Annotated in this window: 55 protein-coding genes and 1 riboswitch (2 of these 56 only partly in view); of the genes, 23 read left to right on the top strand and 32 right to left on the bottom strand. The window is 72.1% G+C overall.

The annotated features are described in order from the left end of the window. Positions 1–715 carry the 5' portion of an ABC transporter permease gene (locus ACFWGP_RS16620; RefSeq protein ID WP_231430497.1) on the bottom strand. The gene continues 212 nt to the left of window position 1, outside the view, so the window shows 715 of its 927 coding nt (coding positions 1–715); it begins with the start codon at positions 713–715; its stop codon lies beyond the left edge, outside the window. Positions 716–847: 132 nt separating this feature from the next. Continuing rightward, positions 848–2,476: an ABC transporter substrate-binding protein gene (locus tag ACFWGP_RS16615; protein WP_231430496.1), complete on the bottom strand. Its 1,629-nt coding sequence runs from the start codon at positions 2,474–2,476 to the stop codon at positions 848–850. Positions 2,477–2,682: 206 nt separating this feature from the next. On the opposite strand from ACFWGP_RS16615, the gene ACFWGP_RS16610 reads away from it, so the two are divergent. After that, the gene (locus tag ACFWGP_RS16610; RefSeq protein ID WP_255679888.1) at positions 2,683–3,507 is read left to right on the top strand and encodes a CPBP family intramembrane glutamic endopeptidase; all 825 of its coding nucleotides are present in this window, start codon (positions 2,683–2,685) and stop codon (positions 3,505–3,507) included. Here ACFWGP_RS16610 and ACFWGP_RS16605 read toward each other — a convergent pair. Then, positions 3,449–3,934 (bottom strand): hypothetical protein, encoded by a 486-nt coding sequence (locus ACFWGP_RS16605; RefSeq protein WP_376931399.1) that lies wholly within the window; start codon positions 3,932–3,934, stop codon positions 3,449–3,451. The two genes, ACFWGP_RS16610 and ACFWGP_RS16605, sit on opposite strands and share 59 nt — an antisense overlap. A gap of 176 nt (positions 3,935–4,110) precedes the next feature. On the opposite strand from ACFWGP_RS16605, the gene ACFWGP_RS16600 reads away from it, so the two are divergent. Continuing rightward, positions 4,111–4,326, top strand: a complete 216-nt coding sequence (locus ACFWGP_RS16600; RefSeq protein ID WP_231430493.1) for a hypothetical protein — start codon at positions 4,111–4,113, stop codon at positions 4,324–4,326. A 12-nt stretch (positions 4,327–4,338) separates the two neighbouring features. Here ACFWGP_RS16600 and ACFWGP_RS16595 read toward each other — a convergent pair whose 3' ends face one another. The 3 genes from ACFWGP_RS16595 to ACFWGP_RS16585 form a co-directional block, all read right to left on the bottom strand. Beyond that, positions 4,339–4,854, bottom strand: a complete 516-nt coding sequence (locus tag ACFWGP_RS16595; RefSeq protein WP_376931398.1) for a hypothetical protein — start codon at positions 4,852–4,854, stop codon at positions 4,339–4,341. Between the two features lie 81 nt (positions 4,855–4,935). Next, positions 4,936–5,643, bottom strand: coding sequence for an anti-sigma factor family protein (locus ACFWGP_RS16590; RefSeq protein ID WP_376931397.1), 708 nt, complete (start codon positions 5,641–5,643; stop codon positions 4,936–4,938). After that, complete coding sequence (locus ACFWGP_RS16585) at positions 5,640–6,170, bottom strand: sigma-70 family RNA polymerase sigma factor (protein WP_231430490.1); 531 nt, start codon at positions 6,168–6,170, stop codon at positions 5,640–5,642. Before ACFWGP_RS16585 ends, ACFWGP_RS16590 begins: the two co-directional genes overlap by 4 nt. Before the next feature lie 101 nt (positions 6,171–6,271). Between ACFWGP_RS16585 and ACFWGP_RS16580 the strand changes: the two genes are divergently transcribed. Then, positions 6,272–6,787, top strand: coding sequence for a DUF2231 domain-containing protein (locus ACFWGP_RS16580; protein ID WP_231430489.1), 516 nt, complete (start codon positions 6,272–6,274; stop codon positions 6,785–6,787). A gap of 111 nt (positions 6,788–6,898) precedes the next feature. Here ACFWGP_RS16580 and gcvP read toward each other — a convergent pair whose 3' ends face one another. The 3 genes from gcvP to gcvT all read right to left on the bottom strand — a co-directional run bounded on the left by gcvP (position 6,899) and on the right by gcvT (position 11,418). Next, on the bottom strand, positions 6,899–9,787 hold the full coding sequence (gene gcvP, locus ACFWGP_RS16575; RefSeq protein ID WP_376931396.1) for an aminomethyl-transferring glycine dehydrogenase: 2,889 nt from the start codon (positions 9,785–9,787) through the stop codon (positions 6,899–6,901). Positions 9,788–9,799: 12 nt separating this feature from the next. Beyond that, positions 9,800–10,171: a glycine cleavage system protein GcvH gene (gcvH, locus tag ACFWGP_RS16570; RefSeq protein WP_231430487.1), complete on the bottom strand. Its 372-nt coding sequence runs from the start codon at positions 10,169–10,171 to the stop codon at positions 9,800–9,802. Positions 10,172–10,242: 71 nt separating this feature from the next. Continuing rightward, positions 10,243–11,418 carry a glycine cleavage system aminomethyltransferase GcvT gene (gene gcvT / locus ACFWGP_RS16565; protein WP_231430486.1) on the bottom strand — a complete coding sequence of 392 codons (1,176 nt, stop codon included), beginning with the start codon at positions 11,416–11,418 and terminating at the stop codon, positions 10,243–10,245. Between the two features lie 164 nt (positions 11,419–11,582). Further along, positions 11,583–11,695, bottom strand: a riboswitch (glycine riboswitch). Between the two features lie 156 nt (positions 11,696–11,851). Here gcvT and ACFWGP_RS16560 point away from each other — a divergent pair. Further along, positions 11,852–15,085 carry a hypothetical protein gene (locus ACFWGP_RS16560; RefSeq protein WP_376931395.1) on the top strand — a complete coding sequence of 1,078 codons (3,234 nt, stop codon included), beginning with the start codon at positions 11,852–11,854 and terminating at the stop codon, positions 15,083–15,085. Between the two features lie 45 nt (positions 15,086–15,130). Here ACFWGP_RS16560 and ACFWGP_RS16555 read toward each other — a convergent pair whose 3' ends face one another. Next, on the bottom strand, positions 15,131–17,110 hold the full coding sequence (locus ACFWGP_RS16555) for a multicopper oxidase family protein (RefSeq protein WP_376931394.1): 1,980 nt from the start codon (positions 17,108–17,110) through the stop codon (positions 15,131–15,133). Positions 17,111–17,144: 34 nt separating this feature from the next. Beyond that, on the bottom strand, positions 17,145–17,627 hold the full coding sequence (locus ACFWGP_RS16550; protein ID WP_231430483.1) for a DUF6220 domain-containing protein: 483 nt from the start codon (positions 17,625–17,627) through the stop codon (positions 17,145–17,147). 205 nt (positions 17,628–17,832) lie between these two features. Between ACFWGP_RS16550 and ACFWGP_RS16545 the strand changes: the two genes are divergently transcribed. From ACFWGP_RS16545 to ACFWGP_RS16520, 6 genes are all read left to right on the top strand, one after another. Next, positions 17,833–18,537 carry an NUDIX domain-containing protein gene (locus ACFWGP_RS16545; protein WP_231430482.1) on the top strand — a complete coding sequence of 235 codons (705 nt, stop codon included), beginning with the start codon at positions 17,833–17,835 and terminating at the stop codon, positions 18,535–18,537. Then, on the top strand, positions 18,534–19,868 hold the full coding sequence (gene nadA, locus ACFWGP_RS16540; RefSeq protein ID WP_376931393.1) for a quinolinate synthase NadA: 1,335 nt from the start codon (positions 18,534–18,536) through the stop codon (positions 19,866–19,868). The genes ACFWGP_RS16545 and nadA overlap by 4 nt, the downstream gene beginning before the upstream one ends. Before the next feature lies 1 nt (position 19,869). Further along, positions 19,870–21,522: an L-aspartate oxidase gene (nadB, locus tag ACFWGP_RS16535; protein ID WP_376931392.1), complete on the top strand. Its 1,653-nt coding sequence runs from the start codon at positions 19,870–19,872 to the stop codon at positions 21,520–21,522. Beyond that, positions 21,522–22,451 carry a carboxylating nicotinate-nucleotide diphosphorylase gene (gene nadC / locus ACFWGP_RS16530; RefSeq protein WP_376931391.1) on the top strand — a complete coding sequence of 310 codons (930 nt, stop codon included), beginning with the start codon at positions 21,522–21,524 and terminating at the stop codon, positions 22,449–22,451. The genes nadB and nadC overlap by 1 nt, the downstream gene beginning before the upstream one ends. Next, positions 22,448–23,593 carry a cysteine desulfurase family protein gene (locus tag ACFWGP_RS16525; protein WP_231430478.1) on the top strand — a complete coding sequence of 382 codons (1,146 nt, stop codon included), beginning with the start codon at positions 22,448–22,450 and terminating at the stop codon, positions 23,591–23,593. The genes nadC and ACFWGP_RS16525 overlap by 4 nt, the downstream gene beginning before the upstream one ends. 202 nt (positions 23,594–23,795) lie before the next feature. Further along, the gene (locus ACFWGP_RS16520) at positions 23,796–25,334 is read left to right on the top strand and encodes an MDR family MFS transporter (RefSeq protein ID WP_231430477.1); all 1,539 of its coding nucleotides are present in this window, start codon (positions 23,796–23,798) and stop codon (positions 25,332–25,334) included. A gap of 66 nt (positions 25,335–25,400) precedes the next feature. Here the strand turns inward: ACFWGP_RS16520 and ACFWGP_RS16515 are convergent, their stop codons facing one another. Then, positions 25,401–27,035 (bottom strand): VWA domain-containing protein, encoded by a 1,635-nt coding sequence (locus ACFWGP_RS16515; protein ID WP_376931390.1) that lies wholly within the window; start codon positions 27,033–27,035, stop codon positions 25,401–25,403. 245 nt (positions 27,036–27,280) lie between these two features. On the opposite strand from ACFWGP_RS16515, the gene ACFWGP_RS16510 reads away from it, so the two are divergent. Beyond that, a complete protein-coding gene (locus ACFWGP_RS16510) occupies positions 27,281–27,949 on the top strand; it encodes a phosphoribosyltransferase (protein WP_231430475.1) in 669 nt (222 codons plus the stop codon). A gap of 13 nt (positions 27,950–27,962) precedes the next feature. Here ACFWGP_RS16510 and ACFWGP_RS16505 read toward each other — a convergent pair whose 3' ends face one another. Further along, positions 27,963–28,793 (bottom strand): putative protein N(5)-glutamine methyltransferase, encoded by an 831-nt coding sequence (locus ACFWGP_RS16505; RefSeq protein ID WP_376931389.1) that lies wholly within the window; start codon positions 28,791–28,793, stop codon positions 27,963–27,965. Positions 28,794–28,979: 186 nt separating this feature from the next. On the opposite strand from ACFWGP_RS16505, the gene ACFWGP_RS16500 reads away from it, so the two are divergent. Further along, a complete protein-coding gene (locus tag ACFWGP_RS16500; protein WP_376931388.1) occupies positions 28,980–30,884 on the top strand; it encodes an anthranilate synthase family protein in 1,905 nt (634 codons plus the stop codon). Here ACFWGP_RS16500 and ACFWGP_RS16495 read toward each other — a convergent pair. The 6 genes from ACFWGP_RS16495 to ACFWGP_RS16470 all read right to left on the bottom strand — a co-directional run bounded on the left by ACFWGP_RS16495 (position 30,847) and on the right by ACFWGP_RS16470 (position 36,232). Then, positions 30,847–31,308, bottom strand: coding sequence for a nitroreductase family deazaflavin-dependent oxidoreductase (locus ACFWGP_RS16495; RefSeq protein ID WP_275505669.1), 462 nt, complete (start codon positions 31,306–31,308; stop codon positions 30,847–30,849). The genes ACFWGP_RS16500 and ACFWGP_RS16495 overlap by 38 nt on opposite strands. 23 nt (positions 31,309–31,331) lie before the next feature. Then, positions 31,332–31,934 (bottom strand): GNAT family N-acetyltransferase, encoded by a 603-nt coding sequence (locus tag ACFWGP_RS16490; protein WP_376931387.1) that lies wholly within the window; start codon positions 31,932–31,934, stop codon positions 31,332–31,334. A gap of 54 nt (positions 31,935–31,988) precedes the next feature. Further along, the gene (locus ACFWGP_RS16485) at positions 31,989–32,849 is read right to left on the bottom strand and encodes an Fpg/Nei family DNA glycosylase (protein ID WP_376931386.1); all 861 of its coding nucleotides are present in this window, start codon (positions 32,847–32,849) and stop codon (positions 31,989–31,991) included. A 55-nt stretch (positions 32,850–32,904) separates the two neighbouring features. Then, positions 32,905–33,711 carry a GNAT family N-acetyltransferase gene (locus ACFWGP_RS16480; RefSeq protein WP_376931385.1) on the bottom strand — a complete coding sequence of 269 codons (807 nt, stop codon included), beginning with the start codon at positions 33,709–33,711 and terminating at the stop codon, positions 32,905–32,907. A 78-nt stretch (positions 33,712–33,789) separates the two neighbouring features. Continuing rightward, on the bottom strand, positions 33,790–34,995 hold the full coding sequence (locus tag ACFWGP_RS16475; protein WP_376931384.1) for an MFS transporter: 1,206 nt from the start codon (positions 34,993–34,995) through the stop codon (positions 33,790–33,792). 25 nt (positions 34,996–35,020) lie between these two features. Beyond that, entirely contained in the window at positions 35,021–36,232 is a 1,212-nt protein-coding gene (locus ACFWGP_RS16470; protein WP_376931383.1) for an amidohydrolase family protein, read from the bottom strand. Between the two features lie 150 nt (positions 36,233–36,382). Between ACFWGP_RS16470 and ACFWGP_RS16465 the strand changes: the two genes are divergently transcribed. Then, on the top strand, positions 36,383–37,852 hold the full coding sequence (locus ACFWGP_RS16465; RefSeq protein WP_376931382.1) for a chlorohydrolase family protein: 1,470 nt from the start codon (positions 36,383–36,385) through the stop codon (positions 37,850–37,852). A 338-nt stretch (positions 37,853–38,190) separates the two neighbouring features. Continuing rightward, positions 38,191–38,406 carry a hypothetical protein gene (locus ACFWGP_RS16460; protein ID WP_231430465.1) on the top strand — a complete coding sequence of 72 codons (216 nt, stop codon included), beginning with the start codon at positions 38,191–38,193 and terminating at the stop codon, positions 38,404–38,406. A gap of 44 nt (positions 38,407–38,450) precedes the next feature. On the opposite strand, the gene ACFWGP_RS16455 is transcribed toward ACFWGP_RS16460, so the two are convergent. The 5 genes from ACFWGP_RS16455 to ACFWGP_RS16435 form a co-directional block, all read right to left on the bottom strand. After that, on the bottom strand, positions 38,451–39,290 hold the full coding sequence (locus ACFWGP_RS16455) for a DNA-formamidopyrimidine glycosylase family protein (RefSeq protein ID WP_376931381.1): 840 nt from the start codon (positions 39,288–39,290) through the stop codon (positions 38,451–38,453). A gap of 57 nt (positions 39,291–39,347) precedes the next feature. Then, positions 39,348–40,925: a hypothetical protein gene (locus ACFWGP_RS16450; RefSeq protein ID WP_376931380.1), complete on the bottom strand. Its 1,578-nt coding sequence runs from the start codon at positions 40,923–40,925 to the stop codon at positions 39,348–39,350. Positions 40,926–41,017: 92 nt separating this feature from the next. Continuing rightward, the gene (locus ACFWGP_RS16445; RefSeq protein ID WP_376931379.1) at positions 41,018–41,560 is read right to left on the bottom strand and encodes an RNA polymerase sigma factor; all 543 of its coding nucleotides are present in this window, start codon (positions 41,558–41,560) and stop codon (positions 41,018–41,020) included. A 111-nt stretch (positions 41,561–41,671) separates the two neighbouring features. Continuing rightward, entirely contained in the window at positions 41,672–43,351 is a 1,680-nt protein-coding gene (locus ACFWGP_RS16440; protein WP_376931378.1) for an ABC-F family ATP-binding cassette domain-containing protein, read from the bottom strand. Positions 43,352–43,431: 80 nt separating this feature from the next. Then, the gene (locus tag ACFWGP_RS16435; RefSeq protein WP_275505659.1) at positions 43,432–43,746 is read right to left on the bottom strand and encodes an NIPSNAP family protein; all 315 of its coding nucleotides are present in this window, start codon (positions 43,744–43,746) and stop codon (positions 43,432–43,434) included. 88 nt (positions 43,747–43,834) lie between these two features. On the opposite strand from ACFWGP_RS16435, the gene ACFWGP_RS16430 reads away from it, so the two are divergent. Continuing rightward, positions 43,835–44,410, top strand: a complete 576-nt coding sequence (locus tag ACFWGP_RS16430) for a 1-acyl-sn-glycerol-3-phosphate acyltransferase (protein ID WP_275505658.1) — start codon at positions 43,835–43,837, stop codon at positions 44,408–44,410. On the opposite strand, the gene ACFWGP_RS16425 is transcribed toward ACFWGP_RS16430, so the two are convergent. The 3 genes from ACFWGP_RS16425 to ACFWGP_RS16415 all read right to left on the bottom strand — a co-directional run bounded on the left by ACFWGP_RS16425 (position 44,407) and on the right by ACFWGP_RS16415 (position 46,641). Beyond that, the gene (locus ACFWGP_RS16425) at positions 44,407–44,949 is read right to left on the bottom strand and encodes a GNAT family N-acetyltransferase (RefSeq protein ID WP_231430458.1); all 543 of its coding nucleotides are present in this window, start codon (positions 44,947–44,949) and stop codon (positions 44,407–44,409) included. The two genes, ACFWGP_RS16430 and ACFWGP_RS16425, sit on opposite strands and share 4 nt — an antisense overlap. Positions 44,950–45,038: 89 nt before the next feature. Beyond that, positions 45,039–45,809, bottom strand: a complete 771-nt coding sequence (locus ACFWGP_RS16420; RefSeq protein ID WP_376931377.1) for a TetR/AcrR family transcriptional regulator — start codon at positions 45,807–45,809, stop codon at positions 45,039–45,041. Between the two features lie 73 nt (positions 45,810–45,882). Continuing rightward, positions 45,883–46,641, bottom strand: coding sequence for an SDR family NAD(P)-dependent oxidoreductase (locus tag ACFWGP_RS16415; RefSeq protein WP_376931376.1), 759 nt, complete (start codon positions 46,639–46,641; stop codon positions 45,883–45,885). A 156-nt stretch (positions 46,642–46,797) separates the two neighbouring features. Here ACFWGP_RS16415 and ACFWGP_RS16410 point away from each other — a divergent pair, with 156 nt between their 5' ends. Next, positions 46,798–47,142 (top strand): LysR family transcriptional regulator, encoded by a 345-nt coding sequence (locus ACFWGP_RS16410; RefSeq protein WP_376931375.1) that lies wholly within the window; start codon positions 46,798–46,800, stop codon positions 47,140–47,142. A 98-nt stretch (positions 47,143–47,240) separates the two neighbouring features. Here the strand turns inward: ACFWGP_RS16410 and ACFWGP_RS16405 are convergent, their stop codons facing one another. The 3 genes from ACFWGP_RS16405 to ACFWGP_RS16395 are packed head-to-tail and all read right to left on the bottom strand — an operon-like array spanning position 47,241 to position 49,012. After that, positions 47,241–47,858 (bottom strand): class I SAM-dependent methyltransferase, encoded by a 618-nt coding sequence (locus ACFWGP_RS16405; RefSeq protein WP_376931374.1) that lies wholly within the window; start codon positions 47,856–47,858, stop codon positions 47,241–47,243. 1 nt (position 47,859) lies between these two features. After that, positions 47,860–48,408, bottom strand: a complete 549-nt coding sequence (locus ACFWGP_RS16400; protein WP_231430446.1) for a GNAT family N-acetyltransferase — start codon at positions 48,406–48,408, stop codon at positions 47,860–47,862. Positions 48,409–48,442: 34 nt separating this feature from the next. Further along, on the bottom strand, positions 48,443–49,012 hold the full coding sequence (locus ACFWGP_RS16395) for a dienelactone hydrolase family protein (RefSeq protein ID WP_376931373.1): 570 nt from the start codon (positions 49,010–49,012) through the stop codon (positions 48,443–48,445). A 67-nt stretch (positions 49,013–49,079) separates the two neighbouring features. Between ACFWGP_RS16395 and ACFWGP_RS16390 the strand changes: the two genes are divergently transcribed. From ACFWGP_RS16390 to ACFWGP_RS16380, 3 genes are all read left to right on the top strand, one after another. Next, the gene (locus tag ACFWGP_RS16390; protein WP_376931372.1) at positions 49,080–49,643 is read left to right on the top strand and encodes an ArsR/SmtB family transcription factor; all 564 of its coding nucleotides are present in this window, start codon (positions 49,080–49,082) and stop codon (positions 49,641–49,643) included. A gap of 145 nt (positions 49,644–49,788) precedes the next feature. Then, the gene (locus tag ACFWGP_RS16385) at positions 49,789–50,364 is read left to right on the top strand and encodes a hypothetical protein (protein WP_376931371.1); all 576 of its coding nucleotides are present in this window, start codon (positions 49,789–49,791) and stop codon (positions 50,362–50,364) included. A 47-nt stretch (positions 50,365–50,411) separates the two neighbouring features. Beyond that, the gene (locus tag ACFWGP_RS16380) at positions 50,412–50,906 is read left to right on the top strand and encodes an inositol monophosphatase family protein (RefSeq protein ID WP_376931370.1); all 495 of its coding nucleotides are present in this window, start codon (positions 50,412–50,414) and stop codon (positions 50,904–50,906) included. A 19-nt stretch (positions 50,907–50,925) separates the two neighbouring features. Here the strand turns inward: ACFWGP_RS16380 and ychF are convergent, their stop codons facing one another. Further along, entirely contained in the window at positions 50,926–51,999 is a 1,074-nt protein-coding gene (gene ychF, locus ACFWGP_RS16375) for a redox-regulated ATPase YchF (protein WP_231430438.1), read from the bottom strand. Positions 52,000–52,107: 108 nt separating this feature from the next. Between ychF and ACFWGP_RS16370 the strand changes: the two genes are divergently transcribed. Beyond that, the gene (locus tag ACFWGP_RS16370; protein ID WP_231430436.1) at positions 52,108–52,425 is read left to right on the top strand and encodes a helix-turn-helix transcriptional regulator; all 318 of its coding nucleotides are present in this window, start codon (positions 52,108–52,110) and stop codon (positions 52,423–52,425) included. Further along, positions 52,422–52,901 (top strand): SRPBCC domain-containing protein, encoded by a 480-nt coding sequence (locus ACFWGP_RS16365; protein ID WP_376931369.1) that lies wholly within the window; start codon positions 52,422–52,424, stop codon positions 52,899–52,901. The genes ACFWGP_RS16370 and ACFWGP_RS16365 overlap by 4 nt, the downstream gene beginning before the upstream one ends. 51 nt (positions 52,902–52,952) lie before the next feature. Here the strand turns inward: ACFWGP_RS16365 and ACFWGP_RS16360 are convergent, their stop codons facing one another. Further along, on the bottom strand, positions 52,953–53,699 hold the full coding sequence (locus ACFWGP_RS16360) for a class I SAM-dependent methyltransferase (RefSeq protein WP_231430432.1): 747 nt from the start codon (positions 53,697–53,699) through the stop codon (positions 52,953–52,955). Positions 53,700–53,765: 66 nt separating this feature from the next. Here ACFWGP_RS16360 and ACFWGP_RS16355 point away from each other — a divergent pair, with 66 nt between their 5' ends. Together ACFWGP_RS16355 and rmuC are read left to right on the top strand one after the other, a co-directional pair. Then, positions 53,766–54,371 carry a 3'-5' exonuclease gene (locus ACFWGP_RS16355; RefSeq protein WP_231430430.1) on the top strand — a complete coding sequence of 202 codons (606 nt, stop codon included), beginning with the start codon at positions 53,766–53,768 and terminating at the stop codon, positions 54,369–54,371. Positions 54,372–54,473: 102 nt separating this feature from the next. Continuing rightward, positions 54,474–55,073: the 5' end (the start) of a DNA recombination protein RmuC gene (rmuC, locus tag ACFWGP_RS16350; protein WP_376931368.1), read on the top strand. It continues 933 nt past the right edge of the window; 600 of the gene's 1,533 nt are visible here — the first part of the coding sequence; the start codon lies at positions 54,474–54,476; its stop codon lies off the right edge, out of view.

The following is a 55,073-nucleotide window of genomic DNA, read 5'->3' as shown; positions in this document are numbered from 1 at the left end:
TGCCGAGGTACGTGACGACCGGGATCAGCGAGTTGCGCAGGATGTGCACCGGCACGATGCGCTTGCCGGAGAGTCCCTTGCTGTACGCGGTGCGCACGAAGTCGAGCCCCTGGGTCTCGATGACCGAGGAGCGCGTCAACCGCGAGATCTGCGCGAAGCTGATGGTCGCCAGCACCAGGGCCGGGAGGATGAGGTCCTGGGTCGGAGCACCGGCACCCACGGTCGGGCTGAACCAGCCCCACTGGATGCCCATGAAGTACTGCGCGACGAAGCCGAGCACGAAGATCGGCAGCGAAATGAGCACGAGGCTCACGCCGAGGCCGGTCGCGTCGAAGATTCCGCCCTTGCGCAGGCCGCTGATGAGGCCGACCGAGATGCCGGCGATCATCTCGAAGAAGATCGCGAGCAGCGCGAGGCGGATCGTCACCGGGAACGTTCGGGCGAGGACTTCATTGACCGGCTGGCCCGAGTAGGTGACGCCGAAGTCGCCTTGGAAGATGCCCGCGAGGTAGTAGAAGTACTGCACGATGAACGGTTCGTTCAGGTGGTACTGCTCGCGGAGCTGCTCGATCACACCGGGCGCCGGTGGCCGGTCGCCGAAGAGCGCCGCGATCGGGTCTCCGGGCATGGAGAAGACCATGAAGTAGATGAGGAAGGTGGCTCCGAGGAGCACGGGGATGATTTGGAGGAGTCGCTTTCCGGTGTACCAGAGCATCAGCGCTCCTCAGTGTCTAGTGCTGAGAGCATTTTGGGCCGCAATCACAGAGTCGTTCGGATATCAGCATGATGTCCGGGGCGTTGCCGCCCCGGACATCATGTTAGACGGGATTATAGACGAGGTGTCGTCTTAGCCCTGCGCCTTGGTGATCTCGGTGTACAGCGGAACCGAGTCCCAGCCGAACACCACGTTGTCGACCGTGTCGGCGGAAGCGCCGGTCACGTTCGAGTACCAGAGCGGGATGGCCGGAAGGTCCTTCAGGAGGACCTCCTGGGCCTTCTGGAAGGTCGCGGTCGCGTCTTCCGGAGTAGCGGCCTGCGAGCCCTCCTTCAGGAGGCCGTCGAACTCGGCGCTCGAGTAGCCCTCGTAGTTCGACCCGGCACCGGTCTGGTAGAGCGGCGCGAGGAAGTTGTACATCGAGGGGTAGTCACCCTGCCAGCCGGCGCGCGTGCCGCCGGTCAGCTTCTTGTTCTCGCGGTCGTCGAGGGCCGCGGCGAACGTCGGGTAGGGCTTGCCCACGGCCTGGATGCCGAGGGTGTTGGAGATCGAGTTCACGACCGCGTCGACCCAGGCCTGGTGGCCGCCGTCGGCGTTGTACGAGATGTCGAACACGGTGTCGCCGTAGGGCGAGATCGCGTCGGCCTCGGCCCACAGCTTCTTGGCCTCTTCGGGGTTGTAGTCGAGCACCTCGGCGCCCTCGAGCTGGTCGGTCCAGCCCGCGATGACCGGCGAGGTGTAGTCGGTCGCCGGGGTACGGGTGCCCTGGAAGATCACGTCGGTGATCTCGTCGCGGTTGATCGCCATCGAGATGGCGGCGCGACGGAGCTTGCCCTCGTCACCGCTCCAGTGCTCGAGGTAGTACGGCATGTTGAAGCCCTGGAAGATGGCCGCCGGCTGGTTGACCGCACGGTCGCCGAACTCGTCCTCGTAGGTCGCGAGCGCCGAGTCGGGCACGGCGTCGAGCACGTCGAGGTTGCCGGCCTGGAGGTCGGCGTACGCCGAGTCCTGCGAGGCGTAGAAGACGATGGTCAGGCCACCGTTCTTGGGCGTGCGAACGCCGTCGTAGTCGGGGTTCGTGACGAGGTCGATCTTCTCCTCGTGCGTCCACGCGTCGTCGCCGGCGAACATGTACGGGCCGTTGCCGATCGGGTGCTCGCCGAAGGCCTCCATGTCGTCGTACGCCGACTCGGGGAGCGGGTAGTACGCCGTGTAGCCGAGACGCAGCGGCCAGTCGGCCTCGGGGGCGACGAGCTTGACCGTGAAGGTCTTGTCGTCGACCACGTTGAGGCCGGTCAGCTCCGAGTCCTCGGTGTAGCTGAAGCCCTCGATGTTGTCGAAGAAGTACGAAGCGCTCTGGGCGTTGCTGAACTTCGCGCCGTAGTTCCACGCGTCGACGAACGACTGCGCGGTGACGTCGGTGCCGTCGGTGAACTTCTGCCCGTCCTTGAGGGTGACGGTCCAGGTCTGCTTGTCGTCCGACTCGATCGACTCGGCGACGTCGTTCACGATCTCGCCGTCGGCCGTGTACGACACGAGGCCCGCGAAGAGCGAGGTGACGATCTTGCCGCCGCCGGTCTCGGTGGTGTTGGTCGGGATCAGCGGGTTCTGCGGCTCGGAGCCATTCGTCGTGATGATCGCGGTGGGGTCGCCAGCGGCCTCGGTGGACTCGCCCCCGCCGCCGCTCGTGCAGCCGGTGAGCACCAGTGCGCCGGCGGCAGCAAGAGCAATGGCTGCAGCGCCGATTCTCTTGTTCTTCAATGTTCCTCCTGTGAGATGGGCGCGGAACAACACGGCTCTTGGCCGGGCTGTGCGCTTCGTGGTGCCAGACTACGAATCGTTCCCTGAGATGCAAAGTCGAGACGGAAACCGTTACCGAGGCGCAACCTAGCGACACCTTGCACGACATATTCCGCCGCGAATGCGCACGATCGTTGCGTGGGCGCCTCCCGTGCGATGATTGCGGCATGCCGGATGCACGACCACTGCACAGGCCGCACACAGGTGAACCCAAGGTGCGTGGTGCGCACGCGCGCTGGGCGTTCCGGCTGCGCGCCGAGATCGTCATCGTGCTCGGGCTCTCGCTCGGTGCGTCCGCGGTCTACTCGATCGTGTCCATCATCGCCCGCGTGACCGACACGACCCCGCTCGCGAAGCAGTCGGCGGCGATCAACCAGTCGCGTTCGAGTCGCGAGTGGCTCGACTTCACCTACCAGTTCCTCGACGTGTTCTTCGGCCTCTTCGTCGTCGCCCTCGCGATCTACCTGCTGTGGCAGCCGACGCGCAGCGGATTCCGCCGCATCGGGTTCGACCTCACGCGGCCCGGCCGCGACGCGGCATCCGGTCTCGCCCTCGTGCTCGTGATCGGCTTGCCCGGCCTCGCCCTCTACGCGCTCGGACGCGCGGCCGGCATCACCGTGACCATCGTGCCGTCACCGCTCGACACGCACTGGTGGACGGTGCCGATCCTCGTGCTCGCGGCGCTCAAGGCCGCCCTCACCGAGGAGATCATCGTCGTCGGCTACCTGTTCACGAGGCTGCGCGAACTGGGGGTGGGCCCGTGGGCGACGATCGTCTCGAGCGCGCTCCTGCGCGGCACCTATCACCTCTACCAGGGCTTCGGTCCGTTCGCGGGCAACGTCGCGATGGGGATCGTGTTCGGCTGGTGCTATTCGCGCTGGGGCCGCACGATGCCGCTCGTCATCGCCCACTGGGTGCTCGACATGGCGTCGTTCATCGGGTACCCGCTCGCGGTCGCGTGGTGGCCCGGGCTCTTCGCTCCGCCGGCCTGAGCGACCGCGTCGTCCCGCGATGGCGGGGACCGACGAGCACGCGGATGCCTCGGGCGAGTCGCCTGCGGGGCGAGGCGTGCCTCGGGGCGAGGTGCCGTGCCGTCCGTTCGGGGCGCACCTCGGCGACGACGGCCGGCGCCTCCGCGACCGCCCGCACCTCGGGTGCGGCCTCGTCGGGCGGGATCGTCGCCGGCTCGAGGTCGCCCGAGAGTCGCATGCGCCGGGTCGGGGTGCAGACGACGCCGAGGTAGCCGCCGCGGGCGTAGTCCATCACGTCCTGCGCGTGCCGGATCGCCTCGGCCGCCTCGCCGACGCTGCCGCGGCGACGCATGCGCTGCTCGAGCGCCCCCGTGTCGGCCGTCGCGACGCTCACGATGACGAACGTCGCGATGATCGCGATACCTGCGATCACATCGATGCCAGGCATGCGGCACCTCCCCGTGCGAGTGGAGCTCGGGCAGCCCGAACGGAAAGCCCGAGAGAATCTCAGTGTACTCCCGGGGTCGGTTCGGGGGTCCACCCGGAATCGGCGATCCGCCGCGCCGACGAGTCTTGAACCGCCCCCGGCCCGGGGGCGCCCACCGGCTCCGCCGGATCACAGAGATGGAATCGATTCCCATGAACCTCGCCGCCGCCTTCGCCGCCGGGCACCTCGCCGGCCGCGCCACCGACCGCCTGCACCGCACGACCGAGGCGGAGATCCGCGAAGCGCACGAGCGTGCCGTCGCCCGGCGAAGCGTCCGCTCCGGCGAGCCCGTGCCCGCGGCCCGGCGCGAGCTCACGGAGCGCGGCCGACACGCCGCGCCCCGCCTCGTGTAGCTGCGAACGCCGTCAGCCGCCGACCTTGTCGCCCGCCGGGGTCAGCACCCACCACACTCCGCCGACCCCCTGGCCGTTCGTGTCGCCCGCGGCGCTGTCGCCCGCATAGGTGTACAACGGCCAGCCGTTGAGCGTCACCTGCTTCGAGCCGTCGACTCCCGTGATCGTGCCGACCTCACCGGTCACGCCCTCGACCTCCGGCGCGTCGGAGTCGGTGGTCACGGCGGGCCAGTTCGTCGCGCACTGGCCCTCGCAGGTGCTCGAGTCGCCGCCCTGCGTGTCGGTGTCGAACATGTAGACGGTCATGCCGTGGCCGTCGACCACGATCTCGCCGAGGTCGGAGTCCGCGGTCGTGAGCGCCGCCGACGAGCCGGCACCGCTGTCGGGCGCCTCCGTCGCGGTCGACGTCTCCCCGCCGTAGCCCGTTCCGTCGGACGTGCCGCCCGACCCGCCGGACGTCCCCGTGCAGCCCGCGAGCGCGATGACGAGCCCGAGCACGGCGGCTCCTGTTGCAATGCGCGATTTCATGCGAATTCCCTCTTCTCCGGCATCGGCCGCGGTCGCGGCCCTGCAGTGAGCACGAGAGGGAGCGACGGATGGTTCAGCCGTTCAGTCGAGTGCGCTCCGCATGAGCACGTCGCCCGAGCCCACCGCCCGGATCTCGAGGGATGCGATCTCGTCGAGGTCGAGAGCGGCTCCCGCCGCGAGCCGGGCCTCGGTGCCCGGACTCGCCCGCCAGCTCGACACGTCCGTGCGCCCGCCGTCGTGCCCGACCACCACGAGCACGTACGGCCAGCTCGCGTCCGCGTCGCCGGATGCCTCGGTGTCGGCGTAGCGGCAGTCGAGTTCGATCCTCGTGCCCCACGCGACCTGTGTGAGCCTCGCGGTCGCGGTCAGCGGCACCTCCGCGACGGATTCGAAGGCCACCGACTCGGAGGCGACGGGCGTGCCGGTGAGGCCGATCGGCACGGCGATCGCGGCGACGAGCAGGACGGCGGCCGCCGCGGACGCGAGCCACCAGGTCCGTGCCCTGCGTCGGCGACGGCGACGGCGACGATCCTCGAGCCGCACGACGTCGAGGAGGTCGTCGCGCGGGCCCGGCTGGGTGCCGGGCTCGCCCTCGCCGAGGAGTCCGTCGGCGCGCTCGGGCGTCAGGCGTGCGAGCAGGCCGGGCATCGGCGCGAGCTCGGCGACCGCGCGCCGGCAGCGGTCGCAGCTCTCGAGATGCCGCTCGTACTCGCCGCGCTCGGCCGGCGAGAGCGCACCGAGCACGTAGGCGGAGTCCCATTCCGCGAAGCGCGCGTGATCGGGGTTCATCGCGTCACTCCCTTCTCCTGCAGTGCGAGCCGCAGCGCCCGGAGGCCGTAGTGCAGCCGGGACTTCACGGTACCCTCCGGGATCCCGAGCCGCCGCGCGACCTCCGCCACGCTGCATCCGCCGTAGTAGGCGTGCACGATCACCGCGCGGTGCTCCAGGCTCAGGGTCACCAGCGCCTCCTCGATCAACAGGCTCTCGAAGAGGGCGTCGGTCTCGTCCCCCGTCGGCGGCCCGGGCGGCTCGGGCGCCTCGGCGACTCCGATCTCGTGCCGTCGGCGTGCGCTGCGCGCCTCGTCGATCACGAGGTTGCGGGCGACGGTGATCATCCACGACCTCGTCGACGCGGGTTCCTGGGCGAGGATTCGAGGGCTCCGCCACGCACGCAGGAGCGTCTCCTGCACGATGTCGTCGGCGCCGGCGGGGTCTCCGGTGAGGTGGACCACGTAGCGCCACACCGTCGGGCCGTGCGCCTCGTACAGCGCGACCAGTCGTCGATCGTCATCGAGCGGCTCGTCGTCGTTCGGCATCCGTCACCTCCGGTCCTTCGACGGGAGAACGAGACCGCGGCGCGAAACGTTCAGCCTGCGGTGGAGATGAACCGGCCGGGCGTGCGCGACGTGTTCTCGGCATGGATTCCACGATCGTCGCACCGCTCGCGTCCGGCGACCTCATCCAGGTCGCCGGACTGCCCCTGCATCCGCTCATCGTGCACGCGGTCGTCGTGCTCACTCCGCTCACGGTACTCGCGCTGCTGCTGGGCACGTTCTGGCCGCGGGCACGCCGCCGCCTCGGCATCGTGACCGCGCTGGGTGCCGCCCTCGTGCTGGTGCTCGTGCCGATCACGGTCGCCGCGGGGCGGTCGCTCGCGGCCGTGCTCGGCCCGATCCCCGCGGTCGCCCGGCATCAGGGGTTCGGCGAGATGCTCCTGCCGTGGGCCATCGCGCTCTTCGTCGTCGCGGCGGGCCAGTGGGCGTGGTTCCGTTTCGCCGACGACCGGGTGCGCCGAGACTCGCCCGGCGCGGCTCGCGCCGTTCGAGTCGGACTCGCCGCAGCATCCCTCGTCGTCGGGGTGGGCACGATGGTGCTGCTGGTGCTCATCGGCGACTCGGGAGCCCGCGCCGTGTGGGGCGGGCTCCCGAGCTGACGGTGGTCGCGACGAGGGCCATCGAATGTCGCCGTCTCCGCCCGACGCATCGGCTCCAGAGGAGACCGACGGTCGGAACGGCAACACTCGTGGGCGGGACACCCGAACGGGCTACGCGAAGGCCTCCACCGGCGGGCAGGCGCACACGAGGTTGCGGTCGCCGTAGGCCTGGTCGATGCGGCGCACCGGGGCCCAGTACTTGTTGCGCACGAGGGAGCGCACCGGGTAGACCGCCTGCTCGCGGGTGTACGGGTGGCTCCACTCCCCCGCGATGGCCGACTCGGCCGTGTGCGGGGCGTTCCGCAACGGGTTGTCGTCGGCCGGCCACTCGCCGCGGCCGACCGCGTCGGCCTCGGCCTTGATCGCGACCATCGCCTCGACGAAGCGCTCGAGCTCGGCCAGGTCCTCGGACTCGGTCGGCTCGACCATGAGGGTGCCCGCGACCGGGAACGACATGGTCGGCGCGTGGAACCCGTAGTCGATGAGGCGCTTGGCGACGTCGTCGACGGTCACGCCGGTCTCCGCCGTGAGCGGTCGCAGGTCGAGGATGCACTCGTGCGCGACGAGCCCGTTCTCGCCCGTGTAGAGCACCGGGAAGTGCTCGCGCAGGCGCGACGCGACGAAGTTCGCCGCGAGCACCGCCGTCGCGGTCGCCTGCTTGAGGCCCTCCGAGCCCATCATGCGCACGTACGCCCACGAGATCGGCAGGATCGACGGGCTTCCGTACGGCGCCGCCGAGACCGGTCCGCCGCCGTGCACGAAGCCGCCGGCGTGGTCGGCGCGCTGCGCCATCGGGTGGCCGGGCAGGTAGGGCGCGAGGTGCGCCTTCGCCGCCACCGGCCCGACGCCCGGGCCGCCGCCGCCGTGCGGGATGCAGAACGTCTTGTGCAGGTTGAGGTGCGAGACGTCGCCGCCGAAGTCGCCGAAGCGCGAGTAGCCGAGCAGCGCGTTGAGGTTCGCACCGTCGACGTACACCTGCCCGCCGGCGTCGTGCACCGCCTGGGTGATCTCCTTCACCTCGTGCTCGTAGACGCCGTGCGTCGACGGGTACGTGATCATGAGGGCCGCGATCGATGCGGCGTGCTCGGCGATCTTCGCGCGCAGGTCGTCGAGGTCGACGTTGCCGAGCTCGTCGGTCGCGACGACCACGACGCGCATGCCGGCGAGCACCGCCGACGCCGCGTTCGTGCCGTGCGCGCTCGAGGGGATGAGGCACACGTCGCGCTCGGCCTCGCCGTTCGCACGGTGGTAGCCGCGGATCGCGAGCAGGCCCGCGAGCTCGCCCTGGCTTCCGGCGTTCGGCTGCAGCGACACCGTGTCGTACCCGGTGACCTCGGCGAGCCACGACTCGAGCTGCTCGACGAGCCCGAGCGAGCCGACGACGTCGGCCTCGGGCGCGAACGGGTGCAGGTTCGCGAAGGCGGGCCAGGTGACCGCCTGCATCTCGGTCGCCGCGTTGAGCTTCATCGTGCACGAGCCCAGCGGGATCATGCCGCGGTCGAGCGCGTAGTCGCGATCGGCGAGCTGCTTGAGGTACCGCATCATCTGCGTCTCGGAGTGGTGCGTGTTGAACACCGGGTGCTCGAGGTACGGCGAGGTGCGGCGGAGCGCCTCGGGGATGGCCGTCTCGGTGATCGCGCCCTCGAGTTCGCGCTCGTCGGGTCCGCCGAACGCCTGCGCGACCCGGTGCAGGTCGTCGAGCGTGGTCGTCTCGTCGACCGACACGTACACGGTCGCCTCGTCGGCCTCCCACAGCAGCACGCCGAGCTCGCGACCGCGGTCGACGACGTTCTTCGCGAGGCCCGGCACGTGCACCGCGAGCGTGTCGAAGTAGGCGTCGTGCGCGACTCGCTGGCCGAGGTCCTCGAGCCAGCCCGCGAGCAGCCTCGCCTTGCCGGCGGTCTGGGTGGCGATCGCGCGGATGCCGCGGGGCCCGTGGTAGACGGCGTACATCGAGGCCATCACGGCGAGCAGCACCTGCGCGGTGCAGATGTTCGACGTCGCCTTCTCACGGCGGATGTGCTGCTCGCGGGCCTGCAGGCTGAGGCGGTAGGCGGGGTGGCCCGCCGCGTCCTGCGAGACGCCGACGAGGCGGCCCGGCATCTGCCGCTCGAGGCCCTTGCGCACCGCCATGTAGCCGGCGTGCGGTCCGCCGAATCCCATCGGCACGCCGAAGCGCTGCGAGGTGCCGACGGCGACGTCGGCGCCGAGCTCCCCGGGGCTCGTGATCAGTGCGAGCGCGAGCAGGTCGGCGGCGACGACGGCGAGCGCGCCCTGCGCCCTCGACGCGGCGATCACCGTCGACGGGTCCCACACCCGGCCCGAGGCGCCGGGGTACTGCACGAAGATGCCGAAGTGCTCGCCGAAGGCGGAGGCGTCCGTGTTCTCGGTGAGATCGACCTCGAGCAGCTCGATGCCGACCGCCTCGGCGCGCGAGGCGAGCAGCGCCTTCGTCTGCGGCAGCGCATCGGCGTCGACGACGAAGCGATTCGCCTTCGACTTCGAGCCGCGGCGGGCGAGCAGCATCGCCTCGACGACGGCGGTGCCCTCGTCGAGCATCGACGCGTTCGCGATGTCGAGGCCCGTGAGGTTCTCGACCATCGTCTGGAAGTTGATGAGCGCCTCGAGCCGGCCCTGGCTGATCTCGGGCTGGTACGGCGTGTACGCCGTGTACCAGCTCGGGTTCTCGAGCACGTTGCGCTGGATCACCGCGGGAGTGATCGTGCCGTAGTAGCCGAGGCCGATGAGCGGCGTGCGCACCGTGTTCTGGGCGGCGAGCGCCGCGAGCTCGGCGAGCGCTTCGCGCTCGGTCGCCGCCGCGGGGATGGCCGAGTTCAGCACCTCGCCCATGCGGATCGACGACGGCACGGCCGCCGACATGAGCGCGTCGAGCGAGTCGTAGCCGAGCTCGGCGAGCATGAGCGAGTGGTCGCTCGGCGAGGTGCCGATGTGGCGGCGCCCGAAGGCGTCGAGGTCGAAGGCCGACGAGGGCGAAGTCATCCGGGTGGTTCCTTACTCTCCGGTGAGGGCGACGTACTCGTCGCGGGTGAGCAGCTTCGGCAGGCTCGTGACCGTGACCTTGAGCAGCCAGCCCTCGCCGAACGGGTCGCTGTTCACGAGCTCGGGCGCGTCGACGACGGCCTGGTTCGCCTCGGCGACCTCGCCGCTCAGCGGGGCGAAGAGCTCGCCGACCGACTTCGTCGACTCGATCTCGCCGACGACGTTGCCCTCGGTGATGGTCGAGCCGGCGGCGGGCAGGTCGACGTAGACGACGTCGCCGAGCTTCTCGGCGGCGTAGTCGGTGATGCCGATCGTCGCGACGTCGCCGTCGACGACGACCCACTCGTGCTCTTCGGTGTACTGCAGGGCGTTGAGGTCGGTCATGGGGTGCTCCTTGTGGTTGGGATGACTCGGGGTTCGCGCCGCCCGCCCGTGCCGGGCCGGCGGCGCCGGGATCAGGAGGCGCGCTTGTAGAACGGCAGCGCGACGACGGTCGCGGGGATGCGCGTGCCACGCACGTCGACGAAGAGCGACGTGCCGTGCTCGGCGAGGCCGGGACTCACGTACGCCATCGCGACCGGGTGGCCGAGGGTCGGCGACAGCGCGCCGCTCGTGACGATGCCGACGCGAGCCGCATCGGCACCCTCGCCGTCGAACACCTCGTAGTCGGCGCGGGCGGCACGGCGCCCCTCGGCCGCGAGGCCGACGAGCACGGGCGCGTCGTCGGCGGGACCGCGTTCGATCGCGGCGCGACCGACGAAGTCGCCCTCCTTCGAGAGGGCGACGACGCGACCGAGGCCGGCCTGCACGGGCAGGATGTCGCGGCTCAGCTCGTGGCCGTAGAGCGGCATGCCCGCCTCGAGTCGGAGGGTGTCGCGGCTCGCGAGGCCGCAGGGCACGACGCGGGGACCGCCGGTCTCGGTCAGGGCCGCCCACAGGCGCGACGCCAGCTCGGGCGCGACGTAGAGCTCGAAGCCGTCTTCGCCGGTGTAGCCCGTCCGCGCGACGAGCACCGGCTGCCCCTCGAAGGTCGCCGGGAACGCCCGGTAGTACTTGAGCGCGGCGATCTGCGCGTCGAAGTCGTCCTGGTCGTTGCCGGGGCCGTCGACGCCGAAGCCGGGCGTCTCGAGCAGCACGGCGCGTGCGTCGGGTCCCTGCAGCGCGACGAGCGCGATGTCGTCGCTCTCGTCGGAGACGAGGGTGTCGAAGCCTGCGGCGCGGGTGCGCAGCTCGTCGGCGACGACGGCGGCATTCGACGCGTTCGCCACGACCATGTACCGGTCGTCGCCGGTGCGGTAGACGACGAGGTCGTCGATGATGCCGCCGTCGTCGGCGAGCAGCAGCGAGTACTTCGCCTGGCCGACCTCGATCGCCGACAGCTTGCCCGCGAGCGCGTGGTCGAGCGCTGCGGCGGCCTCGGGGCCGACGAGCACGATCTCGCCCATGTGCGAGAGGTCGAAGATGCCCGACGTCGTGCGCACGGCATGGTGCTCGGCGAGGTCGGACGAGTAGCGCACCGGCATCTGCCAGCCGGCGAAGTCGGTGAAGCTCGCACCCGCGGCGCGGTGCACGGCATCGAGCGGGCTCCGTCGCTCGTCGGCGGGGATGGTGGTACCGGGGTCGTTCGTCACGAGTTCTCCAGACTGGCCGACGGACGGTGTCGGCGCGGTCGCGATTCGTGCGGCGGATGCCGCATGAGAACTCCCCCTCTGTCATGAGCCTGAGAGTTTCACGCGATGACGCGCTTTCACCGTGGGCGGCCCCGCGCGCATCGCGGGGCACTTTTCAGAGCGGCCTCGTCATCGCGGTGTGTGACCTGAGAGATTGGCAGGGAGGCTTGCTCCTTCGGTGCCGGGCGGCCCTGTTCGATGGAACTGAACGAGGCTCCGGCTCTCCCGCGACGCGTCGATGGCCCGGTATGAGGTTGTACCGTGATCCTAGCAGCGCCCGACCGGGCGGGCCGATGGTGTCCCCCTTCGCCCCCCGTACGCGGTACGGACGGCGATGTCCGCCGGGCGATAGCCTCGTCGCAACAGCAGGTTCGAGCTTGGGCGGGTGGTGCTGGTGACGCAAGCCTCGGGCGCGCGCGCGGCGGTGCAGGACGACGCCGCCGGACGCCGCGACGACGTGCCGCGACCGACGTGGCCGGGCATCGGCGACGCGGTGTGGAGACGGGTCGGCCGCGTGCTCTCCCTCGCCGCGACCGTGCTGCTCATCGCCGTGGCCCTCGCCGAACTCGATCGGCTCATCGCGAGCGTCCCCGACGCCGACGGGCGGAGCCACTCCCTCAACCTCGTGCTCGGTCCGCTCGGGCCGTTCCAGCACGAGAGCTGGGCGGCCTGGGCGCACATGCCATGGCATGCCGACCTCGGCGTGTGGATCGCACTGTCCGCCGTGCTCGACCTCGTCATGGTGGCGGCGTACGCGACACTGCTCCGCGGCCTCGTGCGGCAGGCGCCGCGCCGGGCGCAGACGGTGCCGAGGATCGCCCTCATCGCGATCGTCGGGGCGGAGGTGCTCGAGGACGCGCTCCAGCTCGTCGCCGGACTCACCGTCGCGAACGGCCTCGAGGCGGCATCCGGTGCGGTCGGCGGCGTGCTCGTCTGGGCCACGGTCATCAAGGTGCTCGGGTTCGTCGTGTTCGGGGTGGCGGTGCTGCGGATCACGGCGTACCGGAGCTGGCTCGCCAACCGGATCGCCCGGCTGGGCCGCGCGATCTGGGTGCACCGCCTGGCCGCCCTCGCCATCGTCGTCCTCCTCGTGCTCGCCTGCATCCCGGCCGCCGACCTCCTCGACCAGCTCCCCGATGTGCAGCGCCAGTGGGCCGACGGCCCGATCGGCGCCGTGCACGGGTTCGCCGCGATCGTCGCGATGCTCGTCACGGGCGCACTCGCGCTCGCGCTCGGGCGCCGCCGCACCCGCTACATGATCGAGACCCGGGTGAACGGGTGGGTCGGCCGGCCGACGCCCCGGCCGTTCGATGCGGCGTTCCCGTGGCTCATCGCACCGGTCGCCCAGATCGGCCTCGCGATCGCGACCGTCGCGATCGTCGGACCCGTCGATCCTGACGGGGCGTTCCCCGTGCACCTGCCGACCTTCCTCGCCGTGCTCGTCGTCGAACTGGTCATCGCCGGCCTCGCCGCGATCGGCGCCCGCTGGGTCGCACGTCACCCGGAGCAGCCCAGGCCCCTGTCGGTCGAGCGGGCGAGCGACAGCTGGATCGTCGGCGACTCGCTCTCCGCCGTCGTGCTCGTCGTCGGCGCGGTCGGCGTCGTGCGCTCGTTCCTCGTACCGCTCGTGCTCGGCGGCTCCGCGACGTCCGTGGCGGGTTGGCTGCTGGTGCCCGTGTCGGCCGCCGTCGCCGTGCTCGCGCCGATGGCCGTCATCGGCTTCGCCGACCGCACCTCGTGGGGCGGGCGCCTGCTGCGCGCGGGGCGTCTCGACCCGACCGACCACCGCTCGGCGAAGGACGGCAACGTGTCGCGCGCCATGCTCGTCGAGTGGATCGCGCTCGGGGTCGGCTCGGTCGCCCTCGTCGCGGCGATGCTCTGGCCGGCGCAGCTCGGCGCGGCGCTCGGCGCCGTCGCCGTCGTGCTCCTCGCACTCGGCGCCTGGGTGGCGGTGCTCGGCTCGTTCACGCTGATCCTGCAGGCACGGGCGCTCATCGCGCCCTTCCGCTGGCTCAACATGAAGGCGAGCCCCGTGATCGCGCTCGCCCTCGTGATGCCGCTCGCGATCAACGTCGCCCTCTCGGCCGTGCCGTGGGGGCTCTCCGACACGGCCCTGCACCGGGTGCACGTCTCGAACGAGGACTCCGCCCGCAACCTCGTCGAACCCGACGCGCTGGCCCAGCGTCTCGGCGACCTCCGATCGGAGAGCGCCTGCACCTACGAGGCCGAGGACGGGACACGGATCCGGCCGGTGTTCCTGATCGCGTCCGAGGGCGGCGGCATCCGGGCCGCCTACTGGACCGCCTCGGTGCTCGACGCGCTGCCGGGCTGCGCCGGGAAGTCCGGTCTCGTCGCGAGCGGGATCAGCGGCGGCTCGGTCGGACTCGCGCTCGCCAGTTCTGCGGGCACCAACCCGCAGGACGCCGACGGATCGCTCGTCGACTCGGCCGCGCGGCTCTCGGCGCCGGGCGCCGTGTCGACTGCGGCGCTCGCGCTCGTCGTCGGCGATGCGGTCGCGGGCGGGTGGGGCGTGCACATGCCGTCGTACCTCGATTCGTCCGAGACCGACGACGACGGCTGGCGCTGGCGGGATCGCGCCGCGCTCATCGAATCGTTCTGGGAGCAGGGCACGGCCCTCGGCGAGCCGTTCACGAACGACATCGACCCGCTGACCGGGGCGTTGCTCATGAACTCCGCCGACGTCGTCACGAAATGCCGGCTGCTCGTGCAGCAGGCGCCCGTCACCGCCGAGCGGGCGGCGTCGGACTTCGCACCGGTGGGCGGCGCGATCGGCCCGTGCGACGCCACCGGCGGGCTGCCGTCCATGCTGCAGTTCGGCGAGCTGCCCGGAGTCGACGGCGCGCAGGACGCGGCCGACTGCCTGGCGGGCCTCGACTGGTCGACGGCCGCCATGCTGTCGGCGCGCTTCGCGGTGATCACCCCGACCGGCAGCATGCCGGGCACGGGTCCGTGCCGCGACGTGGGCGGTCGCGCCGGCGCCCAGTTCGTCGACGGCGGGTACGTCGAACCGACGTCGCTCGCGACGATCGCCGACATCGCCCCGGCACTCATGAAGGTCTTCGCCGCCGTGAACGACGATCCGGCGTCCGACACCAAGCTCGTTCCGGTGCTCCTCTACCTGCGCAACTCGCAGGGCTACGACCTCGTCACCGACGTCACGAGGGCCGAGGCCGAACCGCTCGCGCCGATCACCGGCAATGCGGCACGGGTCCGGCTCACCGCGCAGGACGCGTGGATCCAGCGCATCGCGCTCACCCTCCCCGAGGCCTGTCCCGAAGGCGATGCCGCGTGCGCCGCGGCCGTCGACACCCTGATCGGCGACGAGGGCCGGATCGACGGCGGCGTCGTCGTGGTCGCACCCGCCTCCGAGCCGGCCGTCGTGCCCCCGCTCGGCTGGGCGCTGTCGTCGGCGAGCCGCGATCGGTTCACCGAGGCGCTGAGCACCGCCGCGCACTGCGGACAGGACTCGTTCGGCGAGCTCGAGGCCGCGAGCAGCCACTACCCCGGCCTCGACGAGCTGCCCCGGCTCTTCGAGCGCGACGGCGACGTCCGGGCCCTCCGCGACGACATGTGCGACCGGATCGCCGCGCAGCGCACCTCCGAGTGACCGGCGCGCCGGCGAGACGTCCCGCCCCGCCGGCCCGTACCGCGCTCATTCCGGTCGGTTGCCGTGCCCCTCGTGCTCGAACGGGCTCGTGACGCCCTCGTAGGCGAGCGTCATCATCATTCCCTCGGCGGCGTGCTCGAGGTTGTGGCAGTGATCCATCCAGATGCCGGGATTGTCGGCGACCAGGAGCACCTGCCACACCTCCCCCGGCCGAACGTCGACCGAGTCCAGCCGGAGCGGGGCACCGGTCGCGACGACCCCGTCGCGGGAGAGCACGAGCACGTGGTGCCCGTGCACGTGCATCGGATGCGATTCGAACCCGCGGTTGACGATCGTGAGCCGCACCAGGTCGCCCTCGCGCACCGACACGGGATCGATGTGCGGGAACACTCGGCCGTCGACCGTGTAGGCGTACTTCGGCGCACCGCCGACGAAGCGCGGCAGGCGGTCGAGCACGAGGCGCGCGTCGACGTCGGGGGTCGCCGCCGCGAGACGCACGGCGGCCGGGTCGGGCGCGCCGTACGACAGCAGGTCGAGCTCGGGCGCGGCCGAGGGCACCGGCATCGGAACCGCCGACGCGGTGTCACCGGCAACGGCGAGCGCCGGTCCCGAGGCATCCCCCTCGCCCGGCAGGAAGACGAGTCCCGCCTCGCGGGACCGGTCGACGCCGAGCGCGACGCGGGTGTCCGGCATCGTGAACTCGACGTCGATCCGTCCGCCGGCGGGCAGCCTGAGCGAACGATCCGCGACCTCGGCACCGCCGGCCAGGTCGCGGCCGTCGACCGCGACCACGGTGAACGGGACCCCCTCGAGTCGCGCAGCGAGCGGTTCGAGATCGGTGTCGGCGAGCCGCACCCGCACGCGCGTGCCCGGTGCGACCTCGCGGGTCTCGGCGTGCGCGTGCTCGCCGACGACGACGTGGGAGCCGAAGGTGTGCACGGGCGCGGAGACGTCGAGCGTCCCGGCGCCGTCGGCCGACCTCGGGGGGTCGGCCGGTTCCACGACGAGCATGCCGTAGAGCCCCTTGCGCACGCCCTCGGCCGAACCCTGATGGGTGTGGTACCAGTACGTGCCCGGCTCGTCGGCCACGAAGCGGTAGTCGAACGAGTCGCCGGGCAGCACGGCGTCCTGCGTGACGCCGGCGACGCCGTCCTCCCCGTTCGGCACGTCGACGCCGTGCCAGTGCAGCGTGACCCCGGCGGCGATGTCGTCGTTGCGGAGCTCGACCTCGACGAGGTCGCCCTCGCGCACGCGGAGCTCCGGGCCGGGGACCTGCCCGTCGAACGTCCACGCGTCGATCGTCGCCCCGTCGTCGAGCACGACGAGCGAGCGCTTCGCGGTGAGGGTGAACCGGTCGGTGCGGCGGCCGGGGTCGGCCGGCGTGCGCAGGTCGGCGACCGAGACGGATGCCTCGGCGCCGGCGCCGGCCGACGCGCCGGCCGCGACGGCGTGGTGGCCCGGGGCCGCCTCGAGGCTCGGTGGCGCGGTGTCGGCGAGCCATACCCAGCCGATCGATGCGCCGACGGCGAGGCCGGCGAGCGCGGCGAACCCGGTGACGGTGCGGCGGCCCCGCCTGTCGACGACGGCCCACGTCGCACCGATCGCGAGCGCGACCACCGCGAGCAGGACGACGGTCGGCACGACGCGCACCGGCCCGCCGATGATCCAGGTCTCGGCCGCCGCCCCCGCGGCCGCGATGACCGCTGCGATGAGCGCGATGCGCGTCGCAGGGTCGTCGGTGCCGTCGGCTCCGTCGGCGCGGCGGCGGCGACGACCGATGGCGGCCAGACCCGCGACGCAGCCCGCGAGCGCGAGCGGGACGCCGACGAACAGCTTCTCGTCGGCGAACGCGACGTCGCGCACGGCGAGGCCGGCGGCGATCGCGGCGGCGCCCACGACGGCGAGGCATCCGCCCGCCGCGAACCAGAGGGAGTGCCGTGCACCGGTCGTCGCGGCGGCCGCCCAGAGGCCGGCCGCCGCGATGATCACGATGCCGTACAGGGCGAGGAGGGCCGCCGTGCTCATCGTGGGGTCCTCCGCGCCGTGGTGGTTGCGCAGGTCAAGCGACGCTCGTCGGCTGGGCCTGTTCGACCACGGTGTCGGTGGTCGGCTGCGACGACGCCGAGCCCTCGCGAACGAGCTTGCGCGCCCGGAAGAACAGCGCGACGCCGAGCACGATGATGAGTGCGCCGTTGAGGCCGTGCAGGCTCACCATGAGCATCGCCGGCAGCGGCGGGGCGGCGCTCTCCGGCCCGATGCCGAAGATCACGCCGGTCAGGATGAAGATGAGCAGCTGCAGGACGGTCAGCAGGAACACGGTCACCGTCATCCAGATCGTGCGCTTGCCGGCCCTCGCGAGCGCGGCGAACGCGATCATGGCGAGGGCGAGCACGCGAAGCACGATCTGCCCGTTGATGCCGTGCGCGCTGAACGCGTTCTCGTCGCCGGTCTCCATGCCGAACGTGCCGAATGCGGCGAGGTACACCTGCAGCATCGAGTCGACGATGAACAGGACGGTGGTCACGAGGAACGCCTTCTTCATGGCGCGCCTCCTCTCTGGTCGGGTGGGGATGGTGTCGGGACCCATCGAGCGTGCTCGCCCCCGGGCGCCCGGGCATCAGTGCCGACCCCGATCCCGGGTCAGCGGCGTCACCGAGTTCGCGTTCTGGTCAGAGTGACTGTAAGCTGTCGTCGACCACAGTTCGAGTCAGACTGACCTGAACTCTCCGAACCGAAGGACCGCTCGCATGCCGCAGCCCCACGACGCCCAGATGCGCCTCGCCGTGTCGACGGTGATCTTCGCGCTGCGGCCCGACGCCGCCGGGCGCGCGGTGCTGTGGACTCCGCTCGTGCGCCGCACCCGCGAGCCGCAGCTCGGGCTCTGGGCACTGCCCGGAGGCTGGCTTCCCGTCAACGAAGAACTCGAGGTCGCCGCGGCGCGCACCCTGCGCGCGACGACGGGCCTCGCGCCCAAGTACCTCGAGCAGCTCTACACGTTCGGCGAGGTCGACCGCTCCCCCGACGCGCGCGTCGTCTCGGTCGTCTACTGGGCACTCGTGCAGAGCGACGAGGCGGCTCGTGCCGTCGCCGGGCCGAACGTGCGCTGGGTGCCGGCCGACACGCTGCCCGGGCTCGCGTTCGACCACAACCGCATCGTCGAGTACGCGCTCTGGCGGCTGCGCACCAAGGTCGAGTACACCGAGCTCGCCCACTCGTTCCTCGGCGAGACCTTCACGCTCGCCGAGCTGCGCGAGGTCTACGAGGCGGTGCTGCAGCGGCCGCTCGACCCGGCGAACTTCCGACGCACCATGATCGCGTCGGGCCGCCTGCGCGAGACCGGCGAGCTGCTCGCCGGTGCGGCGCACCGCCCGCCCAAGCTGTACCGCTACGACGCCTCCGTCCGCACGGCCGGGGCCCGAGAACCGTTCCAGAGCGAGAGGCCAGCCTCATGACCATCACGACGCCGAGCATCCGCCGCGAGGCATCCGTCGACCGCAGCCTGCAGCTCATCGCTTCGGGCGCCGCGCCGGGGGCGAGCTGCGCACCCGAACTCGCCAAGGGCCCGTGGGAGTTCGACTCCGGCCCCGCCGGCTACGGCCCGGGCGCCTCGATGGGCGACGTCATCCCGACCGGGTCGCCGCGGCAGGGCGCGCTGCCCGAAGAATACCGGCTGGCCTCCGACGACGAGCTGCACGAGCGCATCCGCGCCGCGAAGGCGACGCTCGGCGACCGGGTCGTCGTGCTCGGCCACTTCTACCAGCGCGACGAGGTCGTGCAGCACGCCGACTTCGTCGGCGACTCGTTCCAGCTCGCGAACGCCGCGCTCACCCGGCCCGACGCCGAGGCGATCGTCTTCTGCGGCGTGCACTTCATGGCCGAGACCGCCGACCTGCTCTCCCGGCCCGACCAGGCGGTCATCCTGCCGAACCTCGCCGCCGGCTGCTCGATGGCCGACATGGCCGACCTGTCGAGCGTCGAGGAGTGCTGGGAGCAGCTCGCCGACGTCTACGGCGACCTCGACGCGGTGGACGCCTCGGGGCGGGTGCCCGTCGTGCCGGTCACCTACATGAACTCGTCGGCGGCGCTCAAGGGGTTCGTGGGCCGGCACGGCGGCATCGTCTGCACCTCGTCGAACGCCCGCACGGTGCTCGAGCAGGTCTTCGAGCGCGGGCAGCGCGTGCTGTTCTTCCCCGACCAGCACCTCGGGCGCAACACGGCCAAGGCCATGGGGGTCGCGCTCTCGCAGATGCCGATGTGGAACCCCCGCAAGCCCCTCGGCGGGAGCACCGTCGACGAGCTCGCCGACGCGAGGGTGATCCTCTGGCACGGGTTCTGCTCGGTGCACAAGCGCTTCACCGTCGACCAGATCGCCGAGGCGCGCGCGACGCACCCGGGCGTGCAGGTCATCGTGCACCCCGAGTGCCCCATGCCCGTCGTCGACGCCGCCGACGCCGCGGGGTCGACCGACTTCATCGTGAAGGCGATCGCGGCGGCGCCCGCCGGTTCGACCTTCGCCATCGGCACCGAGATCAACCTCGTGCAGCGCCTGGCCGCCGAGCACCCCGAGCACACCATCTTCTGCCTCGACCCGGTCGTGTGCCCGTGCTCGACCATGTACCGGATCCACCCCGGCTACCTCGCATGGGTGCTCGAGGAGCTCGTCGAAGGGCGCGTCGTCAACCGCATCACCGTGCCCGCCGATGTCGCGGATCCCGCGCGGCTCGCGCTCGAGCGCATGCTCGCGGCGAAGCCGCCGGCACCGACGCCCGCTCCGGGAGCCTGAGATGACGAGCGTGCTCGTCGTCGGCGGCGGCATCGGCGGCCTCTGGGCCGCCGTTCGGGCCGCCGACGCGGGGGCGGGCGTCGAGCTCGTCACGAAGACCGAGCTCGCCGAGACCAACACCCGCTACGCCCAGGGCGGCATCGCCGCGGCGCTGTTCCCCGACGACTCGGCCGAGCGGCACCTCGCCGACACGCTCGCCGCCGGCGCGGGTCTCGCCGACCCCGAAGCGGTGCGCGTGCTGTGCGACGAGGGGCCTGCGCGGGTGCGCGACCTCATCAGGTTCGGCGTCGCGTTCGACCGCGGCGAGTCCGGGCTCTCGCGCGGCCTCGAGGCGGCGCACTCGCGAGCCCGCATCGTGCACGCGGGCGGCGACGCGACCGGTGCGGCGATCGAGGCCGCGCTCGTCGACACGGTGCGCCGGCGTGCCGTGCGCATCGACGAACGCACGATGCTCGTCGACCTGCTCGTCGAGCCGGGCGACGACGGTCGTCCCGCCGTCGTCGGCGCCCGGCTGCTCGACGAGCACGGCGCGCTCGTCGAACGACGCGCCGACGCGGTCGTGCTCGCGACCGGCGGCAGCGGATGCCTCTATCGGCATACGACGAACCCCGACGTCGCGACCGGAGACGGCGTCGCCGCGGCGTGGCGCGCCGGAGCCGCGGTCGCCGACCTCGAGTTCACCCAGTTCCACCCGACGGCCCTCGCCGCGCCGGGCACACCGCTCATCTCCGAGGCCGTCCGGGGCGAAGGCGCGGTGCTGCGCGACGCCGCGGGCGCCCGGTTCATGGCGGACGTGCACGCCGACGCCGAACTCGCCCCGCGCGACGTCGTCGCCCGCGCCGTCTGGCGTCGCATGACCGAGCAGGGCGGCGAACCCGTACGACTCGATGCGACCGCCCTCGGCGCGGCGTTCCTCGCAGAACGCTTCCCCGGGCTCGACCGGGTCGTGCGCGAGGCGGGCTTCGACTGGGCGCGCGAGCCGGTGCCCGTCACCCCGGCCGCGCACTACGCGATGGGCGGCATCGTCACCGACCTCGACGGCCGGTCGAGCCTCCGCGGTCTCTACGCGGTCGGCGAGTGCGCCCGCACGGGCGTGCACGGCGCGAACCGCCTCGCGTCGAACTCGCTGCTCGAGGCGGCCGTCTTCGGCGAGCGCGCCGCCCGCGCGATCACGGGCGGCGGCGCATCGCAGTCCGCCTCCCCGTCACCGTCTGCCGCACCCGCTGCACGGCGCGCCGACGCGGCCTCCAACGGCGCGCCGTCGGAGCGTTCCGACGACTCGATCGGACGGCGCGGCGGCGTCGCCGACGGAGACGGAAGCGGAACCGGCTCGGGCGAGCGCACCCGCCTCGCTGGTGCGCCGGTCGAGCGCACCGCACTGCAGGAGCTCATGTGGCGCCGTGTCGGGCTCGAGCGCGACGTGCGCGGGCTCGCCGAGGCATCCGCGCTGCTCGACGCGTGGGACGCCCCCGCCCCCGTCGATCGCCGCCGCGCGGAGGACCGCAACCTGCTCGACCTCGCCCGACTGACCGTCGCCGCAGCGCTCGCGCGCCGTGCGAGCATCGGCGCCCACTTCCGCACCGACGACCCGCGCGCCGCGACCACCGCCGACCGGACGCGCACCACGACCCCCGACCTCGAGGAGGCCGCCTGATGACCGACACACGTGAGATCGAGCGCATCGTCACCGCAGCCCTCGACGAGGACGCCCCCTGGGGCGACCTCACCGGCGACACGCTCATCCCGGCCGACGCGACCGCGACGGCCGAGCTCGTCGCACGCGAGCCCGGCGTGCTGAGCGGCATCGACGTGTTCGCGGCGGCATTCCGCCTCGTCGACGCGCGCATCGCCGTGGAGCCGCTCGCGCGCGACGGCGAGCCCTTCGCGGCCGGTGCGGTGCTCGCCCGAGTGCAGGGTCCGGCACGGGGCATCCTGCGCGCGGAACGCGTCGGGCTCAACCTGCTGCAGCGCATGTCGGGCATCGCGACGCTCACGGCCCGATACGTCGCGGCGGTCGCCGGCACCGGCGCGCGCATCGTGGACACCCGCAAGACGACGCCGGGCCTGCGCAGCCTCGAGCGCCAGGCCGTGCGCGACGGCGGCGGGCGCAACCACCGCCGCTCGCTCTCCGATGCGATCATGGCGAAGGACAACCACCTCGCGGTGCTCACGGCCGGCGGCGTCGACCTCGCGACCGCGCTCCGCGAGGCGCGCGACCGGATGCCGCACACCGCGCACCTCGAGGTCGAGGTCGACCGCATCGACCAGATCGCGCCCGTGCTCGCGGGCGGGGCCGACACGATCATGCTCGACAACTTCACGACCGACGAGCTGCGCGCGGGCGTCGCGCTCATCGACGGCCGCACGATCGTCGAGGCGTCGGGCGGGGTGAACCTCGACACGGTCGCCGCGATCGCGGCGACGGGAGTCGACGTGATCTCGGTCGGCGCGCTCACCCACTCGGTGCGGTCGCTCGACCTCGGGCTCGACGTGGTGGTGGAGAGCGCCGCCGCCGGCGCCGCCCCCGCTGCCGCTGCCGCCCCCGCTGCCGCTGCCGCCCCCGCTGCCGCGAGGCATCCGTGATCTTCCTCGATCACGCGGCGACGACGCCCGCGCGCCGCGAGGTGCTCGAGGCGATGTGGCCGTACCTGACGGGTGCGTTCGGCAACCCGTCGAGCCGGCACGGGCTCGGCGACGAGGCGGCGCGGGCGCTCGCGGCCGCCCGGACGGCGGTCGCCGAGGCGATCGGCTGCCGGCCCGGCGACGTCGTCTTCACGAGCGGCGGCACCGAAGCCGACAACCTCGCGGTCAAGGGCCTCGCGCTCGCGGATCCGCGGGGCCGGCACGTGGTGGTCTCCCCCATCGAGCACGAAGCCGTGCTCGAATCGGCCGCCTACCTCGCCCGCCACCACGGCTTCGACGTCGACGAGGTCGCGGTGGACGCCGGCGGGCGCACGACACCCGACGCCCTGGCGGCCGTGCTCCGGCCCGACACGACGCTCGTGTCGGTGCAGCTCGCCAACAATGAGATCGGCACCGTGCAGCCCGTCGCGGAACTCGCACGACTCGCCCACGGCGTCGGTGCCCTCGTGCACACCGACGCGGTGCAGGCGGCCGGCCGGCTGCCGCTCTCGCTCGACGCGCTCGGCGTCGATGCGATCTCGCTCGCCGGCCACAAGATCGGAGCCCCGAAGGGTACCGGCGCCCTCATCGTGCGGGGCCGGCTGCCCCTCGAGCCCGTGCTGCACGGCGGCGGACAGGAGCGCGGGCGCCGGTCGGGCACCGAGAACGTCGCCGGTGCGGTCGCGTTCGCCACGGCGTTGCAGCTGGCCGAGGCCGAGCGCGCCGAGGCCGTCGAGCGCATCGGCGCGCTCGGCGCGCGGCTCACCGCGCGCGTGCTCGCCGAGGTGCCGGAGGCCCGGCTCACGGGCGACCCCTCCGATCGGCTGCCCGGCACCGTCTCGTTCGTCTTCCCCGGCACGAGCGGCGAGGCGGTGCTGCTCGAACTCGAACGCGACGGCGTCATCTGCTCGAGCGGCTCGGCCTGCGCCGCCGGACGCGACGACCCGTCGCACGTGCTGACGGCGATCGGCGTGCCCGCCGAGCTCGCGCAGACCGCGGTGCGGTTCACGCTCGGTTCCGCGACCACGCCGGCCGAGATCGAGGATGCCTCGGCCGCCGTCGCGCGGGCCGTGTCGGCGGTGCGCACTATCGTGAGGCCCTGATCGATTCGACACCGGTCGCCGCAGCCGCGGCGACCGGCACGGGCTTCGCAACGCGGCTGTTTCCATGCATTCCGATCCATCTCCGAATCCGGGAATAGCGCGTCGCCCGTACCGGGTTGACCCACCTGTCCGCTTCTTCCGCACCTTTCACGTCTCGACGCACGTTCCGGCGCGCTCCGCGCCGATCTCGATTGGAAACTCTGTGACCGAACGCGCCGTATCCGACCTCGACCCCTCGACCGCCTCCACTCCGGCCGTCGACGCCGACGCCGCGGCCCAGGACGCCGCGGTCGTCGCCCATCAGCCCGCCCACGGCGCGAGCAACACGCGCGTCATCTGGCTGCTGCTCGCCGCGACCTTCGTCGTCTTCCTCAACGAGACGATCATGGGCGTCGCGATCCCGCATCTCGTCGACGACCTGCACATCACGCTCTCGGCGGCACAGTGGCTGACCACGGCCTTCATGCTGACGATGGCCGTCGTGATCCCGATCACGGGCTTCCTGTTGCAGCGGTACCCGACCCGTCCCATCTTCATCACCGCGATGAGCCTGTTCTCGGCCGGCACGCTGATGGCCGCGCTCGCACCGGGCTTCGAGGTGCTCCTCGGCGCCCGTGTCGTGCAGGCCACCGGCACCGCCATCATGATGCCGCTGCTGATGACGACGCTCATGACCCTCGTCGCCCCGTCCGACCGCGGCCGGTTCATGGGGCGCGTCTCGATCGTCATGTCGGTCGCACCCGCGATCGGGCCGACGATCTCGGGGCTCATCCTGAACTACCTGACCTGGCGGTTCATGTTCTGGCTCGTGCTGCCGATCGCATTGGTCATGCTCGTCATCGGCATCCGCCGCGTCACGAACGTGAGCGAGACGCGCAAGCTGCCGATCGACGTGTTCTCGGTGATCCTCTCGGCGTTCGGCTTCGGCGGCCTCGTCTACGGGCTCAGCCTCGTCGGCGGTGTCGTCAGCGGTCGCAGCGCGGCCGACGCGACGGCCATGTGGGTCTCGCTCGCCGTCGGCGTCGCCGGCATCGCCGCGTTCATCGTGCGTCAGCTGATGCTGCAGCGCCACGACCGCGCCCTGCTCGACCTGCGCACGTTCACCTCGCGCAACTTCGCGCTGTCGGTCGCGCTCATGGTCGTCATGATGGCGGCGCTGTTCGGCACGATCATCCTGCTGCCGATCTACCTGCAGGACGTGCTCGGGCTCGAGCCGCTCTACACGGGTCTCCTGCTCCTGCCCGGCGGCCTCATCATGGGCCTGCTCGGGCCGACCGTGGGCCGGCTCTACGACCGGTTCGGTCCGACGCCCCTGCTCGTACCGGGCTCGATCGTCGTGTCGGGCGTGCTGTGGAGTCTGACGCTGGTCACCGACCACACGTCGCCCTGGCTCGTCCTCGTCGCGCACATGGTCATGTCGGCGGCGCTCGCCTTCATGTTCACGCCGCTGTTCACCTCGGCGCTCGGTTCGGTCGAACCGAGGTTCTATTCGCACGGCTCGGCGATCGTCGGCACCGTGCAGCAGGTCGCGGGCGCCGCGGGCACGGCGCTCTTCATCACCGTGATGACGTCGCGCGCAGCGATCGCCGAGGCGAACGGCGCCTCGACCGTCGCGGCGAACGCGGCCGGCATCAGCTCGGCGTTCATGGTCGGCGCGATCCTGTCGCTCGTGGCGATCGTCGGCGCGTTCCTCGTCCGCCGCCCGGCCGACATGGAGCAGGGGGCGCCGGTGGGCCACTGAGCCGCGGAACGTCCGAAGGGCGAGGGAGCACCGCTCCCTCGCCCTTCGTCGTCGGGCGCGCCGCCGTCAGCCGCAGTTCGGGCGGCAGCTGCGCTGCGAGAGCGCGTCGACGAGCACGGTCGAGAGGTCTTCGGGCTCCGTCGCCGAGTACGCGGCGCCCTGCGTGGCCTGGGCGATCTGCTGCATCGCCGCGAGGTCGGTGTCGGGCCCGAAGCCGATCATGATCACGGGCACGGGCTTCGCCGGGTCGTCCAGCTTCTTGAGCTCGGCGAGCAGCGTGTCGAGGTCGATGCCGTTCTCGTCTTCGTTGCGCCCGTCGGTGATGAGCAGCACCGAGTTGACCTTCTCGGGGTCGTACGACTCGCGCACGCGCTTCACGGCCGCGAGCGTCGTGTCGTAGAGGCCGGTCGCCCCACCGAGCCGAGCGGGCAGCGACTGGATGATGCCGGCGATCTGCTGGGTGTGGGCGGCGTCGGCGAGCGGCGCGATCGGCGAGACGTCCTCGTAGTCGAGGTCGCCGTTGCGCGCGGTGGAGAAGAGCCAGACCCCGAGCTCCACCTCGCCCGAGAACTTCTCCATGGCCCCGAGCGCCGCCTGCTGGAAGACGTCGATGCGTCGCAGCCCGTTGGCCGCCGGCTCCTCCATCGACCCCGACACGTCGATCACGGTCAGCATGCGCGAGCGCAGCGTCAGCACGCTCCAGGCGCGCAGGATCTCGAGCTGGGCCTGACCGTCGGTCGCCGGCTCCGCGCCCGGGCCCGAGGCGCCGACCCCGGCGAGGTCGAGCTTCCCGCTGCCGTCGGGCGCACGGAAGCCGTGCTTCGCGAAGGTCTTCGCCCCGTCGGCGAGGGCCGCCTCGAAATCGCCGAGCACCTCTCGCTTCGACTTCTCGAGGGTGAGATACACGAAGGGGTAGTCGAGCGCGACGGTGCCGTCGGCCGGGTACGCGGCGACGAGCGGCTCGGCCGGCTCTTCGCCGTTGTACGCCGCGACCTGCGCCTCGCTCGTGACGACGACCGCCGGAGCCTCACCCACACCGAGCGAGCCGAAGGCGGCGCTCGTCGACGCGGGGATCGACTTGCCGAGCGCGAGCATCGCGCCCGCGAACTGCCGCGGATCGTCGGGCGAGGCGTGGCCGCGCAGCGCGAGGAGGCCCGCGAGGCTCGCCGCGGATGCCTCGGGGTCGGGCAGGATCGTCGGCAGGGTGCCGCGCAGCACCCGCGACCAGCTGACCGGCTCGCTCGCCAGCGCCGTGGCGTCGGTCGCCGCGGCGGCGAACACGATCGGCGTGGAGGCGACCGACCCGCCCGCCTCGACGACGGGGGGCGCCTGGCCGAGCGATGCGGCCGTCGCATTCATGCGATCGAGCCAGACACTCGATTCGGGCACCCAGGCGTCGGCTTCGATGGTGCCCGATGCGAGGACTGCGGACGTGTCGGCCGAGTCCTGCGGGGTGACCTTCGTCGTGACGCAGTTCTCCGACGCGCGGTCGAAGCGATCGGCGATCTCGGCGACCGCCGGCGCGATCGACCGGTCGGCGACGACGACGAGCTTCTGGGGGTCGTCGCAACCGGCCTCGGCGGAGGCGAGCAGCGGGTCGAGGTGCCCTCCGACCCAGAGGAAGACGCCCGTGCCGACGACGGCGACGACGGCGACCGCCCCGACGACGGACATGACGAGATTGCGGGCAGGCTTCTTCACCGGCGCCGCGACAGTATGACGTCCCACGGGTTCTCCAAGTGACGGGGTTGGGGGCCCGCCGAATCCTTGAACGGGTTCGCCCCGAACCGGGGAGCCCGGGGGAAGGATTTGCACCAGTGTAGGCGACGAGCCCCTGAACACGAAGTCCCCTCGGCTTTCACGGCGCCGGGCAAGGGGTTGACGCTCCTGCCGCGTCGGGCTAATCAGGAGAGTGCAGCCACCCACGAGGCATCCTGGCCGTTCTCATGGAGCATTTCGCGAACCGCGTCGAGGCGGGCGGGCGACTCGCCGCCCGGCTCCTCGAACGGTCGCGCTCCCAGGCGTCAGCGGCGCTGCACGACCCGGTCGTGCTCGGGCTGCCGCGCGGAGGCGTGCCGGTCGCCGCACCCGTCGCCGACGCGCTCGGCGCCCCCCTCGACGTGCTCGTCGTGCGCAAGCTCGGCACGCCGGGACAGCCCGAACTCGCGATGGGCGCGATCGGCGAGGAGGGCGCACTCGTGCGCAACGACGACGTCATCGCGTCGGCGCGCGTCGACCGTGCGCGATTCGACGCCGTGCTCCAGCGCGAACGGGCCGAGCTCGACGCGCGGGTGGCGCGCTTCCGCGGCGGTGCGTCGCCGGTGCCGCTCGCGGGGCGCGCCGCGATCGTCGTCGACGACGGCGTCGCCACCGGCGCGACGATGCGCGTCGCCTGTCGCGTGGCCCGTGCCCGCGGCGCCGCCCGGGTCGTCGTCGCCGTGCCGGTCGCCGCGCCCGACAGCCTCGCGGCGCTCGAGGCCTCGCCCGAGGTCGACGAGGTCGTGTGCCTCGCGGCACCGCCGGGATTCATGGCGGTCGGCATGCACTACCTCGACTTCGCCCAGACCGGCGACGACGAGGTCGCGCGCCTGCTCGCCGAACGCCGGCGACCATGACCGCGCGGCGTGGTCAGCCTCGCGGGTCGGTCGCCCGCGGGCGGCGGCCGACGACCACGACCGTGTCGTCCTCGTCCGTGTCGTCGGCCCGCACCGATCGCGGTTCGAGGCCCCCGGCGCGCATGAGCTCGGCCGCCGTGTCGGACTGCCACTCGCTCGTCTCGATGAGCAGGCTCCCGCCCGGCGCGAGCCACTCGCGCGCGGATGCCACGACCCGGCGATGCACGTCGAGCCCGTCCCGCCCGCCGTCGAGCGCGACCACCGCCTCGTGCTCGCGGGCCTCGGGCGGCATGAGCGCGATCTCGTCGGTGGGCACGTACGGGGCGTTGACCGCGAGCACGTCGATGCGGCCCGCGACCCCGGTGGGCAGGGCGTCGTAGAGATCTCCCTCGAACACGCGCCCGCCGCGCGGCTCGAGGTTGCGTCGGGCCGCGCGCACCGCGACCGGGTCGAGGTCGGCGGCGTACAGGTCGACCTGCCCCGCCGTCTCGGCCACGACGGCCCCGATGGCGCCCGCTCCGCAGCAGAGGTCGACGACGATCGCGGGGCGTCCGTGCGACCTCGTCGCCTCGCGCGCGATCCCGGCGGCCTCTGCGGCGAGCAGCTCGGTGCGATGCCGCGGCACGAACACGCCGGGTTCGACGGCGAGCCGGAGCCCGGCGAACTCGGCCCAGCCGAGCACGACCTCGAGCGGCTCTCCGGCGACTCGGCGGACGACGAGCGCCTCGAGCTCGACGTCGTCGTCGGTGGCGGCGGCCGCCAGCAGCTCGGCCTCCGCCTCGGCGAAGACGCAGCCGGCCGCGCGGAGGCGGGCGACGAGCATGGGATCCGGATCGGCGGGCATTCCCGAAGCGTAATACGGGTGGCGCACCCTCGCGTCATGCCGTATGGTGCTCGACATGACCGCGTCGAACCGCAACTGGTGGCCCGCCTCCTAGGCGGCCTGCGCGTTCCGACGACTCACGACCGCCCGAGGGCGGTCGTTCCGTTTCTGCGGAGGGTCCATCCGAGGGCCCGACCCGGAGACACCATGACGAAGCTCCTCACCGCCCTGCTCGCCGCGAGCACGCCGCCCGCGTTCGCCGTCATCCGCCGCGAACGCGAGGCGACGCTCGATGTGCTCGTCGGCGACGTGCTCGACGTCGAGCACCTCGCCGACATCCCGCTCGACGGCGCCGAGGTGCTCGCGCTCGTGCCGTTCCGGCAGGTGCGCGAGCGCGGTTTCGCCGCGCACGACGACGGCGCTCCGCTCCGATGCCTCGTCGTGCGCGAACGCGAGCAGGTCGCGGTCGACGCCGCGACCGGGCTGCTGCCGCGCCATCCGGTCGTCGTCGACGACCTCCGCGTCGACGTCGCCGACGACGAGTACGCCGCGATCGTTCGGCGCGTGATCGAGCGCGAGATCGGGCAGGGCGAAGGCGCGAACTTCGTGATCCGCCGCGAGTTCGCCGGCTCGACCGCCGAACGGCCCGCCATCGCCGTGCTGGGCTGGCTGCGCGCACTCCTCGAGCACGAGGCGGGCGCGTACTGGACGTTCGCGGTGCACACCCCCGGCCTCTCGGCGGTCGGCGCGACCCCCGAGCGCCATGTCTCGAGCGTCGGCGGCGTCGTCACCATGAACCCGATCTCCGGCACGTTCCGCCACCTCGACGGCCCGCCGTCGAACGACGCCCTCGAGGCCTTCCTCGCCGACGTCAAGGAGCGCGAGGAGCTCGTGATGGTCGTCGACGAGGAACTCAAGATGATGAGCGCCGTCTGCCCCGACGGAGGTCGCATCCGCGGGCCGTTCCTCAAGCGCATGTCCCGCCTCACGCACACCGAGTACGTGCTCGAGGGCCGGAGCACCCTCGACCCCCGCGAGGTGCTGCGCCGCACGATGTTCGCGCCGACCGTGACTGGCTCGCCGATGGGCAACGCCTGCACCGTGATCGCCCGCCACGAGACCACGCCGCGCGGCTACTACGCGGGCGTGCTCGCGCGGTTCACGCCGACGGCGTCGGGCTACGACCTCGACGCGCCGATCCTCATCCGCACCGCCTACCTCGACGGCGACGGCAGCGTGCGCGTGCCCGTCGGCGCGACGCTCGTCCGTCACTCCGACCCCGCCGGCGAGGTGGCCGAGACCCACGCGAAGGCGGCCGGGATGCTCACGGCGCTCGGTGCGATCCCGCGGCAGGACGACGCACGAGCCGGATCCGCCGTCGCCGGCACCACGGGCGACGCCTCGGCCTCCGACCCGGTCGCGCTCGCCGAGCGCAACGCGCACCTCGCGCCCTTCTGGATCGCGCCCCAACCCGCCGCTCCCCCGCGCGGCGTGTCGGCGCTCGTGGTCGACGCGGGCGACGACTTCACGACGATGCTCGCGCACCAGCTGCACCACCTCGGCGTCGCGTCCCGGATCGTGCCGTGGCACGAGGCCCCGCTCGACGCCGCCGAGGATCTCGTCGTGTTCGGCCCCGGCCCGGGCGACCCGCGCGACGCCGGCGACGCGCGCCTGTTCCGGCTGCACGAGCTCATCGCCGCACGGTTCGGCCAGCGGCGCCCGATGCTCGCCGTCTGCCTCAGCCACCAGGTGCTCGCCCGTCTCTCGGGTCTCGCCGTCGCACCGCTGGCCGCACCGCAACAGGGCCTGCAGCGCGAGGTCGCGCTCTTCGGCGAGACCGCGACGATCGGGTACTACAACACGTTCACGGCGTACGATGCGGGGCTCGACCGCACCCCGCGACACGGGCTCGAGATCGCCGCAGACCCGCACACCGGCGCCGTGCACGGCCTCAACGGCGCCGGCGTCGCATCGGTGCAGGGGCACCTCGAGTCGGTGCTCTCGATCGACGGTCTCGCCGTGCTCGAGCGCCTCGTCGACGGGGTGCTCGATGCCGGTGCGAGGCCGGGGGCGGTCAGCCGCGCGGATGTCGCGGCTCGAGGTGCAGCCTGACCATCGGGATCTCGGGGTCGGCTTCGCCGGTCGCATCGACGATCGAGCGCTGCAGCATCGCCCACGTCTTCGGGCGTTCACGCGCGTAGCGGTCGAGCAGGGCACGGCTCTCGACGGCGTCGAGCAGCTCGGCGCGCGCGGGGACCCGACGGCGCCAGCCCACACTGACGCCGCACCTGGGTTCGGCCTCGAGGTTCCGGTACCAGTGCGCGGTCGGCCCGAACCCCGAGGCGACGACGATGCGATCGCGCGACTCGTGCCGTGCCGCTTCGACGACGACGTACCGGCGTTCGCCGCTCACCCGTCCGCGATGCTCGAGCATGAGCAGCCGCCCGAAGAACAGGAAGCCGAACCCGGCCGTGAACATCGGGATCGGGAGTCGGACCGCCCACCGGGTCGTCAGGATCTTCGCGCCGAGATCCACCGCGCCCCTCTCGTTCGCCGCGCTCAGTTCGCCGCGGTCCGCTCGGCGACCCGCCGCTCGCGCCACTCGTCGGCGAGGATGGCGTAGGTGTACCCGTCGATCCACCCGAGCTCGGCGTGCCACGAGTCGCGCACGCCGTGCTGCTCGCGCCGCATGCCGAGCCGCTCCATGACCTTCCATGAGGCGATGTTGTCGGCGTAGCAGCCGGCGGTCACGCGGTGCACGCCGAGCTCGTCGACGGCGAGGTCGATGAGCGCGCGGGCGATCTCGGTCGCGAACCCGCGACCTGCGTGGTGCGGGGCCACCCCGTAGCCGATGCCCGCCTCGGCGCGCACGTACTCGGCCGGGTCTCCGTGGGTCTGCCCCATCGCATCGGTGATCCAGAGGGATCCGGTGCCGACGACCTCGCCGTCGAGCACCGCGATCGCCGAGTGGTCGAGCGGGTCGTCGATGCCGTCGAGCCAGGTCTTCGTGAACGCCTCGGGCTCGACCTCGGTGCGCAGCAGCCACCGGGTCACCTCGGGGCGGTTGCGCCACACGAGGACCTGCTCGAGGAGTTCGCGGGTCGGCAGCCGGAGCTCGAGCGGGCCGGCGGGGCGCGGCCAGGCCACGTCGGAAGTCGTCATCCCCCCTGCCTACCATCCGGCACCGACGGTGTGCCACCCGCGGCAGGCGGGGCGCTACTTCACGAGCCGCGACAGCACCCGGTCGGCCAGCGGCTTGCCGCCCGTCTGGCAGGTCGGACAGTACTGGAAGGTCGAGTCGGCGAAGATCACCTGCCGGATCGTGTCGCCGCACACCTCGCACGTCTCGCCGGTGCGGCCGTGCACGCGCATGGCGCGGCGCTTCGCGTCTTTCAGCTCCGCCGGAGGGCGACCGGATGCCACGGCCGCCGCCTCGGCGAGGGTGTCGCGCATCGCCCGGTAGAGCACCTCGGTCTGCTCGGGGGTGAGCTTCGCCGCGAGCAGGTAGGGCGAGAGCTTCGCGGCGTGCAGGATCTCGTCGGAGTAGGCGTTGCCGATGCCTGCGAACACCGACTGGTCGCGCAGCAGCCCCTTGATCTGCGTGCGCCGCCCGGCGAGGATGCCGGCGAAATCGTCGAGCGTGAAGTCGGCGGCGGTCGGGTCGGGGCCGAGCCGCTCGATGCCGGGGACGTCGGCGACGTCGCGCACGACGTAGACCGCGAGCGACTTCTTCGTGCCGGCCTCGGTCAGGTCGAATCCGGCCCCGTCTTCGAGGCGCACGCGCAGCGCGAGCGGCGACCTGCCCGGCTTCACCGGGGTCTTCGGCACCTCGTCGTACCAGCGCAGCCAGCCGGCACGCGCGAGATGGAACACGAGGTGCGCACCACCCGTCTCGACGTCGACGAACTTGCCGTGCCGATGCACGCCGTCGATGCGTTCGCCCTCGAGCGCGGAGAGCGGCGGGTCGAACGTCTTGAGCGCCGAGATCGCCGCGACCCGCAACGAGGCGAAGGCACGCCCGGTCAGCCGCTCGTCGAGGAAGGCGACGAGCGCCTGCACTTCGGGAAGCTCGGGCACAGAGGCATCCTGTCACCGACGGGCGACATCCGCACCCGGTGCATCGCGCGCTGCGTCAGGGCCGCCAGACGTACGGCGTCGTCGTCGAGACCTTCACGAGGCCCGACCGCTCGAGGATCGGGCGCGAGAACTCGGTCGAATCGCTGTGGAGGTATCGCTTGCCCATCGCCAGCGCGGAGCGCGCCCGCGCCGCGGTCAGTGCGCGGTAGATGCCGCGCCCGCGCCATTCCTCGCGCGTCGCGCCGCCCCAGATGCCGGCGAAGTCCGATCCCTCGACCGGCTGGAGCCGTCCGGCGCTGACGATGCGCCCGTCGGCCTCGGCGATCCAGAGTTCGGTGCCGTCGTCGCCGTCGAGCCGCCGCACCAGGTCGTCGGCGCGCTCGGCCGACACCGGGTCGCCGAACACCTCGTCCTGCATCGCGCTCATCGCCCGCACATCCCGTTCGTCGGCGGCGCGGCGCAGCACCACGCCCTCCGGCAGCGGCACGTCGGCCGTCAGCAGAGCGGCCTCGCCGACCATGATCGACTCCGGCTCCTCCGCGACGAACCCGTGCGCGACGAGGGCATCGAGGAGGCCGGGTGCGCGATCGTGCCCGCGGGTCTTCCACTCGACGGCCGTGATCGCCGGGTCGGCCGCGAAGTGCGCGAGGGTCGAGCCCACGAGCTCGCCCATCGAATCCTCGCGAACGCCCTCGAGGTCGCGGTAGCTCACGAAGCCGTACCCGCCGGGGAACATCGCGAGTCGAAGCGGCCCGCGCCGCTCGGCCGTGACGGCGTGCGCCGTCTCGGCGTCGGTGCGGAGCTGGTCGTCGTAGGCGTGCAGCAATGCGGCGGCGTCGGTCACCGCTCCATGATGGCCCATCCGCGCGGCTTCCGGCGCGAGGCATCCGATCGCCCCGGCCGGGGCCGTGCGGGAGGGCGCCGGCCGGGCCGATCGTGGTCAGCGACCGGCGCGCCCGGCGGGCGCGGCGGGCGCGGGCCGGGCGATCACGAGATCGACGGGTTCGCGGCGGATCACGAGGGCGACCGCGACCGCGAAGACGACGGCGATGACGGCCATGAATGCGAAGCTCCACTCCCAGCCGCCGGATGTCTCGTGCAGGACGCCGACGAGCAACGATCCCGCCCCGGCGATGGCGTAGCCGCCGCCCTGTGCGATCGCCGAGATCGCTCCAGCCGATGCGGCGTTCGCCGACATCCCGACGATGAGGCTGATGCCGAGCCCGAACGCCGCACTCTGCACGGCGCCGAGCAGGCCCACGACGAGCACGAACCCGTCGCTCGTGGCGAGGTGGAGCGCCCCGAGGCCGACCGCGACGGCGATGCCCAGGCCGGGGCCGAACCACGCCAGCACACGCGGCCTGCGGGCGAGCACGGGCGTCATGAGGGTCGGCACGAACCCGGCGATGCTGAACCATGCGAGGAGCGCACCGCGCACGGCGGGCGGCTCGCCCCGATCGGCGAGGAACTGCGGGAGCCACGCCGTGACCGCGAAGTAGAGCAGGGCCTGCAGCCCGAACACGGCCGTCACGAGCCCGATCGTGCAGCCGCCGCCGGGCGGCAGCCGGAGCCCGGGATGCTCGACCGCTCCGCCGCGGCCCGCGCCACGTCGCACCGCGAACGCCGTCGCCGCGGTCGCCGTGAGGGCGAGGAGGGCCCACATGCCGAGCGCGACGGGCGCGGAACCGGTCGCCGTGTACGCCGGCACGGCGAGCCCGGCCCCGAGCGCCGCGCCCACGCCGAACGACATACTGCTGAGACCGATCCAGAGACCCGATGCGCGGAGCTCCTTGAGGAACTGCGGCAGCAGCGTGCCCGCGGCCATGATGGCGACGCCAGCGACGAAGGTGCCGGGCAGCACGAGCACCGACGCGACGACCCGAGCCGCGAGCGTCGCGGCGAGCGCCGCCATCGACCAGGCGAGTGCGCGGGCGACGCCGACCCGCCTCGCGAGCCAGGGGCCGACGGGGGCGGTGAGTCCGAAGGCGATGACGGGCAGGGTCGCGAGCACGGTCGCGTCGGCCGAGGTCAGCCCGAGCGCGAGGCGGGTCTCGTCGAGCAGCGCCGCGACGCCGGTGATCGCGGGGCGCAGGTTCACCCCGATCAGGAGGGCGGCGACGAGGCCGGCGGTCGTGCCGGCAACCACCCGCCGCTTGCGCCCGGCCCGCCGCTCAGGCGCCGACGACACGGAGGCCATCGGCGACGACGCGGCCGTCGTGGATGACGGTGCGGTCGCGACCCCGGTCCATGACCGCGCTCGTGGGCGTCTCACCGTCGACGAGCACGAGGTCGGCGCGGTCGCCGACGGCGACGCCGGGGCGGTCGCCGACACCCGTGACGCGGGGCGAATCATGCGACATGATGCTCGCGCCGCCCATGGTCGCCACGGCGAGCGCGAGCTCGATGTGGTCGTCGCGGCGGAACCCGTTGACGAACGCGAGCTGCCAGGTGCGGTCGAGCATGTCGCAGTTGCCGTACGGGCTCCAGTAGTCGCGCTGGCCGTCTTCGCCGAGGCCGACGCGCACGCCCGCCGCCGCGAGGTCGACGAGCCGCAGGTGGCCCGTCGTCGACGGCGCGACGGTGGCCATCGCGATGTCGAGATCGGCGAACTCGTCGATGAGGCGGCGGCTGACCGCCTCGGACACCGAGCCGAGATCGTACGCGTGCGACATCGTGACCCTGCCCTGCATGCCGAGCGCGCGCGTGCGCTCGAGCACGAGCTCGGTGCTGAACACGCCGAGCTCACCCGGCTCGTGCAGGTGGATGTCGATCTCGACCTGGTACTTCTCGGCGAGGCCGAACACGATGTCGAGGTGCTTCGCCGGGTCGCGGTCGAGCTGGCTCGGGTCGATGCCGCCCATGACGTCGGCGCCCTGCTTGAGCGACTCCTCGAGGAGCTCGACGGTGCCCGCCTCGCGCAGGATGCCGGCCTGCGGAAAGGTCATGACCTGCACGTCGGCGTGCGCGGCGAACTTCTCCTTCGCGGCGACGACCGCGTCGAACTTCTCGAGCCTGCAGTCGACGTCGACCTGCGCGTACGACCGCACCCGGGTCGTGCCGTTCGCGATCATCTGCTCGAGAGTGCCGGCGACGATCTCGTCGTGGGGCACGTCGGTGCTGCGCCAGTTCTCCCGGTCGTTCATTATCATGCCCCAGACACCGGGCCGACCCGTGTGCGGGCGGAACGGCAGGCCGATGCGGCTCGAGTCGAGGTGCACGTGCACGTCGCTGAACGCGGGCAGCGCGAGGCGGCCCCGACCGTCGACCGTGTCCGCCTCGGTGGCCGCGGCGGCGTCGTGGGGCCGGATCCCGCTGATGCGCGAGCCGTGGATGACGAGGTCGACGGGGTCGCCGCCCCAGGGGCGGACGTCACGGATGAGCATGCTGGAGTTCCTTTCGTGGCGACACCAAGGCTTTTCGTATACCAAAAGAACTTCACACTTTCCAGCATCGGACGCGATTTCGCAGGAGTGTGACCCCAGGATTGACCATGGTGATATCTTTTGTATACCAAATATTTCGAGAGGATACCCGTGCGCACGCTGATCACCGCCGATCACCTGCTCGCCTTCGACGGCACGAGCCACACCGAGATCAGAGACGGTGCCGTCGTGACCGAGGGCGATCGCATCGTGTACGCCGGTCCCGCCGTCGGCGCGCGCGACCTGGAGGTCGACGAGCGCATCGACCTCGGCGAGAGCCTCGTCATGCCGGGGCTCATCGATCTGGATGCGCTCACCGACATCGACCACCTCATCCTCGACTCGTGGTCGAGCGGCGAGGACGGCCCCCGCCTGCAGTGGTCGACCGAGTACTTCGACCGGCGAGCGCACGTGTTCACCGAGGCCGAGCGCCGTCGCATCCGCGAGATCGCGCTCGTGCAGCTCGCGCTGCACGGCATCACGAGCTACATGCCCATCGCCTCCGAGGTGCACTCCGCATGGGCGGAGTCGGCCGACGACCTCTTCGCGATGGCCGAGTTCTCGAGCCGGATCGGGTTGCGCGGGTTCCTCGGACCGTCGTATCGATCGGGCGTGCCCGTCGTCGACGAGACCGGTGCCCGCGACATCCGATTCATCGAGGAGGAGGGTCGCGCGGGCCTCGCCGACGCGATCCGATTCGTGGATGGCATCCGCGAGCTCGACGACCCGCTGCTGACCGGCGTCTTCCTGCCCTGTCGCATCGAGACCCTCTCCGCCGAGCTCATGGAGGCGACGGCCGCCGCCGCCGAGGCGCGCGACGCACTCGTGCGCATCCACGCCCTGCAGGGCGAGTTCGAGCGCGAGTACGTGATCGCCCGGTACGGGCGCACGCCGCTCGACCACCTGGAGGAGCACGGCCTGCTGCACGATCGCGTGATCGTGCCCCACGCCGTCGTCATCGACGTGCACCCCCTCGTGCACGGCGAAGACCGCGGCGACCTCGGCCGCCTCGCCGAGGCCGGCGTCTCGATCGTGCACTGCGCACTCACGAACGCCCGGTACGGGGCCGAGCTCTGGGACTTCGCGCGCTACCGCGACGCGGGCGTCAACTTCGCGCTCGGCACCGACTCGTTCCCGCCCGACCTCATCCGCGGGATCGACACGGGCGTCTCCGCCGCGAAGGTGCAGCACGGCGACCTCGCGAAGGGCGACATCGCCGCCTACGTCGACGCAGCCACCCTCGGCGGCGCGCGGGCGCTGCACCGGCCCGACCTCGGACGGATCGAGGCGGGTGCGACCGCAGACCTCACCGCGTTCCGCCTCGACGATGTGCGGATGGGGCCGACCGAAGACCCGATCCGCACGCTCGTGCTCAACGGCACCGCGCGCGACGCGTGCCTGACGATGGTCGCCGGCCGCGTCGTCATGCGCGACGGCCGGGTGCCCGGTGTGGACCTCGACGCGGTGCGCGCCGACACGAAACGGCTGTTCGCGAAGCTGCGCGCGGGCTACAGCGAGCGCGACGCCCGGCACGGCACGCCCGACGAGCTCTTCCCGCCCGTCTTCCCGGTTGCGGGCTGAGCGGGCACCATCAACCAGCACTGGGAGGAGGCGCTCGCCCATCGCGTCCATCGCGCTCTCCTGCACGCGATCATCGCCGGCGATCCGCGACGACGAGCAGGCGCACGAGCACGAACGGCTCTGAGAGGCCCTCCTCGCGGGCAATGCCGAGCTCGCCGGCTCGCTCGCCTACGCCCATATCGAGCTCGGGCGCGCACCGATCCTTGCCCAGTCGGCCGACGTGCTCGCCGCTCGACCGAGAACGACGGAACACCCCGTGCCCGGCCCGAGGCCTCCCGTACGCCGAACGCGGAACGGTCCCGGGATGCGATGTCGGTGGGTGCTGAGATCATCTCAACATGGAGGTCACGGAACTGCGGCAGACTCGCGAACTTCGTGTCGGCGACACGCTCGTGAGCTCCACCGGCCGCGCCTACGAGGTGACGAAGCTCACCCGGGTGGGCCGAGGCATCCGCGTGCAGTACCTGACGCCCGAGGGGCAGCCCGGCCGGTTCACCGCCGCGCCCGATGCGACGAGCCGCGTCCGCATCGCCCACGCCCCGTTCGCAGCCTGAGCCGCCCGCCCGACGCTTCGACGCCGCAACGAGAGGGTGCCCGCTCAGCGCAGCGGCAGTACCTCGCCGCCGGTCTGGCACGTCGGGCAGTACTGCGCCGTCGTGCTCGCGAACGTGAAGTCGCGCACCGTGTCGCCGCAGACCGGGCACGCTTCGCCCGCCCGGCCGTGCACGCGCATGGCGGCGACCTTCTCCGCTTTGAGGCGGTCGATCGGCACACCCCGCCGATCATCGATCGCCCGGTTGACGACTCCGACCGTGCTCGCGAACAGCCCGTCGAGCGCCGTCTCGTCGAGCGCCGCCGCGTGCTTGACGGGCGAGAGCTTCGCGGCGTGCAGGATCTCGTCGGAGTATGCGTTGCCGATGCCCGCGATCGACTCCTGCTCTTGCAGCACGGCCTTCACCTGCTTGCGTCGCCCCTCGACGGCGGCGTCGAAGTCGGCCCGGGTGAACTCGGGATCGGCCGGATCGGGCCCGAGCTTCGCCACCGCCGGCACCGCAATGGGGTCGTCGACGACCCAGAGCCCGAGCGAGACCCACTCGCCGGCATCGGTGAACTCGACAGCGGTGCCGTCGTCGAACTCGACGATCGCGAGTGCGGGCGGCCGGCCGTCGCCGGAGGCATCCACCTCGTCGTCGGATCCGTAGCGCGCCCAGCCGTGCCGCCCGAGCGAGACCACGAGGTGGCCCGTTCCGAGCACGAGGTCGAGCAGCTTGCCGTGACGCGACACCCCCTCGACGCGTTCGCCGACGAGCGATGTCGGCGGCGCCGTGCGCGTCTTCACCGTGCGGAACTCGACGACGTCGACCGCCGTGATCTCGTGACCGCGAAGTCGCTCGTCGAGCTTGTCGGCGAGCGCCTGCACCTCTGGTGACTCGGGCATGCGTCCAGCCTCGCACGACGACGGGCGGCCCGGAAGGGGCCGCCCGTCATCGTGCACTCACGACTCGGCCGAGAAGTCGAGCTCGGAGTCGGCGACCGCGATCATCGACCAGGTGCCGCCGTCCGCGTCCGTGAACTCGTACGCCGGCACGACGAGCACGCTGCCGTCGGGCTGCCATTGGCTCGCGAGTCCGAGTCGGGCGTCGACGATCTCGACCTCGTTCACCGGCCACGAGATGTGCGCGCCGTCGGCGGGGGTCGCGGGCGGCTCGGTCGGCGGCGTGTAGACGTCGGGGGTCGCCACGGAGTCGCCCTCCGCGACGGCGTAGGGCATCGCGGTCATCTGCGCGCCGAACCGGGGGTCGGAGAGGCGCTCGAACGCCTCCTGCTCGCTCACGATCTCGTAGTCGCCGAGACGCACGACAGGGGCGAGGAAGCCGCTCGCGCTGTACGTGCCCTGCGGCGTCAGTTCGATCGACCATGCCTGGTCGAGGCGCTGGCCGTCGACCACGGGCCAGGCCTGCGCCGACCGGGTGAACGCGCCCTCGTAGTTGTTGTCCGTCGTGTACTCGAACGCGCCGGGGTCTCCGCCGGCTGCGGCGATGAGCGACCGCAGCGCATCGGCCGCTGCGGCGTCGCTCGGCAGGTCGGGCACGGCGGGCTCGCACGGCTCGACCGGCGCAGCCGGCTCGGTCGCGCCCTCGAGGAGCTTGTTGCACTCGGCCCACGGGTCGAGCGCGGGGTTCATGAACCAGAAGCTCAGGGTGCCGTCGAGCCCGACCGACACCGAGGGACCGGTGCCGTCCTGCGGACCGGCGATCCATGCCCCGTCCTTGAGCTCGGGCGCGCCCTCGACGCCGAGCGCCGCGGCGAGCGCGGAGACCGTCTCTGCGTTCGATGCGGAGCGCGGGTCGTAGCCGTAGCCGGCCGCGGTGCCCGACTCGGTCGAGAGGCCCGATGCGCTGAAGACGTTGCGGCCGTACCCGTACCCGTACGGGTACGCCATGTCGGCCGACATCTTGCCGGAGGCGTCGAATGCGCCGCCGACGGCCGGCGCCTGCTCGGTCACCGGCCGGTCGGCGGCACCGCTCGATTCACTGCCGCTATCACCGGCGCCGGGCAGGGAGATGGGCGGGGCAGCGGAACCTGCGAGCGTCGAGGCGCCGTTGAGTCCCGCACCTGCGGCGTAGCCGGCCCCTCCGACGATCGCGAGCGAGGCCGCGACGGCTGCGATCGCGATCCACCGCGGCCTGCGGCGCGCGCGCTCGGCTCGGAGGTCGGCGACGGGGGTGGTTCCGCCGCGGTCGGGCGTCGCACCTCCGGCTTCCGCGTCCACCGCGGCCGACGGCACCGCGGTGTCCGCCAGCACGCCGGCGACGATGTCGTCGGCGAACCCGTCGCGCGGTTCGACGCCTGCGGCCGGGTCGGCTGCGCGCAGCAGCGCCACCGGGTCGGATGCCTCGTCGGCGGGCAGCTCGCGCTCGAACTCGTCGTCGGACCCGCGCTCGCCGTCGCGCTCGCGCTCGCCGTCGGACGCGAGCTCGCCTTCGCGCTCGAACTCGTCGTCGGACCCGAACTCGTCTTCGGGCTCGCGCTCGCCGGGCCCGTTCGGGTCGCGTTCGCGGTCGTCGTTCATGTCGATCAGCCTCCGTGGTGGGTACACATCGCATATGTCTCGGACCCGTCGGACCTTGCACGGCGCGCCCCCGGCACGCGAGCGCGGCAGGATCAGAAGGTCAGACGCTCGCCCCACGCCTCGCGAAGGCGTTTGCGGGCACGTGAGAGTGCGGCGTCCGCGCCCGATCGCGAGATGCCGAGCACCTCGGCGAGCTGTTCGCCATCGAGCCCCTCCCACGCGTGCAGCAGCAGGATGCGGCGATCGCGCTCGCCGACGCTCGCGAGGGCGCCGCGCAGCTCGGCGTCGAAGAGCGCACTGAGCTCGGGATCGTCGGCGACGCGAGGTCGTCCGGCCTCCGGCACCTCCTCGACGGGGAGGTCGACGTGCTTGCGCCGGTGGTTCGCGAGGGTGAACCCGGCCGTGCGGTAGAGCCAGGGAAGCTCAGCGCCCTGCGGAACGTCGTCGCGCCGCCGCCAGGCCGTGGCGAACACCTCGGCGGCGAGATCCTCCGCGTCCTGACGGGGCCCGCGCCGGGCGAAGTAGCGCACGAGTGCGGTCGAGTGCGCGCGCACGAGACCCGTGAACCAGGCGACGTCGTCGCGCACCGCGGCCTCGACGTCGGGCGTGACAGGCGGGTCGGCGCTCGCTGGCATCGCGACTCCCTCGGTCGTCTCGACGGCGACGGCGGCATCGGCATTCCTCACACCATGCTTGTGTCACCCGTGCCGAGAGTCTTGCACGCGGCCGCGAAGATCGCCGATCCCTCAGGCCTCGGCGACCCGCCCACCCTCGACGCGCCAGCGCCGGTCGAGCTGCACGTGTTCGAGCATCCGCCGATCGTGCGTGACGAGCAGCAGCGTGCCCTCGTAGCCCTCGAGCGCCTGTTCGAGCTGTTCGATCGCGGGAAGGTCGAGGTGGTTCGTGGGCTCGTCGAGCACGAGCACGTTGACGCCGCGCGCCTGCAGCAGTGCCATGCCCGCGCGTGTCCGCTCGCCGGGCGAGAGGTCGTCGACCGGCCGCAGCACGTGGTCGGCCTTCAGCCCGAACTTCGCGAGCAGGGTGCGCACCTCGCCCGAGCTGAGTTCGGGCACGAGCAGCTCGAACGCGTCGGCGAGCGGCGTGCGACCGGCGAGCTGCGACCGGGCCTGGTCGATCTCGCCGATCGCGACCGAGGATCCGAGGCTCGCACGCCCGGCGTCGGGCGCGATGCGACCGAGGAGGAGGCCGAGGAGCGTCGACTTGCCTGCCCCGTTCGGACCGGTGATGCCGATGCGGTCGCCGGCCTGCACCTGCAGCGAGACCGGTCCGAGCGTGAAGTCGCCCCGCGTGACCGATGCCGCATCGAGGGTCGCGACGACGGACGACGACCTCGGCGCCTGCCCGATCGTGAACTCGAGCTTCCACTCCTTCCGCGGCTCCTCGACCTCGTCGAGGCGGGCGATGCGGCTCTCCATCTGGCGCACCTTCTGCGCCTGCTTCTCGCTCGACTCGGTGGCCGCCTTGCGGCGGATCTTGTCGTTGTCGGGCGACTTCTTCATGGCGTTGCGCACGCCCTGGCTCGACCATTCGCGCTGCACCCGTGCCCGGGAGACGAGGTCGGCCTTCTTCGCGGCGAACTCCTCGTAGTCCTCGCGCGCGTGCCGGCGCACGGTCTCGCGCTCCTCGAGGTACGCGTCGTAGCCGCCGCCGTAGAGGCGGTTGGAGTGCTGCGCGAGGTCGAGCTCGAGCACCTTCGTCACGGTGCGCGCGAGGAACTCGCGGTCGTGGCTGACGAGGACGACCCCGCCGCGGAGGCCCGCGACGAACGCCTCGAGCCGGGCCAGGCCGTCGAGGTCGAGGTCGTTGGTGGGCTCGTCGAGCAGCACGAGGTCGAACCGCGAGCAGATGAGCGCGGCGAGGCCGACCCGGGCCGCCTGCCCGCCCGAGAGGCCGGTCATGAGCGAGTCGGCCGTGACGGCGTGGGCATCGACCGCCCCGTCGCCGACCGCGAGCCCGAGCTCCGCGAGCACCGCGGGCAGGCGCTCGTCGAGGTCGGCCGCCCCCGAGGCGAGCCAGCGCTCGAGCGCGACCGAGTACTCCTCCCCCGGGTCGACCCCGACGGGCGGTTCGGCGAGCGCGAGCTGTTCGGCCGCGGCATCCAGGCGGGCGGATGCCTCGGCGCACCCCGTGCGCCGGGCGACGTACTGGGCGATCGTCTCGCCCTCGACCCGCTCGTGCTCCTGCGGCAGCCAGCCGACGAAGGCGTCGGCGGGAGCCAGCGACACCGTGCCGGCGAGCGGCGCGATCGCGCCGCCGAGGATGCCGAGGAGCGTCGACTTGCCCGCGCCGTTGGCGCCGACGACGCCGACCACGTCACCCGGTGCGACCGTGAGGTCGAGGTCGTCGAACAGCGTCCGGTGGGCATATCCGCCCGCGAGGCCCTGGGCCACGAGAGTTGCAGTCACCGGACAACCCTAGTCAGGACTGAGCGCCGTGCCGTGCGCGCTCGGGCGTCGCGGTCGCACTCGCGCGGGCGGGCCATGCCTCATTCGAAGACGGGCGCCAGGAACCGTCGCTCGTAGCGGCGGATGCACTTCGTCTCGACGGCGAAGCGGTACGCCTCGACGCACTCGGGGTCGGTTTCGGCGGCGCGGCGATACTGCTCGTACGCGGCGAGCGACGGGAACGTGAACAATGCGAACGCCTCGTCGCTGTCACCCTCGCTCGGCAGGAAGTAGCCGTGGTGGGTGCCGCCGAGGCGATCGACGAGTCGGATCCATCGCTGCCCGTACTCGCGGAACTCCGCGAGCTTGTCGGCGTCGATCTCGTAGCGCAGGTGCACGGTGACGGGTTTGCTCATCTGCGACATCCTGCCGCAGTTCGGCCGGGTCGAATACCGGGGCGTACGCATACCGACACAGACATATGCGGTCGCATACGTTTGCGGGATGCTGCGTCGTCTCGTCTCCCGCGTCTACTGGGCCCTGAGCCGGTGGACACTCGGGGGCGAGCCCGCGCCCTCCCGACCCACCGTGCTGATCGGCGCTCCGCACACCTCGAACTGGGACTTCGTGCTCATGCTCGGCATCGCGTGGCGGCTCGGCATCGACGTGCGCTGGCTCGGCAAGAAGAGCCTGTTCGCGGGCTGGCGGGGTCCGATCATGCGCGGGCTCGGCGGGATCCCCGTCGATCGCGCCGATCCGAGCCGGGTCGTCGACGAGGTCGTCGCACGCATCCGCGCTGGCGAGGTGTTCGGCCTCGTGGTGACGCCCGACGGCACCCGCGGTGCGCACGAGTACTGGAAGTCGGGCTTCTACCGCATCGCGCGCGAGGCCGGCATGCCCGTGACCCTCGGCTACGTCGACCGCACGACGATGACGACCGGCCTCGGTCCGACGTTCGCGCTGACCGGCGACGTCGCCGCGGACATGGATCGCATCCGGGCGTTCTACGCCGACAAGGCGGGCGTGCACCCCGACCAGCGCGTCGAGCCGCGACTGCGCGAGGAGGCGGGGCGCGGCTAGTCCTGCTGGCGCTGGCGCCACTCGTCGGCGAGCAGTCCGAGCAGCACCTCGTCGAGGTGTTCGCCGACCACCCAGGCCGACGAGCGCAGCACCCCCTCGCGCACGAAGCCGTTGCGCTCGGCGGCACGCAGCATCGCATGATTGTCGGCGAGCGTCTCGATCTGCAGCCGGTGCATGCCGCGGAACGCGAAGCCGTAGCGGCAGAGCGTCGCGACCACGTCGGTGCCGTACCCCTTCCCCCGCGTCGACGGCAGCAGGCCGAGCCCGATGTGCGCCGAGCGGTTGTGGGTGTCGATGCCCCAGAAGGTCGCCGCCCCGATGAGGCTCTCGCCCTCGAGCTCGACGATCGAGAACTGCACGAGCCCCTCGGCGGCGTCGTCCACGACGAGCCTGCGGTCCTTCGTGCCCGGCGTCAGCGGGCGCCACGGCCCGCCGTCTGCGCGAGCGGAGTTGACCGGGTCGTCGAACAGTTCGGCCAGCAGAATCGGGATGTCGTCGTCGTGACGGGCCCTGAGCCCGATCTTGCCGCCTCGTAGCATGGTCTCTTTCCTATCGGGTCGGGGCTGTCGACGGCAAACCGCCGACCCCGCCCTGCGACTCGGACCGGCCGGTGCTCTCCGGCCAACCGCTATCGGGCGGTCGGCCGCGGACCGTTCGCCGAGCGAACGATGCTGTGTTCGACACCGTCGAGGAGCCGAGCCAGGCCGAATTCAGCGCTGTCGAAGGACGTGTCGACGAGAGCACCGCTGGTGAGCGCCGCATGCAACGCCGGGAATCGTCGGGCAGTGACGAGCTGTGCCAGCAGCCGAGCCTCCGCCTCGACCACCTGCAGGGGTTCCTCGCCCGTCGCCCCGGCTCGCTGCTGGTATCCCCGCTCGATTGCGGCGTGGAACCGGGCGTGGCCCGTCACCTCGAGCACGACGGCGATGCGCTCCTGCTCGGTCAACCCGGTTCCGTCGAGCGCCGCCAACCCCGCGTCGAACCAGGCGAGGTTGTTCGGCGTGCTCGTGATGCCCCGGATCGGGATGTCCAGCATCCACGGGTGGCGCCGGTAGACCTCGGCCGATGCCGAAGCGTGCGCCTCGAGCTTGGCGCGCCACCCCTCCGCGCGGGCCACCGCGGCCGGTGGCGCGCCGGTGGCCCGCTCCTGGAGGAGGAGGACGAGCGTGTCCTTCGATCCGACGTATCGATAGAGCGACATCGCGGTGAGGCTGAGCGAGGCGGCGACGGCCGGCATGGTCACCGCATCGATGCCGTCGGCGTCCGCGATGGCGAGCGCCGCGTCGAGTACCTGGTCGAGGCTGTACTCGCGCCTCGGCCCGCGCTGGGCGGTCGGTGCTCTGCCCCAAGCGAGCGCGAGCTCGGCGGGAAGTGCGGGCAGCGCCGAGTCATCCGCCACGGCACCCTCCTCAAAGCTCAGCTCCAGCATAGGCCGAGGCCGATCACGGACCCGCCCCGATGGCGGGAGCAGATCAGGCTGCGGACCAGCCGCCGTCGGATGCGAGGACGACACCGTTGATGTTCGCAGCCGCGTCGCTCGCGAGCCACGCAACAGTGCTCGCGATCTGCTCGGCGCTCGCCGGGGGCGACATCGTCGCCTGCATGATCGGGCCGACGCGACCGGGGCCGTACTCCGACTTCACGGACATATCGAGCCCCGTGACCACCGCGCCCGGCGCGACCGCATTCGTGCGGATTCCCTGCGGCCCGTACATCACTGCGCAGCTCTTCGTCAGACCGACGACCGCATGCTTCGACGCCGTATACGCGGCACCGCCGACAGAGCCGCGAAGCGCGGCTTCGGAGGCGATGTTCACGATCGCACCCGACGACCGGCTCCGCATCAGTGGAATCACCGCGCGGGTCGTGCGAAGCACTGCGGTCACGTTGATGTCGAAGATGCGCTGCCACGTGGCGTCGTCGACCTCGTCGGCGGGTACGACGCCGTCCATGACGCCGGCGATGTTGGCGAGCACGTCGACCCGGCCGTCGGCTGCTCCGAGGAGCTCGCCCACGGTCGCCTCCTGCGTGAGATCGCCGGTGACGACGCGGAGATCGAAGTCGCCGAGATCGGCGATCAGGTCGTGCAATCGGTCCTCGGCGACGTCGTTTGCGACGACTGTCGCGCCCGCACGCGCGAGGATCTGAGCCGTCGCCCATCCGATGCCGGACCCGGCCCCGGTCACGATGGCGGTTCGCCCGGTGAATCGAGCGGTGTTGTGGTCGGTCATTTCGTCCTCGCTGTCGATGAAAAACTAGTACTTACATAAACTGTATATGTCAGCACGGGTTATTGTCGACCGACTGTCGCTCGGGCGAGGCATGTTCAGGACCATCGCATAACCTGAAGTCGGCCGCGGAACGCTCGGCTCGACGGAAGGCTTCGCGTGAACATCACCCAGCTTCGACGGTTCGTCGCCGTGGCCGAGGAGCTGCACTTCCCACGTGCCGCCGACTCGCTCGGCATCCCCCTCGCTTCCCTCCACTCGTCGATCGAGAAGCTCGAGACCGAGCTCGGGCGCCCGCTGTTCACCCGGCAGAAGCCGACCCGCCTGACGGAGTTCGGGGCGGCCTTCCTGCCCGAGGCCCTGGCCGAGATCGCTGCGGCGCCGCAGCCCGCCGCGGGGCCCCCGGTCAAGGCCGGCGGCAAGGCGAAGGCGTCGAAGGGCAGGGGCCGCGCCCCGATCGTGAAGGGTCAGCCCAAGCCCTACAAGAAGCGCCAAGGGCGCTGACCGGTCGACCGCGCATCGGATGACAGACCGGCCGACACGCCGGGCAGGGGCGGCGGCACGCCGTGCTCAGCCCGGACGCTGCTCCGTTCGCCGCCGTCTCACCGACGTCGGGCGAGAATCGCACCGTACGGACGACGGCCGGGGTCGGTTCGCGTGTGCACCGCGACCACCTCGAAACCCGCGACCTCGAGCGCGGACCGCATCTCGGGCACGGGCCAGAAGTACGCGGTGACCACGGCGTGATCGAACGGCTCCAGTCGAGGGCCCTCGAAGAAGCCGATGAGCAGCTCGCCGCGCGGGCGGAGAACGCGCGCGAACTCGCCGAGGATCGCGGGCACCTGCTCGGGTTCGGTGTGGATGACCGAGTACCAGGCGAGCACGCCACCGAGCGCGCCGTCGTCGGCGGGAAGCGATTCGATCCTGCCGAGCCGGAACGTCACGTCGGGGAATCGCTCGGTTGCGCCCTCGATGAACTCGGGCACCATGTCGACGCCCTCGACCGCGACGCCGTGGTCGGCGATGAACCTCGTCCAGTGTCCCGGTCCGCAGCCCGCGTCGATCGCCGGGCCCTCGATCATCGTCGCCCAGTGAGCGATCAGGTCGCGGTCGGGGGCGGCCATGGCGTCGACCGACCCGAGCAGTTCGGTGTACTCGGCGGCACGCGAACGATAGCGCTCGCGCACCTCGGCCGTCGCCGTCGCTGGATCGCCGCGCATCTCAGCCCTCCCAGTCGCGCCTCAGCAGTCCGTAGACCCAGGTGTCGGACACATCGCCGTTGACGATGCAGTCCTCTCGCAGCGTTCCCTCGCGCACGAAGCCGAGCTTCTCGAGCACTCGGGCCGACGCCGCGTTGCGCGTGTCGGTCTCGGACTGCACGCGATTGAGATCGAGCGCGTCGAAGGCCCACTCGAGCATCGCGCGCGCCGACTCCGTCGCGTAGCCGTGGCCCCAGGCGGCCTTGGTGAAGCAGTACCCCAGGGAGGCGCTTCGAAAGTCGGGGTTCCAGCCGTTGAACGTGCACCAACCGACGAACGCCTGGTCGGCGACGCGTTCGATCGCCACGCGCGCACCGCTGCCCTCTTCCGCCATGCGTCGGCATCCGTCCATGAAGCGGGCGATCGAGGCCCGGTCGACCCACGGCGGGGAGTCCCAATAGCGCAGCACCTCCGCGTCGCTCAGCAGCTCGAAGAGCTCGTCGCCGTCGGCCTCCGTGAACGGACGGAGTCGCAGGCGCTCGGTGTGCAACGTCGGAGTCGGCAGTGTCATGGAGCCATCCTCGCAGGCACCGACCGCCTCGCGGTCAGACCGCGGCGAGGAACGCCTTCACCCGCTCCAGGAGCAGGGCGGATGCCTCGGGGTCGTACGCCTCGAGCGAGGAATCGACGAACAGGTGCTCGTCACCGGGGTAGACGAACAGTTCGGCGTCGTTCGTCGAGCCGACCAGTTCGCGCGCGGCGGGCAGGTCCTCGTCGAAGAACTCGTCGCCCTCCTTGCCGTGGATCTGCACCGGCACGCCCTCGGGCCAAGTTCCCCCGAACTCCGAGACGGGGATGCAGGAGAGCATGAGGAGCGCCCCGCGGGCACCCGGCCGCGTCTGCGCGAGTCGCTGCGCGATCGTCACGCCGAAGGAGAGCCCGGCGTAGACGAGGTCGGGGCCGAGCGCCGCGGCTGCGGCGGCGCCGCGCTCGCGGATCGCGTCGAACCCGGCTTCACGCGCGAACGCGAACCCCTCCTCGATGCTGCCGAACGTGCGGCCGTCGAACAGGTCGGGCGCGTGCACGGTGTGGCCGTCGCGTCGCAGGTCGTCGGCGAAGGCCCGGACGCCGTCGGTCAGCCCCTGGATGTGGTGGTAGAGCAGCACTTCGGCCATGTCAGCGGCTTCCCTCTCCGAATGATCGACTGTTTTGGATTATTCCATGATGCTAGTCTGTTCGATCATGGCGGACAACCCTCCGGACTACGCGCTCGCCGATCGGATGGCACTGACCGATCCCGCGCAGGTGAGAGCCATCGGGCACCCGGTCCGCACCACGATCCTGCAGCTCCTCCACGAGCGGGCTGCGACGGTCAGCGAGCTCGCGGAGGCCATCGGGCGCCCCAAGAGCACGATCGCGCATCACGTGGACGTGCTCGCCCGCAACGGCCTGCTCCAAGTGGTGCGGACGCGGAAGGTGCGGGCGATCGAGGAGCGCTTCTACGGGCGAACGGCGCGCATGTTCTACGTGGCGGCCGAGTCGTCATCCGCCGGCGGGGAGGCCTCGGGCGACTTCAACGACTTCGAGGTCGCGGCACGCGAGTCGGCGACGGCCTTCGAGCAGGGAAGGCTCTGGGGCTTCATCCGGCATGCGCGGATCTCGGAGGATCAGGCCTCCGAGTTCTGGGACCGGATGGCCGAACTGGTCGAATCGTTCGACCGGTTGCCGAGGTCGGGCGAGACCGTCTACGGGTTCACGATCGGCATCTACCCCATGTCATATCCGGCCCTGCCCACCGCGGAGTAGACACCGCGCGCCTCGACGTCGGACCGGGATCCGACGAGGCCGACATCGGCGCACCGACGCAGAGAAACGGCCCCGGCACAACCCCTTGTCCGGCGCGCGCGCCGGCTCGTTGAATGATGCTGTCGCCGAAAGGGTGGAATCACTCATGGATACGAGCATCTGGATCTGGATCGTCGTCGCGATCGTCGTGGTCGCGATCATCGTCGCCGTCGTGGTCTGGGCCACGTCGCGGCGCCGGGCCGAGGCGCGGGCGGAGGCCGATCGCCGTCGTGCGGCTGAGCTTCGGGAGAAGTCGGACGAGACGGCCCGGGACGCCCGCGAGCAGGCCGCCGCGGCCTCGCAGGCCGAGGCCGCCCGGCTCGCCGCCGAGTCGAACGCCGCCGAGGCCGAGGCATCCGCCGAGCGCGCCAGGCTGGAAGCGGATCGGCTGGCGCGCGAACGAGCCGAACGCGCGGATCGTGCGGCTCACCTCCAGGAGGAAGCGGATGAGCACGCCCGCCGTGCGGCGGACGTCGACCCCGACGTGTCGACCGAGACGACTCGCGCCCGCCATGCGAGCAGCGACGACCAGGACGGTCACGTCGACGAGGACGAACGCGTCGCCGCGCGGGCGGCGGACGAGCGGACCGCCGTGGACGATGCGCACCCCGCGGCCACGAACGAGGCGGCTGTGGACCCCGGCCGCGATGATCCCCGGCGGGCGGACGGCACTGCCGTGTGACGCCGACCCGAGCGGCGCGTGCGAACCGTTGAGGCCACAGTCCATGCATGGAGCTGACTGACGCCGAGGTCGCCGTCGCCGCCGCCCGGGCCGGTGCGGAGGTGGTCGCGCGCACGTATGGCGACGACCAGACCCGGTTCGCCAAGTCATCCACGGACTTCGCGACCCAGACCGACATCGACGCCGAGACGGCCATTCTGGAAGTCCTCTCCGAGCACCGTCCGGATGACGCACGGATCGGCGAAGAACTCGGCCGCTCCGGAAGCGAGCGCACCGAACGGCGCCGGTGTGGCCTGGGTCGCCGCGGGGCGCCGGTCGGCCCACATCTCGGATGGGCGCCTCCGGGACAACCTGCACTTCGCGGCGGGCATCGCGCCCTGCGAGGCGGCGGGCTGCGTCGTCAGCGACCTCGGCGGCAACGCCCTCCACACGGGTCGCGGGCTGGTCATCTCAGCGGACCCGGAAACGCACGACCGGATGCTCGCCGTCGTCGAACCCCGTCTTCGAGCGCGGCACGGGAGCGCGTGATTCCGCCCGGCTGAGGCATCAGTCGCGGAAGACTCACACGTTGAAGCGGAACTCCACCACGTCGCCGTCCTGCATGACGTAGTCCTTGCCCTCCATGCGGGCCTTGCCCTTGGCACGGGCCTCGGCGACCGAACCGGTCTCGACGAGGTCGGCGAACGAGATGACCTCGGCCTTGATGAAGCCGCGCTCGAAGTCGGTGTGGATGACGCCGGCAGCCTGCGGGGCCTTGTCGCCCTTGTGGATCGTCCACGCGCGCGACTCCTTGGGGCCGGCGGTGAGGTAGGTCTGGAGGCCCAGCGTGTCGAAGCCGACGCGCGCGAGCTGGTCGAGGCCCGACTCGTCCTGTCCGGTCGAGGCGAGCAGCTCGGCCGCATCCGCGGGGTCGAGGTCGATGAGCTCCGACTCGATCTTCGCGTCGAGGAACACCGCCTCGGCGGGAGCGACGAGCGCCGCGAGCTCTGCCTTCTTCGCGGCATCCGTGAGCACCGCCTCGTCGACGTTGAAGACGTAGATGAAGGGCTTGGCGGTCAGCAGCCCGAGCTCCTTGATCGGGGCGATGTCGACCTTCGACGCCGAGAGCGGGGTGCCGGCCTGCAGCACCTCGAGCGCCTCCTTCGCAGCGGCGAGCACCGAGGGGTCGAGCTTCTTGCCCTTGACCTCCTTCTCATAGCGCGTGATGGCGCGCTCGAGGGTCTCGAGGTCGGCGAGGATGAGTTCGGTGTTGATGGTCTCCATGTCGGCCTTGGGGTCGACCGCGCCGTCGACGTGCACGACGTCGGAGTCGCTGAACCCGCGCACGACCTGGGCGATCGCGTCGGCCTCGCGGATGTTCGCGAGGAACTTGTTGCCGAGGCCCTCGCCCTCGGAGGCTCCGCGGACGATGCCGGCGATGTCGACGAACGACACGGCCGCGGGCAGGATGCGCTCCGAGCCGAAGATCGAGGCCAGCTGCTCGAGGCGCGGGTCGGGCAGGTTCACCACGCCGATGTTGGGCTCGATCGTCGCGAACGGGTAGTTCGCCGCGAGCACCTGGTTCTTGGTGAGGGCGTTGAAGAGGGTGGACTTGCCGACGTTGGGCAGGCCGACGATGCCGATAGTGAGAGCCACGGGGGTCTATCGTACCGGTCCGGTGATGGCGGGCCCATGAGCGCGGTGGCGCGGATGCCTCGCGCCGGCACTTGCCTCGGCGCACCAGTAAGTGGTAGCTTACCGTTCGTGGAGGCTTACCAAGTGCTCGACGCGCTCGGAGACCCGACCCGGCGCCGCATCGTCGAACTGCTGGCGACCTCGGGGCCGCTCTCGGTCGGCGAGGTCGCCGCTGGACTGCCCGTGAGCCGGCCCGCCGTCTCGCAGCACCTGCGGGTGCTCGCGAGCAGCGGCCTCGTCACGCACGACGCGGTCGGCACCCGCAACATCTACCGCCTCGACGACCGCGGCGCCGAGGCCCTGCGCGGCTGGCTCGACGAGTTCTGGTCGGCCGCGCTCTCCCGCTTCGCGGAAGCCGCGGAACGCGAATCGAAGGAGTCATCGTGAACGAGGACGTCATCAAGGACGACATCCCGGGCGAGCCCGCCCCTCCGGCCGACGCGATCGTGAAGACCGTGCACGTGCCGCTCGCACCCGACCGGGCGTTCGAGCTCTTCACCGCCCGCATCGCCGAGTGGTGGCCGCTCGCGACCCACTCGGCCGGCCACGAGGACGCGGTCGACCTCGCGATCGACGGCCGGGTCGGCGGGCTCATCGTCGAGACGCTGCGCGACGGCTCGACGAGCGTGTGGGGCACGATCACCGGATGGCAGCCGCCGCACGCGCTCGCCTTCACGTGGCATCCCGCCCTCGGACCCGAGGAGGCGACGGAGGTCGCCGTCGCGTTCGCGGCCGACGCGGCCGGCTGCGCCCTCACGCTCGTGCACACGGGCTGGGCGAAGCGCCGAGACGGCGACGTGCGGGACCGCTACGTCACCGGGTGGGAGTTCGTGCTCGGACGGTTCGTCGCCGCGGCGGCCTGATCGCCTGCGAGCGGCGTCGGCCCCGGGGCATCCGCCGCGCAGGGATGTCGATCAGGCGAGCCGCGCCCGGAAGCAGCGCGTCAGGTACGGCACCTCGAGCTCGTCTCGGCCGACGAGATCGGGATGCCGGGCGAGCAGTTCCTCGAGCTTCGCGATCGTGTCGGCCTGCTCGACGGCGCCGGCGGTGATGAAGGTCGAGCGCGAGCGCACGAGGTCGAGGAAGCCGTCGCGGCTCATCCGCGCCGCCCAGGCCACCGTGTGCTCCTCGATCGGGCCGAACGGTGCGCCGATGCGCACGTACTCCTCGAAGCCGGCGCTCGCGTCGTGGCGCTCCTGCATGATCTCGCCGGCCTCGCGCAGCCAGCCGACACTCGTGTCCCGGCTGTTCCAGACGAGGCCGAGCACGCCGTCCGGGCGCAGCACGCGCGCGATCTCGGGCACCGCGCGCTCGGGGATGAACCAGTGCCACGCCTGCCCGACCACGACCGCGTCGACGGCGTCGTCCTCGATCGGGATGTCCTCCGCCGTGCCGAGGATGCGCGGCACCCCGGGCACGGCGATCTCGAGCTCGTCGAGCATCTCCTCCACGGGGTCGACCGCGATCACCTCCCGATCGAGTTCGACGAGCGCCTGGGTCAGCTTCCCGGTGCCCGCGCCGAGGTCGAGCACGCGCTTCGCATCGCCCACGAGCCACGCGACCGCCTCGGCGGGGTAGCCCGGCCTGGCCGCGTGATACACGGATGCCGCGGAGCCGAACGATCGCGCGGCATGCTCGTTCTCGGGGCCGAGGGGATTCATGGTCCCCATTCCATGCCGGCGGCGAGGCATCCGTCAACCGTCGGCGGGCCGTGCGACGATGCCCGCATGCCAGTGGATTTCACCGCCATCGACTTCGAGACCGCGAACTCCTCCGGCGCCTCGGCCTGTTCGGTCGGGCTGGTCAAGGTACGCGACGGGCGCGTCGTCGACCGGGCGTACTGGCTGCTGCGCCCCCCGTTCCCCCACGACGAGTTCAACGAGTGGAACGTCCGCATCCACGGCATCACGCCCGACATGGTCGCGGACGCCTCGGGCTGGGCCGCGCGCCTCGACGAGTTCCGCGAGTTCACGGGCGACGACTGGCTGGTCGCCCACAACGCGACCTTCGACATGGGCGTGATCGCGAAGACGAGCGAGGCCTTCGGCCTCGAGGCGCCCTCCCACCGCTACCTCTGCAGCCTGCAAGTCGCCCGCAAGACGTACCACCTCGACTCCTACCGCCTGCCCGTCGCGGCGATGGCCGCGGGCTTCGAGGACTTCTCGCACCACAACGCCCTCGACGACGCCGCGGCGTGCGCGGCGATCATGGCGCACGCCGCGCAGCGGCACGACGCCGACGACCTCGATGCGCTCGCGCGCATCACGGGCGTGCGCGTCGGCATGCTCGGCGCGGCGCGGCCGGCGGCCGTGCGGGCTCCGGCGGTCGAGTAGGCGCGCTGCGCCGTATCGAGACCACCGCGACCATCGGCGTCGAGACCCCGCTCCCCCGAGCGCCTCGCCCCCGATGTCGGCGGCCCCTGCGACACTCGTGGCATGGAGATCCTGCTGCTCATCATCGGCCTCGTCGTCGGCATCGCGCTCGGCGCGCTCGGCGCGTGGTTCCTCGCGCAGCGACGCGCCGCCGGGTCACCGGTCGACGCGACGGTCGTCGAAGACCCCGCGCTCGTCGCCGCGCGGCACGAGCGCGAGCTCGTCGAACTCCGGGCCGCGGGCGAAGCCGCGCTCGCTCGCGCCGTCGCGGCCGAGCAGCAGACCCAGGCCGAGCTGCGCGCCGACCTCGCCGCCGCGTCGGCCGCCGTCGACGGGCTGCGCGAGCAGCTCGACCAGCAGCGGGCGCAGCAGCGCGATGCGGCCGAGCAGCAGCGGGCCGACCAGGCCGAGCGGGCCGAGCGCGAGAAGCGCGAGAGCGCGGTGCTGCAGGCGCTGAGCCCCGTGCGCGAGACGCTCGCGAGCATGCAGCAGAAGGTCTCGGAGCTCGAGCAGCAGCGCAGCTCCCAATACGGCTCGCTGGCCGAGCAGCTCAAGCAGGCCCAGGCCGCCGACGAGCGGCTGCGGGCGACGACCGAGTCGCTCGCGAGCGCCCTGCGCTCCAACAGCACGCGCGGAGTCTGGGGCGAGACGCAGCTGCGCCGG

The organism is Agromyces sp. NPDC127015 (genome assembly GCF_042725165.1).
Taxonomy (GTDB): Bacteria; Actinomycetota; Actinomycetes; order Actinomycetales; family Microbacteriaceae; genus Agromyces; species Agromyces chromiiresistens.
The sequence above is the reverse complement of the archived record's forward strand: the minus strand, read 5'-3'. Positions and strand labels throughout refer to the sequence as shown.

Excerpts from the sequence above, each read along its gene's own strand:
- ACFWGP_RS16430 (WP_275505658.1), top strand. The coding sequence starts at position 43,835 with ATGCTGCGTCGTCTCGTCTCCCGCGTCTACTGGGCCCTGAGCCGGTGG.
- ACFWGP_RS16590 (WP_376931397.1), bottom strand. The coding sequence starts at position 5,643 with ATGAACCCCGATCACGCGCGCTTCGCGGAATGGGACTCCGCCTACGTG.
- ACFWGP_RS16395 (WP_376931373.1), bottom strand. The coding sequence starts at position 49,012 with ATGGCCGAAGTGCTGCTCTACCACCACATCCAGGGGCTGACCGACGGC.
- nadA (WP_376931393.1), top strand. The coding sequence starts at position 18,534 with ATGACCATCACGACGCCGAGCATCCGCCGCGAGGCATCCGTCGACCGC.
- ACFWGP_RS16505 (WP_376931389.1), bottom strand. The coding sequence starts at position 28,793 with ATGCCCGCCGATCCGGATCCCATGCTCGTCGCCCGCCTCCGCGCGGCC.
- ACFWGP_RS16425 (WP_231430458.1), bottom strand. The coding sequence starts at position 44,949 with ATGCTACGAGGCGGCAAGATCGGGCTCAGGGCCCGTCACGACGACGAC.
- gcvH (WP_231430487.1), bottom strand. The coding sequence starts at position 10,171 with ATGACCGACCTCAACGCCCTGCAGTACACCGAAGAGCACGAGTGGGTC.
- ACFWGP_RS16600 (WP_231430493.1), top strand. The coding sequence starts at position 4,111 with ATGGAATCGATTCCCATGAACCTCGCCGCCGCCTTCGCCGCCGGGCAC.
- ACFWGP_RS16595 (WP_376931398.1), bottom strand. The coding sequence starts at position 4,854 with ATGAAATCGCGCATTGCAACAGGAGCCGCCGTGCTCGGGCTCGTCATC.
- gcvP (WP_376931396.1), bottom strand. The coding sequence starts at position 9,787 with ATGACTTCGCCCTCGTCGGCCTTCGACCTCGACGCCTTCGGGCGCCGC.
- ACFWGP_RS16610 (WP_255679888.1), top strand. The coding sequence starts at position 2,683 with ATGCCGGATGCACGACCACTGCACAGGCCGCACACAGGTGAACCCAAG.
- ACFWGP_RS16380 (WP_376931370.1), top strand. The coding sequence starts at position 50,412 with ATGGAGCTGACTGACGCCGAGGTCGCCGTCGCCGCCGCCCGGGCCGGT.
- ACFWGP_RS16455 (WP_376931381.1), bottom strand. The coding sequence starts at position 39,290 with ATGCCCGAGTCACCAGAGGTGCAGGCGCTCGCCGACAAGCTCGACGAG.
- ACFWGP_RS16415 (WP_376931376.1), bottom strand. The coding sequence starts at position 46,641 with ATGACCGACCACAACACCGCTCGATTCACCGGGCGAACCGCCATCGTG.
- ACFWGP_RS16510 (WP_231430475.1), top strand. The coding sequence starts at position 27,281 with ATGGAGCATTTCGCGAACCGCGTCGAGGCGGGCGGGCGACTCGCCGCC.
- ACFWGP_RS16450 (WP_376931380.1), bottom strand. The coding sequence starts at position 40,925 with ATGAACGACGACCGCGAACGCGACCCGAACGGGCCCGGCGAGCGCGAG.
- ACFWGP_RS16580 (WP_231430489.1), top strand. The coding sequence starts at position 6,272 with ATGGATTCCACGATCGTCGCACCGCTCGCGTCCGGCGACCTCATCCAG.
- ACFWGP_RS16390 (WP_376931372.1), top strand. The coding sequence starts at position 49,080 with ATGGCGGACAACCCTCCGGACTACGCGCTCGCCGATCGGATGGCACTG.
- ACFWGP_RS16480 (WP_376931385.1), bottom strand. The coding sequence starts at position 33,711 with ATGGGCCATCATGGAGCGGTGACCGACGCCGCCGCATTGCTGCACGCC.
- ACFWGP_RS16555 (WP_376931394.1), bottom strand. The coding sequence starts at position 17,110 with ATGAGCACGGCGGCCCTCCTCGCCCTGTACGGCATCGTGATCATCGCG.
- ACFWGP_RS16360 (WP_231430432.1), bottom strand. The coding sequence starts at position 53,699 with ATGAATCCCCTCGGCCCCGAGAACGAGCATGCCGCGCGATCGTTCGGC.
- ACFWGP_RS16445 (WP_376931379.1), bottom strand. The coding sequence starts at position 41,560 with ATGCCAGCGAGCGCCGACCCGCCTGTCACGCCCGACGTCGAGGCCGCG.
- ACFWGP_RS16400 (WP_231430446.1), bottom strand. The coding sequence starts at position 48,408 with ATGACACTGCCGACTCCGACGTTGCACACCGAGCGCCTGCGACTCCGT.
- nadB (WP_376931392.1), top strand. The coding sequence starts at position 19,870 with ATGACGAGCGTGCTCGTCGTCGGCGGCGGCATCGGCGGCCTCTGGGCC.
- ACFWGP_RS16385 (WP_376931371.1), top strand. The coding sequence starts at position 49,789 with ATGGATACGAGCATCTGGATCTGGATCGTCGTCGCGATCGTCGTGGTC.
- ACFWGP_RS16550 (WP_231430483.1), bottom strand. The coding sequence starts at position 17,627 with ATGAAGAAGGCGTTCCTCGTGACCACCGTCCTGTTCATCGTCGACTCG.
- ACFWGP_RS16435 (WP_275505659.1), bottom strand. The coding sequence starts at position 43,746 with ATGAGCAAACCCGTCACCGTGCACCTGCGCTACGAGATCGACGCCGAC.
- ACFWGP_RS16545 (WP_231430482.1), top strand. The coding sequence starts at position 17,833 with ATGCCGCAGCCCCACGACGCCCAGATGCGCCTCGCCGTGTCGACGGTG.
- ACFWGP_RS16405 (WP_376931374.1), bottom strand. The coding sequence starts at position 47,858 with ATGCGCGGCGATCCAGCGACGGCGACGGCCGAGGTGCGCGAGCGCTAT.
- ACFWGP_RS16460 (WP_231430465.1), top strand. The coding sequence starts at position 38,191 with ATGGAGGTCACGGAACTGCGGCAGACTCGCGAACTTCGTGTCGGCGAC.
- ACFWGP_RS16470 (WP_376931383.1), bottom strand. The coding sequence starts at position 36,232 with ATGCTCATCCGTGACGTCCGCCCCTGGGGCGGCGACCCCGTCGACCTC.
- ACFWGP_RS16500 (WP_376931388.1), top strand. The coding sequence starts at position 28,980 with ATGACGAAGCTCCTCACCGCCCTGCTCGCCGCGAGCACGCCGCCCGCG.
- ACFWGP_RS16490 (WP_376931387.1), bottom strand. The coding sequence starts at position 31,934 with ATGACGACTTCCGACGTGGCCTGGCCGCGCCCCGCCGGCCCGCTCGAG.
- ACFWGP_RS16605 (WP_376931399.1), bottom strand. The coding sequence starts at position 3,934 with ATGCCTGGCATCGATGTGATCGCAGGTATCGCGATCATCGCGACGTTC.
- nadC (WP_376931391.1), top strand. The coding sequence starts at position 21,522 with ATGACCGACACACGTGAGATCGAGCGCATCGTCACCGCAGCCCTCGAC.
- ACFWGP_RS16585 (WP_231430490.1), bottom strand. The coding sequence starts at position 6,170 with ATGCCGAACGACGACGAGCCGCTCGATGACGATCGACGACTGGTCGCG.
- ACFWGP_RS16355 (WP_231430430.1), top strand. The coding sequence starts at position 53,766 with ATGCCAGTGGATTTCACCGCCATCGACTTCGAGACCGCGAACTCCTCC.